This window comes from Dapis brunnea BLCC-M229 (genome assembly GCF_050015995.1).
In the GTDB taxonomy this organism is placed as follows: Bacteria; Cyanobacteriota; Cyanobacteriia; order Cyanobacteriales; family Microcoleaceae; genus Trichodesmium.
Genome location: NZ_JBNHEP010000150.1, coordinates 17980 through 59756, shown reverse-complemented (window position 1 = coordinate 59756; position 41777 = coordinate 17980). Strand labels below are relative to the sequence as shown.

At 39.4% G+C, this 41777-nt stretch carries 15 protein-coding genes, 1 tRNA gene and 2 pseudogenes; 8 read left to right on the top strand and 10 right to left on the bottom strand.

All coding sequences use genetic code 11. The annotated features are described in order from the left end of the window. Positions 1–843: 843 nt before the first annotated feature. From ACP6PM_RS17685 to ACP6PM_RS17675, 3 genes are all read right to left on the bottom strand, one after another. Positions 844–4380 (bottom strand): caspase family protein, encoded by a 3537-nt coding sequence (locus tag ACP6PM_RS17685; protein WP_426586864.1) that lies wholly within the window; start codon positions 4378–4380, stop codon positions 844–846. A 737-nt stretch (positions 4381–5117) separates the two neighbouring features. Further along, positions 5118–5279 carry a hypothetical protein gene (locus tag ACP6PM_RS17680; RefSeq protein WP_426586862.1) on the bottom strand — a complete coding sequence of 54 codons (162 nt, stop codon included), beginning with the start codon at positions 5277–5279 and terminating at the stop codon, positions 5118–5120. Between the two features lie 340 nt (positions 5280–5619). Further along, positions 5620–5997 carry a lysozyme gene (locus ACP6PM_RS17675; protein WP_426586860.1) on the bottom strand — a complete coding sequence of 126 codons (378 nt, stop codon included), beginning with the start codon at positions 5995–5997 and terminating at the stop codon, positions 5620–5622. A gap of 424 nt (positions 5998–6421) precedes the next feature. On the opposite strand from ACP6PM_RS17675, the gene ACP6PM_RS17670 reads away from it, so the two are divergent. The 3 genes and pseudogenes from ACP6PM_RS17670 to ACP6PM_RS17660 all read left to right on the top strand — a co-directional run bounded on the left by ACP6PM_RS17670 (position 6422) and on the right by ACP6PM_RS17660 (position 11289). Then, positions 6422–7723, top strand: a complete 1302-nt coding sequence (locus ACP6PM_RS17670; RefSeq protein WP_426586858.1) for an AAA-like domain-containing protein — start codon at positions 6422–6424, stop codon at positions 7721–7723. Between the two features lie 485 nt (positions 7724–8208). Then, positions 8209–8442 (top strand): annotated as a pseudogene (locus ACP6PM_RS17665) (four helix bundle protein); the annotation flags it as partial. A gap of 504 nt (positions 8443–8946) precedes the next feature. Beyond that, positions 8947–11289 carry a CHASE2 domain-containing protein gene (locus tag ACP6PM_RS17660; protein ID WP_426586856.1) on the top strand — a complete coding sequence of 781 codons (2343 nt, stop codon included), beginning with the start codon at positions 8947–8949 and terminating at the stop codon, positions 11287–11289. A 281-nt stretch (positions 11290–11570) separates the two neighbouring features. Here ACP6PM_RS17660 and ACP6PM_RS17655 read toward each other — a convergent pair. Together ACP6PM_RS17655 and ACP6PM_RS17650 are read right to left on the bottom strand one after the other, a co-directional pair. Then, positions 11571–11655 (bottom strand) — tRNA-Ser (locus ACP6PM_RS17655). 100 nt (positions 11656–11755) lie between these two features. Further along, the gene (locus ACP6PM_RS17650) at positions 11756–12679 is read right to left on the bottom strand and encodes a TIGR04168 family protein (RefSeq protein ID WP_426586854.1); all 924 of its coding nucleotides are present in this window, start codon (positions 12677–12679) and stop codon (positions 11756–11758) included. A 209-nt stretch (positions 12680–12888) separates the two neighbouring features. Between ACP6PM_RS17650 and ACP6PM_RS17645 the strand changes: the two genes are divergently transcribed. Together ACP6PM_RS17645 and ACP6PM_RS17640 are read left to right on the top strand one after the other, a co-directional pair. Beyond that, positions 12889–13494 (top strand): TIGR04282 family arsenosugar biosynthesis glycosyltransferase, encoded by a 606-nt coding sequence (locus ACP6PM_RS17645; RefSeq protein WP_426586853.1) that lies wholly within the window; start codon positions 12889–12891, stop codon positions 13492–13494. Positions 13495–13588: 94 nt separating this feature from the next. Next, complete coding sequence (locus ACP6PM_RS17640; RefSeq protein WP_426586851.1) at positions 13589–14272, top strand: TIGR04283 family arsenosugar biosynthesis glycosyltransferase; 684 nt, start codon at positions 13589–13591, stop codon at positions 14270–14272. Positions 14273–14606: 334 nt separating this feature from the next. Here ACP6PM_RS17640 and ACP6PM_RS17635 read toward each other — a convergent pair whose 3' ends face one another. The 3 genes from ACP6PM_RS17635 to ACP6PM_RS17625 all read right to left on the bottom strand — a co-directional run bounded on the left by ACP6PM_RS17635 (position 14607) and on the right by ACP6PM_RS17625 (position 33792). Next, positions 14607–21983, bottom strand: coding sequence for a CHAT domain-containing protein (locus tag ACP6PM_RS17635; protein WP_426586870.1), 7377 nt, complete (start codon positions 21981–21983; stop codon positions 14607–14609). A 17-nt stretch (positions 21984–22000) separates the two neighbouring features. Continuing rightward, the gene (locus ACP6PM_RS17630; RefSeq protein WP_426586868.1) at positions 22001–23857 is read right to left on the bottom strand and encodes a two-partner secretion domain-containing protein; all 1857 of its coding nucleotides are present in this window, start codon (positions 23855–23857) and stop codon (positions 22001–22003) included. Positions 23858–24324: 467 nt separating this feature from the next. Then, complete coding sequence (locus ACP6PM_RS17625; protein WP_426586849.1) at positions 24325–33792, bottom strand: S8 family serine peptidase; 9468 nt, start codon at positions 33790–33792, stop codon at positions 24325–24327. Between the two features lie 889 nt (positions 33793–34681). Between ACP6PM_RS17625 and ACP6PM_RS17620 the strand changes: the two genes are divergently transcribed. The 3 genes from ACP6PM_RS17620 to ACP6PM_RS17610 all read left to right on the top strand — a co-directional run bounded on the left by ACP6PM_RS17620 (position 34682) and on the right by ACP6PM_RS17610 (position 35813). Continuing rightward, positions 34682–34804: a hypothetical protein gene (locus ACP6PM_RS17620; RefSeq protein ID WP_426586847.1), complete on the top strand. Its 123-nt coding sequence runs from the start codon at positions 34682–34684 to the stop codon at positions 34802–34804. A 227-nt stretch (positions 34805–35031) separates the two neighbouring features. Further along, positions 35032–35517: a photosystem I reaction center protein subunit XI gene (locus ACP6PM_RS17615; RefSeq protein WP_426586845.1), complete on the top strand. Its 486-nt coding sequence runs from the start codon at positions 35032–35034 to the stop codon at positions 35515–35517. 179 nt (positions 35518–35696) lie between these two features. Then, positions 35697–35813, top strand: coding sequence for a photosystem I reaction center subunit VIII (locus tag ACP6PM_RS17610; RefSeq protein ID WP_426586866.1), 117 nt, complete (start codon positions 35697–35699; stop codon positions 35811–35813). 267 nt (positions 35814–36080) lie between these two features. Here the strand turns inward: ACP6PM_RS17610 and ACP6PM_RS17605 are convergent. Both ACP6PM_RS17605 and ACP6PM_RS17600 read right to left on the bottom strand, forming a co-directional pair. Continuing rightward, positions 36081–36176 (bottom strand): annotated as a pseudogene (locus ACP6PM_RS17605) (hypothetical protein); the annotation flags it as partial. 166 nt (positions 36177–36342) lie between these two features. Continuing rightward, the gene (locus ACP6PM_RS17600; RefSeq protein ID WP_426586843.1) at positions 36343–41547 is read right to left on the bottom strand and encodes an SUMF1/EgtB/PvdO family nonheme iron enzyme; all 5205 of its coding nucleotides are present in this window, start codon (positions 41545–41547) and stop codon (positions 36343–36345) included. Positions 41548–41777 lie beyond the last annotated feature (230 nt).

Below are 41777 nucleotides of genomic sequence, written 5' to 3'. Positions count from 1 at the left end.
TGCCAATGACTACGGCTAAACGTCGTGAAAAATCTGACATGGTTATTTAGCTCCATAAAGTATATGTTTCAGGACTGGAGTTATACAAAATCCGGTTGAGCAGCTATTGGTAGTGGACTGTTTCAGCTAAAATAGTGCATTAGCTTTTCGAGCTAAATTCTTGCTATAGATAGATTTCAGCATTTTCCTAAAGCAACATTTAAGATGAAACACTCCAGTAGTGGACTGACACAACTAAAATGGTGCGTTACGACGGATTGCTAAATCCTTTTCATCGTCTAAATTTAAGCCGTCTAACACACCCTACAATTTTGCACAAAATTAGCTGTGTCACTCTAGTAGGGTGTGTTAGCGCTAGCGTAACGCACCAGCACACTATATATAGTGCCTTTGCGTAAGTCCTGATAGAATTCGGGTAATTAGTTATTGTATAATTTGGTCTAGTAGGATGGGTAGAGCGATAGCGAAACCCATCAATCTCTTTCTTATGTTTGCTTTAGAGTGTTATACAGCGCTTTTCGGATTATATCAAATCCGCTGGCAATGGAAGTGTTATAAGAAACCAGGTTTGTGGTAAGTAGATTTTATACAGCGGGGTATTTAAAACAAACCCGGTTTCTAGGCTTTTTTATACCGATACTACCGGATTTGATATTAGATGACCTAACGTCATAACCAAAACCCTGTAGGGGGGGAATGGCCATTCCCCCCTACCATTCCGACCACATCCTCTGTAATTCTTGTTTCTCCTGCCTCCTGCCTCCTGCCTCCTGCCTCCTGTCTCCTGTCTCCTGTCTCCTGACTCCTACCCTCACCCAGAAGACTTCCATAAGCAAACCCTATTTACAATGAAAGAGCTTTAGCGATCGCTTCTGATAATCCCTTTAACCCCTCTTGATGTGTAAAGTAAACTAAGTGGTCGCAAGGGATTTCAAGTACATTTGGTGGGAACGTTCGTTCTACAGGCACATTTTTAATACTGTATACGCTAACAGCAATATCGTTTGGCTGCCCAAAAAATGGTAGTTTTACCACTCGGTCAGACAACTTTTGCATTAACCGCTCAATTAGAGGAGGTCGTGATTCTGATTCTGATTCCAATGCAGTAGGTACTAGAGATGTATTTCCTGCTATAATTGTATAGGGAATGCCAGGGTCAGGACTGGTAGCTAGAGATGTCAAAAAGGGAGAGTTTGGTCCCATCTGATCTAAAGTTACATCAATAGTTTCAATTGCTCCTGCTCCAGTTCCCACAAGACTGAGTAATTGTCCAATTACTGGTACTGGCCAGGTCATGGTAGACAAACCATTTAATCCCACAGCTAAAGCGGTTGTTGCCCAATCCTGTACTTTCGGCCAAGGAGAACCACCATTGGGTGTTCCTAACATAATTAAATGTTGAACAATTTTGTTGCCACCTTCACGCTCAATAAACCAGCGAGAAACTAACCCTCCCATTGAATGAGCAACAATGTGCAAAGTTTTGCCATGATTTTCTTTTAACCCCACACTTGCTAATCTTTGCTTCAAAAGCTGTGCATTTTCTTCAATGGAAGTATTCAGGTTTTCGTAATCAAAAGTGAGAACTACATCATAGAGTTCTGCTAAAGATTGAGAATTACCATTGACATCAATTTTGGCAGTTTGTACCGATGGTACTAAGCTTTTGGTATCACCAATAATGCCATGAATATATAGCAGAATTTTTTCAGCTTTCTCAACCTTTGCTTTGACTTGTTGAGAATCTTTTATATAGTTAATCGAGGTTTCTGAGCTGACATCAACTGCTGCTAAAACTGGATATTGAAACTCCAAAGCTAGTTTCTCGGTCAAAACTTTTTGAAATAAGATTTGAATTGACCCTCCTAAACTACGCTTGCCATCACTTACTGGTTCGGGTAATCTTTCCAAGACAATTTCTGTTGTGTTGTCTGCTTTAGTATTTGCATAACCTAAAGGCAAGAAAAACTCACCATCATAAGCTAAAGGCAAAAGTTGTTCTTCTTTACCTAATGATTGCTCAACCACTAACTTCAAGGGAGTTTCTGGTGTCACTACCGATCGGTTTTCAACTTCACTCAATTCTAATGCACTCAAACCGGGGTCAGTTCCACGGGTGCTAGTAAATTGAAATGGTTGCAAATTTTTATCTTCAGTTCGTAGAATGGGAGGTAAAACGTGGTTAGCTAAATTTCGGGTTGATTGAGTGACTGTGGTTAGACGTGCTTTCGCTTGTAAGTTAGAGTGAGATTGCAATGTGACACCAGCTCCTAAAGCAACTGTTTCTCCTCGGTGGGGAACAGGAGTATTATGTTGGGGTCGCACGGTAGTTACAAGAACTTGACTTGTTACCCAATCATCGAAAAATTCTTCGTCTTCTGGAGCTGCTGCAAAATCGCGGGTTTGCACTTTATTCATCAACCGATTTAAAGTGCTTTTCCGTTTTCGTGCTAATCCGCCAATAGCACGATTCCGAGGCGCATCTAAGTTATCTTGTGCCAGTAAATTGGCATCAAATTCAGCCGTACTAACAATCAGTTTATAGATATCCTTAACCTCGGTAATTCCTTGTTGCCAAAGTTCTTTAGGTACGAGAGCGTAAATAGTTTTACCTTGCAAGGCCCAAGCTGACTCACCCGGTTGCAGCCAAATTCCGCTTGTTGGCTGAAATAAACCAGCCTTTACAGCGTAACGGTCAGTTAGATCGAGTACGGCGCAGTAGAGGGGGTCGTTGCTAGTATTTGTGAGCTTAACCTGAAATGTTGGTTGTTTCCACTTTCCTTGTTCTTGTTGATATTCAAGGCGAATTTCTGGAGACTCGATCTCCTGACCATTTTGGCAAATCTCTATTCGCACTGCATTACTAGAAATTTGACTATTTGCTGGACTCGAAAGGGTGGCAATATTCGCCCAACGTGCCATGTGTTCTAAGCGAGCGATCGCCTGCTCTGCTGTTTCTGGTGTATAACCTTCAATAGGAGCAACCAGGGGACGATGATCGATCGGTTGTACAATTACATATTCACCATCACGAACAAGTAATTGAAATTCGGCTGTTTCGGAAGGGGTGGCTTCCCGGACATACAGGGAAGGTTTTCCTTCTGGACTAGCAGTAGCTAAAGCTTGCCGTGCTAATTCTACTCCTGCTTGGTCTCCGGCAATAGAAATTAATACTGGTGGTAAGGGGAGACTGGTGACAACTGCTTTATAAGTTGTGTCGGGGTCGAGTTGAGAGATGCCACTAATATTGATTTTACTACGTTGGGGTTTTACTTCTGTTACTTGTGCTTCTCCGAGTGCTGCTGATAGCTCTGATAACTGTTGTGGCGAACTGTCAAAGGGAAATAGCGCTAGGGTAGTTGTCTCTTCATCCACTGGATTAACTATTCCGTGAATGGCTCCCCCATCAATAACCCATCCATCATCAGGGTGATTGCTGACAGTAAAGTAGGGAGTACGAGGAGTAATGGCACCACCCAGAAACGGTTGATCTATGTCTCCTTGCACTGTGGCTTCCAGTTGGGGTGACTGTGCTTTGACTTTAGCTGTAATCATTGCTTGGGTGCGCTTGAACAAGTCTCGATAGGTTAAATTATCTTTGGCATCCTGCAAAGTTTTAATGAAAAAGTACGAGAAAGCTCCCCGAGGTTTTCCATCTCCAGTGTATTCTTTGGCTTCCTCAATATCCCGACAGGCAGCCATAAATACATATCTTGCTGCTGATAAATTCCAACCACTAGGATTAGACTCTAGACTGCGAGACGTTGATAGTTCCTCGACTTTTGTTTTGGAGATAATATAACTTTCTATTGGGCGTTGACGTTTATCTATCGGTGCGCGACGAGTCTCCAGGTCACGACAACCCGCACCAGAGTGGCAGCAGTCCATCACAATGGTAATGTGTGGGTTCTTTGCAGACACTTCATCAATTAATTGGTTTATTTCCTTGTCTGCTAAATCTCTACTATTTGGGGTACGGCTATCATAGCAAACAATTGTTTCATTCTTACGCTCTGGCTCTATATGCCAAAATTCTTTGGGAGCCTCCTCTTGAGCGCCATGTCCGGCAAAATAAAAGAGGGCTACATCCTCGCTCCCCGCTTGGCACAAATGCTGACGGAAACCATTAATCACATTCTCACGGGTAGCTTTTTCATTCAGGAGTGTCCGTATATGTAGGTTTTCTGCTGGAATAGAGCCTTCTAGATACTCTTTTACCGCAGTTATATCATTAACACATCCTGCCAATGGACTGACTGGATAAGTGTATTCATCAATTCCGACAAGTAGTGCGTATATAGTCTTTGCTTCATCTGTACCTCTTTTTCTACCTGCCTCTTTTGTATTTACAGGGTTTGGTCTACCTTTTCTTGAACTCATTTAACATTCCTCCTAAATTTAATTGATACAATTGTATTAGATTGAGCTTTGAGAACATTAGCAGAAGTCTAGAGATATTGTTGTTGCTGAAATTAGCTATGATTTTCGTGCTTAGGGAGCAGGGAATAGGGAATAGAGATTAGTATTAAACTTAAACTGTACCTCACTATCCTCATGCATTGCTGTAAGTCCGTTTCATCTTTTCTAAAGTTGTTGTATTGGATTGACCTTTGAGAGACTGGAGGAGTCAGGAATCAAGAATCAGGAGAGAGAAACTAGAAAAATCCTAACTTGATAAACTCTCTGAGAGTACATACATATAGCTGTAATTTAGATCCGCAAATTTCTGTACAAACTTACAGCCTATTCTATGTAAATGTCCTACAGTGATTCTAGTAAAGGAAGGCAACAAAAATAAAACCTTAATTCAAGACTTCAAACACTCTTTCAAAAGCTACTTATACTGTACTTCATACACCTGGAATTAACTCTAATTATTCATTTTTCTTCATATCTGAAGATTTTTACTGAGATAGTAATCCAAGTGTAACACATAGCAACAATAGCTGTCTTTACAATTTGTCTGACACCAGTTTGATAAATGTTTGCTAAGAATCTCTGTTACCGAGAAATTGTGGGTATGCGCCTCCCCTTTTAAGAGGAAAAAAGAAAAAATTTTTCATGATTAGTCAATCCTATCCGTTTTCAAGGAGAGGTAAATTATTAATTAATAATTATCATTTTCTTTGTGGGTTTAATACCCCACCGTCTACACGGTGTTCACGCATTACTTGGGGTGAGAATCCCCATGTAATTTTCCTCCTGTCTCCTGTCTCCTGTCTCCTGTCTCCTTCTTCAATAATTATTATCTGTTGCCTATAACTAGATTTTTGTAACATTCTTTTTTCAAATTGGTATTAGTTAGTAGCAAATATTTTTTTCCCAATTTTTGTTTCCTTTGAATCCGAACTATTCCTGCCAACTGCAACAAAAGTGTTCTGACAGCGATGAGTTTCTACCTGGAAAAGTTGCATGAGTTTACAATTAAGCCACAATTAATGTATTGTCTACATTTTTATTTCGGTAAACTTACAGTAATGTGATTTTATCCTCAACAACCCTTTCCGATAACTCTTTATTACTTCGGAAATCATTAGTTAAAAAAAGATGTTTTTCATCATGTCGCTGGTTAACTACACCAGGTAGCATTTTTTTTGCTCCATTAACCACACCTTCATTCTACTTAAGAAACTCATTTTCAGTACCTTGATAATCTCTTTGATTAAGTTTTTTGAGCACAATACTATCTTTAAATGCACCAATTCCTACATTATAACAGAAAGATACCACAGCATCAAACTGGTTTTGGGTAAGAGGAACTTTAACTAATTGATTAACTTCATCAGCAACCCTATCGACTTTATCTTGAAGGAATTTTTTGGCTTGCTGTATGCTAACTTTGTCACCTTGTTTGACCTTTTTACCATCAGGATATTTGGTAGTACCATAACCAATAGTCCATATTCCTAATGAGTTTAAATAAGCATCAAGATAAAATCCTTCCCATTTTTTGATTAGCTTGAGGCAGTTTGGCGATATTGTTAGTAGAGCTTCCATTGTTTTACCCCCGAAAAATAGTTAAAGCAGATTAGTTGCTGAAACAAGTTAATTAAAGTAGTCTGTATCTCAACTTTGTTTCATTACAAATAATCCTAACTAAGATTTATTTGCCGTGACGAAAAATGACATTTATTTTCAGATTGAATCTTGACTAACTCTCAAAATGAATTTCTAGATAGTCAATGTGAAAAAAAATTCACATTCAGCATCCGAACAGAAAAAATTATGAAAATCTAGTTCACATTCTCTTTAATAAATCAGGAATATCTTAAAATTAAGTATTAGAAAATTATCAGTTAGAACACATTAAAATATACTGACTATATTTTTAATCTTATCACTTTTTATAGCTTGACGCCTTAATAGTTACTAAGTTATGTTAGATGAAACAACCTCAGATATTTTTATTGAACAAAGAATCATGAATAAAGAAATATTCAACCATATTTACTCCCAGTTGACAGATGATGAGAAAGAAACACTACAATTGTTTTTGTCTGGTCAAAAATATGAACAAATTGCTCAGTCAATGAATTGGGATACGTCAAACGTAGGGAAAAAATTAAAAGCGATCGCCTCGAAATTTAACAACTCTAAATCAGTCAAGGAATTTCGGGAGTTTTTGTTTGAAATATTCTGTCAATATCGACCTAATTTAGTTAGTGCTGAGTTGCAAAAATTTTATGGTTTTCATACTAGCAAAATTATCCTGCCTGGTAGACCGGAAAAACCTGATTCTCCGTTTTATATAGAACGTTATCGGGTGAAACGCCGTTCTATTGAATCTGAATGTTATGAAAAAATAGAGGAACCTGGTTCTTTAGTGAGAATTAAAGCTCCCAAAAAAATGGGTAAAACTTCTCTGATGAGACGAATACAAGCAAAAGCAAATCAAAATGATTATCTTCCTATCTATCTGAGATTTGATAATCTGATTGAACCAGATAATATCAGCAATCTTAATGATTTTCTCAAAGCATTCAACAAAAACATAAAAAGTCGGTTTACTGATGTTCCAGATATCAAAGACTGGGATAATAAAAATGCTAAAATTTCTTGCACTCAAGAATTTGAAGCGTTGTTATTTTATTTAGAGAAAGAGATAGTTTTACTTTTAGATGAAGTGGATGAGATTTTTAAATATTCAGAGATAGCTAAAGATTTTTTTGCAATGTTAAGAAGTTGGTATGAAGAAAGCAATAACTTAGAAATTTGGGAAAATCTCAGGATGGTAATTGCTTATTCGACAGAGTATCATGGCAAATTAGACATTTATCAATCTCCTTTTAATGTTGGTCTACCCATAGAATTAAAAGAATTTACATTAGAGCAGGTAACTCAGTTAGTGTATTTACATCAACTTGACCCAGAAGTAGTGACTCCTTTAATGTCTATGGTGGGAGGACATCCTTATTTAGTTAGATTGGGTTTATATAAAATGTCTGAGGATGAATTAAAAATTGAAGAACTATTAAAATATGCTCCTACTGAAAGTGGAATTTATCAAGAACATTTAAGTAGACATTTAGAAACTCTGGTAGATAAGCAAAATATTAAAGCAGTTTTTCACGAAGTTTTAAAAGCTAATTCTCCAGTGCGTTTACCTCAGAAAAATCGAGAATTACATCAATTAGAAGCGATGGGTTTAATTACTATTAAAGGTAATGATGCTGAACCTCGTTGTCAGTTATATCGACAATATTTTCAGGAAAGGTTGGGATGATGTTTTTAAGGAGACAGGAGACAGGAGACAGGAGTTTTTCAGGAGACAGGAGACAGGAGACAGGAGTTTTTCAGGAGACAGGAGACAGGAGACAGGAGACAGGAGACAGGAGTTTTTCAGGAGTTTTTTATACCAATTCACTTTAAAGATGTCACAAATAGTTTCAAACTTTAAATGTGAAATAATTTCCTGAAACTACTGTTTCTTCAAAGTCCTGAATTTATAAAATCTTACTTTTGACTTTTGACTTTTGACTTTTAACTTCCGTGAAACGGTATCAGGAGTCAGAATCATAATTATTCTGATTAAGATGTAGTTTAAATACCTGTTTAAATCAAACAATATTACACAAAATGAAAAGAGAACTTGCTCAAAATTTTAAAGACTTAATAGTTGGGCAAAAAGCACATCAACTCGTTTTAAAAGTTTATCGTTTTAGCAGTAATTTCCCAAAAACAGAAACCTATGGATGAACAAGTCAGTTAAGACGAGCATCTGTATCAGTCCCAGCTAATATAGCAGAAGGCTTTAGAAAAAAAGGTTTAGCAGATAAAATCCGATTCTTGAATATTGCACAAGGTTCATTAGAAGAAAGTCGATATTACTTAATTTTCGCAAATAACCTTGAATATGGAGATACTGCAGAACTGATATTGTATTTGGAAGAAGTAAGTAAATTACTATATTCATATCTAACTGCTATTGAAAAACGTCTTTGAAGAAGGAGATAAGAGTTTTTTTTAGGAGTCAGGAGACAGGAGACAGGAGACAGTAGTTTTTAGGAGATATAGCGTTTCTCAAGTTACTGAGGTACACTTTTATCTTTCTTACCTGTTGCCTAAAACCTGGAATTTATACTTCACCATTATGAGAATTGCTATAGGGTTTTTTAGGAGTTATATAAAATAAATGCAAAATTACTTCACTTCCTCTTAATACAGATTTTTTATTGAATACGAATTTAAAAATTCATGCTATTCAAATTCAATATTTCTCCTAACTCCTGACTCCTTAAAAATTCCCTAGTCATTTGTAGCAAACATTTATCAAATTGGTATAACTCCTGACTTCTGACTCCTTAAAAAAACTCCTATCTCCTATCTCCTATCTCCTATCTCCTATCTCCTATCTCCTGTCTCCTGTCTCCTGTCTCCTGACTCCTAAAAAACTCCTGAGTCCTGTCTCCTGTCTCCTGTCTCCTGTCTCCTTATTAAAAAAAAATCATGGTTAATTTCAAATTAAGTGGTGGGGGTTTATCAGCTAATGACCCTACTTATGTACTCAGAAAACAAGATACAGAATTACTTGAAAAACTTCAAGCAAGAGAATATTGTTATGTGTTTAATGCTCGGCAAATGGGTAAGTCTAGTTTGCGGGTGAGAGTAATGAAGAAATTACGCTCTCAAGGTGGTAAATGTGCAGCTATTGATATGACTAGATTGGGTGATTTTTCCATTGAAAAACAATCTTGGTATGAGGGTTTTTTAAGAGAATTATTTCGGGGTTTTGGTCTAACTTATACTATCAATTATCAAGACTGGATAGCTAGCTGTCAAAATATGACAAATATCCAACGTTTGGCTCTGTTTATTGAAGAAATTTTGTTTGTTAATTTTCCGAATCAAAATATATATATTTTTCTAGATGAGATTGATATTCTGGTAAATTTACCGTTTAAAAATGAATTTTTGGCTTTTATTCGTTCTTGTTATAATCGTCGTGCTGATGATGAAAATGTTGATTATAATCGGTTGAATTTTTGTTTTTTTGGGGTGGCAACTCCAGAAGATTTAATTAGAGATGTAGAACATACTCCTTTTAATATTGGTTATCCGATTGAATTAACTGAGTTAACTTTTGAAGATGGAAAAGTTTTAACTAAGGGATTAATTGACGTTGTGGAAGAGCCAGATGTTGTTTTACAAAAAGTTTTTGATTGGAGTGGAGGTCAACCTTTTTTAACTCAGAAAATTTGTCAAATTATTGTTGATTATGCCGATGATGATCAACCAGATGTTGATAAGTTGGTAGAGGAACATATTTTGACTTATTGGCAGGAGAAAGATAATCCGACTCATTTAAAATATATGCACGATTATTTGATTAATCATAGTCAATTTGCACTTCAATTACTGAGGCTATATCAAAAAATTCTTTTTCAGGGGGAAGTTAAGGCTAATAATAGTCCGGTTGAAATGGCTCTGCGGTTGTCTGGGATAGTTATTAAAAAACAGGATAAGTTAGTGATTTTTAATAAAATTTATCGGACAATTTTTAATCAAGATTGGGTGGAAGAAAAGTTGCCTGGTTTAGCAACTAATCTGGATAAACCTAAGCCCAAAAATTTGGGAATGAGTTTAATTGTTGCTGGTTGTGTAGGGGCCGTAGTTTTTAGTTTGAGAAGTTTAGGTTGGCTACAACCGTTAGAGTTAAATGAGTATGACCGCTTGATGCGATGGCGACCTCCAGAACAACCAGACCCTAATATTTTAATTGTTGAAGCTACGGCGCAAGATATTAATAAGTATGGTCTTGGTAAGAATTTTACTGATGAAACTTTTGTAAAAGTAATAAATAAATTAGAACGTTATCAACCTGCAATTATTGGTTTAGATTTTTGGCTAGATACACCTTTTCCTTCTGTATCTGGTTATAGAAGATTGTTAGGAGTTTTGAGTAATAATAAAAAAATAGTTGCTGTTTGTAGCACTAGTGGATATAGCAAAAATAAACCTGGTACTGAACCTCCTAAAGGAGTGCCTGAAGAACGTTTAGGTTTTACTAGTGTTATTGTTGATAATGGTCAAGTTGATGTTATTCGTCGCCATTTAATGTTTATGGCTAAAGAGGCAAAAGACCCTTGTCAAACAGCATATTCATTAAGTGCTAGAGTTGCTGTTAATTATTTGGAAACTAAAGGAATTAATACCTTAGAAATTCAAAAGGAATATCCTACCATAGGAAATTTTAAAATTGGTGATGTTGTTTTTCAAGGTATTGGGGAAAGAGAAGGTTTTTATCAAAAAGTTGATCTTGGTGGATTTCAAGTTTTACTTAATTATAGAAATGCTAATAAGGTGGCAAATTATATTAGTATTTCGGATGTTTTGTCTGGAGAATTTGATGATGCTTTAGTGAGAGATAAAATTATTCTTATTGGTAACACAGACCCTAATGCTGGCGATAATTTTTATACTCCTTATAGTTATAGTCAACCTGTTTCTGAGAAGGAAATGCCTGGAATTGTTTTACACGCGCATCAGGTTAGTCAAATTATTAGTGCGGTTTTGGATGGTAGACCTTTAATTAGGTTTTGGAGTGGGTGGGTGGAGTGGTTGTGGATTTTTGGTTGGTGTGGTGTGGGTGGGGTATTGGGTTGGTATTGTCGTCGCGTGTTTGTTTTATTGTTGTTTATGGGAGGAAATGTTGTGGTTTTATATTGGGTGGGTTTGATGTTTTTGGGGCAGGGTTTTGTGATGCCGTTGGTGCCTTCTATTTTGGTTTTGGTGGTTGGTGGGGTTAGTGTGTTTTTGGTTGGAGGTCAGCTAAATGGCGATCGCCGTTGAGTTTGGTGTTTATTATTCGTCGTAGCGCGTCCAAACTAAAATTCTGGGTAAAACCTCCCCCCTCTCTTTGCAGGAGAGGGGTTGGGGGAGAGGTCTTCATTGACTCGCTCTTTACCCACATTTTCAAGCTAGACGAGGTAGTAGAATGATTATCAGCCAACCGGGTTTTAGTCCCTTTTGGTCATAGGAGATGCACCAGGTATAGATGCAACTCTACTAGAAATGGCCAAATAAAAGCCATATATTCCTAAGATTAGCAGCAGCTAGAGTCAGAAAAAAAACGGAGAGGGTGGGATTCGAACCCACGGAGACTTTCACCTCACTCGATTTCAAGTCGAGCGCATTCGACCACTCTGCCACCTCTCCTCAATTAAGTCAAAAGTCAAAAGTGACTTTATTGACTAGAAATCTTAAGGATTGCAAGTATCCTTACTTGCAATGTTTCGACAATTATTTATTATAGCACCTATGCAGACTCAACAACAAGTTTTTGTTGGCAATATAAAAATTCTTCAGAAACTATCTGCAAATTTTGGCCCAACCAAACCAACGCAACTTGAGAAACAAAACCTGCTTTCATGGAAACAATAGAGAAATTGCGCTTTTTCTGACCTTCTGTTTCAATAATGCGTGGCACTCTTGCTGCATTAAAATATAAAGTCCCTTCACTGTCCACATCAATACATTTACGCAACCGCTCCTGAGTATGTCGCAACCTATGGTGCATGTGGCCAAAAGTAACTAGAGAAATTTTCTTACCCAACTTACGAGATTGTATTATGGCATTAGTAAAATCTGGATCGCCAAAATCTCCGCCTATAGGTTTCCAGTCTCGGCCCACCGGGTCTTCAGGAGCATCCCCTAAACCAGTTGGTCCATTATGGCCAAGAAAAATCACATTTTCATATCTTGCATTTTCTACAGCTTGCACCATTAAATCAGTAGATTCCTCAAAACTATTGACCCCAAACCGTTCCCGATAAAAATCGTTATATTTCCATTCTGGACCGCCCCAACTAAAAGGGCGAGTCCCCACCACTGTTAAGGCCAACTCTGGAAAGTCCAGACTACTATAACCTACATGAGCCTCCCCAAGTAAATCTATTTGTTGCTGGACTCTGTCTTCTTGAGTTCGGTCATAAGGACATTTGCTTCTTCCCCAGTCTGTAGCTGTATACCAGGCATCGTGATTACCAAAAACTGCTGCTAATGGTATATCAAGAGCAGCGATCGCTCGAACTACCTCTACTGCCTCATTACCAAAGTCTCCCACAAATAGTACCAAATCAACTCCCAGATGCTTGAGGGCTATTTCATCTTCTAATTCCCACTGACCGTGAACATCTCCTATAACGGCAATTTTAATCAATTTCTCTTGATTATTGGTCATGTTTATTGTCATATTTACTGTTTTTTCCAAAAATTATTTTCTACTTATTTATTATTAATTACAAGTATTCAGTATACTTAATATTATGATTTAATCAAATTATTTCTAGTTATTAAGACTTTATCTGGGAGAAAAGCATCTAATTAATATTTTATTTTAACATCCTAATTTAAGATATTAGGCTAAAGCATACTGTACACTATATCATAATGAATAATCAACAGCTAATTATTTTTACTCGCTATCCAGAACCAGGAAAAACAAAAACACGATTAATACCTGCTTTGGGGGCAGAAGGTGCAGCAAATCTACAATTTCAGATGACTGAGACAACAATCAAAAAAGCTAATAAATTAGCTAATATGATGTCATTATCTATTGAAATTAGATTTGCTGGTGGAGATTTACAATTAATGAAAAACTGGTTAGGGTCTGATTTAAAATATCAAGAACAAGGTACAGGAGATTTAGGTGAACGTATAACAAGAGCATTTGAATCCGCTTTTGATCGGGAGATGAAATCTGTAGTAATTATTGGTACAGATTGCCTCAGTTTAACTCCTGAAATTATGTTACAAGCTTTTGCTAAACTAACTCAATCCGATCTGATAATTGGTCCGGCAATAGATGGAGGTTATTATCTAATTGGTCTCAAAAAAATTATCCCAGAATTATTTCAAGAAATTAATTGGGGCACATCTGAAGTATTGTCAAAAACTGTAGCGATCGCTCAAAATATTAATTTAGCTATTGACTATTTACCCGAACTTTCTGATATTGACCGTCCAGAAGACTTGGAAAAATTACAATTTTAAATTAATTAATACATATCTAATTTTCATCTGCTTTTAAATTTAACCCTATTCAATGGGAAAAAATATAAATTTTCCATCCCTTACCAAAAAATTGATGAGCGGTATTTCAATTATTATTCCCGTGTTAAATGAAGTTAGTACAATCGCCCAAACTATTTCCACAGCTCAAATAGGAAAAGATATAGAAATAATAGTAGTTGATGGTGGCAGTAATGATGGTACAACTGAACTTGTTAAATCTTTAGATATTAAACTTATTTATTCTCTTCCTGGTCGTAGTATTCAAATGAATTGTGGAGCCAAAGCAGCAACAGGAAATATTCTTTTATTTCTACATGGAGATACATTTTTACCATTAAAATTTGACGAATTCTTAAAAGAAATTCTAGCCAAACCGAAGATTATTGCAGGTGCGTTTGAATTAGGTATTAGAGGAAGAAAAAGAAATTTACGAATAGTTGAGAAAATGGTAAATTGGCGATCGCGTTATTTACAAATGCCTTATGGAGACCAAGGAATTTTTCTCCCAGCTAAAATATTTCAAGAAGTTGGTGGTTTCCCAGAAATACCAATTATGGAAGATTTTGAATTGATCCGAAAGTTAAGGAAAAGAGGGCGAATTGCAATTGTATCAAAACCAGTATTAACTTCTGGCCGTCGGTGGCAAAAATTAGGAATATTTAAAACTACTCTCATTAATCAAGTAGTAATCATTGCTTACTTACTTGGAGTCTCTCCAAAAATATTAGCGCAATGGTATCGTAGCAATTTTAAGTAGGAATATGGTTTGATATCATGTCCGGATAATCAGCGATAGAACTCCGTTCCGCTTACGCGACCAAAAAGTCTTTGTTTGTAGTATTGCTCTAGCCCGAACTATAGATATTGCTCAAGCTTTACTACTAGCGTGTCTAGCTTGAAAATGTGGGTAAATTTGAGTCAATGAAGACCTCACCCCCGACCCCTCTCCTGCAAGGAGAGGGAGAATATTCCCCCCTTCCCTTGCAGGGAAGGGGGTTGGGGGGTTAGGTTTTACCCACAGTTTTAGTCTAGACGCGCTACTACGAGTTTTAATTATAACTATTCAACCGGACATGATATGAGACAAATTATTACCAAGGACTACCAACCATAGTAAACCCCGCCCAATAATAAGGATGAGCAAAACTCTTATTTTGAATATTTGCCAACTCCGGTGGCAAACTCACCTCCCCACGACTACCCGAACCCCTTAACTTACCGTTTTCTATCACAACTTCTCCCCTCAACATTGCTAACTGCGCTTTCCGTAATGCCTCCGCTTTAATTTTAACATTACTCAAATGAGCATAAAACTCTGTCATCAACCCTAAAGTACCCTCATCACTCACTAACCAAAAACTCCCTAAAGCAGATTTTACTCCCGTTGCTATTGCTAACCCAGCAAAACCTAATTCGGCATTACGATCTCCCACAGCAGTACGACAAGCAGATAATACTAACAATTCTGCCTTGTCACTATTCCATCTCAATTTTCGGACTTCATCTAAACCTAATTTATCATTCCATAAATGAATATAAGAATCACTTGCATTTCCAGCTCTAAATTCTGCATGAGTTGCTAAATGAACAATCGGATATAAACGATTTTCTAGTTGATTCATCAAATTATTTTTGGTAAAGTCTTCATTTAAGAAAGTATTTCCTCGCCATAATTTCTCAGAAATAGTTTGCAATTCTATAGGTACAGCAGGCAAAGGAGGTTCATCGGTGAATTGACTAGCTCCCATAGCCAATAAAGTTGTATTTTTCACAGAATTATAACGACTATCCATTAAACTCACACTTGGAATTAAACTAATACTATATTTCTCAATCAAAAATTGTTTTCCATCATGTAAAGCTGCTAAAGGTAACAGACGAAAACCATTATCCATACTGAATAAAATTGTCTCAATATTAGCTGCTTCTAGTTCTGCTGAAATTGGAGCAATTAACCACTTATATAATTTTTGAGCTAATGGCAAATAACTGGTAGTATGACGCATCCTCCAGTCAGTAATTTCTCCACTAAAAATAATCGCATTTTGCCTGATTTTTTCCCTGTTCACTGTCGGAATATTTTTAAGAATTGGCTGACCATCTTTGGTAAATAATATTATTTGTATTTGGTCAGCATAAGCATTAATATAAACAACGGCTGATTCTTTTCCTGTTTGAGCAGCCATGTCTGTTAAAATATCTCGGACATTTTTTGTATTAACTAATTCTTGGTTGAAATCTTCTCCAAAATAATCGGAATATTCTTTGTTCCGGTTTTGTTCTAACATAGTTACTATTTGGTCTGAACCTGTAGTCACTGTGAGAGGATTAGTATTAAAAGTGTCAATTATGTTTAATATTTGTTGAGTATCTGTGGTATTTTTGATAAATTTTTCGGTTTTTTCTTTGGCAGTGTCTGTATTAGTTGTTTGGTTATTATTACTGGGGGTGGCGGTTGAAATTATCTCGGAGGTTGTGGTTGTTGAGAAACTGTTAGTTTCTGGGAAATTTGTGGTGGTATTATTTGTGAAATTGTTCAGGGTATTTATATTATTTTGGGGATTGTTTTGATTAATCAGAGGGTTAATAATTGAATTATTATTATCATTAGAAATTACTGAGGTACTATCTGTATTTTGATTCGTTTGTGGATTTTGAATAGTTATAGATTCATTGCCGGGATTTTGATTAATTACTGGTGTATTAATATCTCCTCCAGCGGTTTGATTAATATTAGCATTATTCCCGACAGTTTGATTAATTACTGGTGTATTAATATCTCCTCCAGCGGTTTGATTAATATTAGCATCATTCCCGGCAGTTTGATTAATATCTCCTGTGTTTAGGTCTTCTCCTGTTGTTTGATTAAGATTAGCATCATTGTCGGCAATTTGATTAATATCCCCTGTGGTTTGGTCTTCTCCTGAGTCAATATTAGCATTTGCATCTCCCTCTCCTGCATTTTGATTAATATCTCCTGTTGTAATATCTTCTGTTGCTCTAAGTATTAAATCTCCTATTGTTCCATCAGAGCTGATTTCAATATCATAAGTTGTAATGGAGCCGTCTGTTGCTTCGACATTTATTTCACCAGCGCTGGTTGTACCGATGGAGCTTAAGTCTCCTGTACCTACTTCTGTTCCGTTGATGATAATACTGCCACTACTTCCTGCTGGTGCTTGGGTGGTAACGTTGCCTGTATTTACTTGTGCTGTGCGACTTTGAATGATTAAGTCTCCACTTTCTGTTGCTCCAAAGGATGACACATTTGCTAGATTGATACTTTCTGAGGCATTGAGAAGCACATTTCCTCCAATTCCTTGCTCTGAGAATGAGTCTATGTTTTCTGTTGAGGTGATTTCTCCAATTTCACTTTCTACTCTAATCTCACCTCCCTGTTGTATTCCTTCTGAGCGAATGCCGTTAATAGTTATGTTTCCTGGGGATGTGAGGTTGACATCTCCTGCTATTCCTTCCGTAGAAAATGTATTTAATGCTCCTTGGGCGTTGATGCTGTTTTGACTGCGACTGTCTATGGTAATATTTCCTCCCTGTTGTGTTCCTTGGGAGAGTATGTTTTCTATGTTGACTGAACCTTCGGCTATAATGTTGACGTTTCCGGCAGTGCCTTGTAATGAGAATGTTTCTATGGCTTGGGTGGCGTTAATTTCTCCTTGTTCGCTTGTGATGCTTACATCTCCACCTGTGGTGGGTTGGTTTGGGTTGAGGGCGCTTGCTTCTAATTTGCCTGTGGTAATGTTGTCTCTGGCGTTGAGATTAATATTTCCTGTACCATCTGGGGAACGGGAGTTTATTGTTCCAGCAGTAGAGTCTATTGTGCTGTTGTTGCTACGGAGGGTAATGTTTCCAGCGACTCCTTGGGTGGCTTCTCCTTGGGGTACAGGAATTAGGGTAAAGTTGTTGTTGACTGGTCTTTCTTGTCTGACAAACCCTGATGCTAGGTCTATTTGACCTGTTTCTATTGCGCCATCCGCAATAATATTTATTTTTCCTGTGTTGCCAATGTCTGCACCGGAATATATTATGGCTGTTGTGGTGTTAATATTGTTACCTGCTTCGAGAATAATATCTCCCCCTCTCCCCACTCCCTCGCTCCCCTGCTCCCCTGGGGGTTCGGATGCGGAGATAATATTACTGTCTTCTCTAATATTAATGTCGCCTCCTGCTTTGATTGTTATTTGACCTCCGTCTGCGTCGGCGAATGAGTAAATGTCGCTGGTTGTGATATTTCCTTGGGTTGCTTCTATGGTGACATTGCCTCCGTCGCCTCCTCCTGAATAGTTGGCTAGGAATTGGCTGTTGCTGGTGTCTATGTTTCCGGTTTCTGATGTAATGGTTATTTGACCACCTTGTTGTTGTCCGTGGGAACTGATAGTATTGGTGGTGATGTCGGTTTGGGCTTGGAGGGTGACGTTTCCGGCGTTGCCTCGGTTGGAAAATGATTGAATTGGTTGAGTGGCGTTGATTTCTCCTTGTTCGCTGATTATACTAATTTTGCCTCCGTTGGCGGTTGCGGTTGTATTGTTGGCTTCGGAGGTGACTATTCCTGTGGTTATGTTGTCTTTGGCTGTTATTTCTATTGTGCCTGCATTTCCGGTATCGGTGCTTTTGGCTGAGATAATGCTGTTTTCTGCGCTCAGTTCTCCTGTGTTGATGGTAATATTGCCCCCATTTCCTGTTCCTGTGGTTTCTGTTAAGATTTGACCTTCTAGTTGGAATGTTTGGCTAGGATTAATATTGATGCTGCCTCCGTCTCCGATATTGGATGTAGCTGCTGATATAGTGATGTTTTCGGCTACTGTGAGGTTTTCGGTTTCGATGTTGATGATGCCTGCGTTGCCTGCTCCTTCGGTTTCTACTGTGATTCTACCTTGACCTGTGATGTCTATGTTTTCTGGGGCAAATATATTGATGTTGCCTCCATCTCCTTCTGCTGTGGTGCGGGCTGAGATGAAGCCGTTTTCTGTGAAGGTGATGTTGAGGTTGGGGTTTGTTTGATCGGGGTTAATATTGATACTACCTGCGGGGGAGTCTCCTGTGGTTTCGGCAAATATTCCCAGGATGCCTGATATGAGGATGTCTGTGCTGTTGATGGTGATATTGCCTCCTGCTTCTGTGGTAGTGGCGTTTTGTTGTGCGGTGGCGCTGATGGATGTGTTTTCCCCTATTGTGAGTTGTTGGGTGGTGATTTCGATGTTTCCCGCTGTGCCAAAACTATCGGTTTCGGCACTTATGGCTACTCCCTCGCTCAGGGTGAGATTTTCTGCTTCAATGTTGATGGTGCCTGCATTGCCTGTACCAGTGGTTTCGACTGAGATTTTGCCTTCTCCTGTAATATTGATGTTTTCTGGGGCGAATATGTTGATGTTGCCTCCGTCTCCTGTTGATGTGGTGCGGGCGGAGATGAAGCCTTCATTTGTGAAGGTGATGTTGAGATTTTGGTTATTTCTGTACGGGTTGAGGGTAAGGGTGCCAGCGGGGGTTTCTCCTGCTGTTTCGGCGAATATTCCGAGTCTCCCTGAGATTAGTAGGTCTGTGGCGTTGATGGTGATGTTGCCTCCTGCTTCTGTGTTAGTTGCTCCTTCTCTTGCGGTGGCACTTATTTGAGCGTCTTCTCCTATGGTTAGTTGTCTGGTGTTGATTTCTATGTTTCCCGCTTGACCTTGGTTGTTGGTTTCGGTGGTGAGACTTGTTCCTGTTTCTAGGGTGAGGTTACGAGTGTTGATGTTGATGGCTCCGGCGTTGCCTTTGTCTTCTGTGGAGGCTGATATTGCTACTCCATCCGAGAGTGTCAGGTTTTGGGTGTCAATGTTGATAGCTCCTGCGTTTCCTTTATCTGTGGTTTCAACTGAGATATTGCCGTCTCCTTTAATGTTGATGCTTTCTGGGGCGGATATGTTGATGTTACCTCCGTTTCCTGTAGAGGAGGTGGAGGCTGAGATGAAGCCGTCGTTGGTGAAGGTGATGTCTAGGTTGGGGTTGGTTTTGTAGGGGCTGAGGGATAAAATGCCTGCGTCTGCTGTGGCATCGGTTTCGGCGAATATTCCTAGTTCTCCTGCGATGTCGAGTTGGTTTGTATTGATGGTGATGTTGCCTCCTGCTTCTGTTGTTGTTGCTCCGATGTTGACGGTGGCACTTATTTGGGCATTTTCGCCTATAGTGAGTTGGGGGGTGGTAATTTCTATGTCTCCGGCTTTTCCGCCTCTGTTTGTTTCGACTGATAGTTGGGTGTCTGCTTGTAGGTTGAGTGTTTCTGTGGCTCTGATGGTGATTTTTCCTCCTTTGCCACTGCTTTCGGTGAAGGCTAATATTTGGGTGTTGGGTTGGATGTTGATGTTGTTGCCTTCTAGATTGATGTTACCAGCGTTGCCTGGGCCTTCTGTGAAGGCTGTGATGTCTATGCCGTCCGAGAGGGTGATGTTGGGGCTGATGATGTCAATTTGGCCTGCCTTGCCTGTGCTGCTGCTGCGGACTGTGATTTGTCCGTTGCCACTGATGTTGAGGGTTTCTGGAGCGAAGAGGATGATATTGCCTCCGTCTCCTGTGCTTTCGGTAAAGGCTGAAATTTGGGCGTTTTCGTTGAGGGTTAGTTGGGTGTCTGTTGTGATGAATATATTGCCTGCGTCTCCATTGCCAAAGGTACTGGCAGATATTCGAGCACCATTAATAACTTCCAGAGACCCGGTGGTAATAGTTACATCTCCCCCTTTCCCTTCTGCTCCTTCTTCCACACTGCTAGCTACTCCAGCGAAAAATACTGAATCTCTTCCATCAATAACTACAGTCTCAGTAGCATTAATCTCCACAGTCCCCCCATTCCCTTTTCCTTGGGTATTGGCAGATATAAAAGCACCATTAATAATTTCCAGAGACCCGGTGGTAATAGTTACACCCTCCGCATCCCCTTCTGCTTCTGGTGCCACAGCACTAAATACTCCAGTGACAAATTCTGAATCTCTTCCATCAATAACTACAGTCTCAGTAGCATGAATCTCCACAGTCCCCGCATCCCCTTTTCCACGGGTACTGGTAGATATTTGAGCACCATTAATAATTTCCAGAGACCCGGTGGTAATAGTGACATCTCCCCCTTTCCCTTCTGCTCTTTGTGCCACATTGCTAGCTACTCCAGTGAAAATTTCTGAGTCTCCTAGATCAAAGAGTACAGTGTCAGTAGCATGAATCTCCACAGTCCCTGCATCCCCATTACCAAAGGTACTGGCAGATATTTGAGCACCATTAATAACTTCCAGAGACCCGGTGGTAATAGTTACACCCTCCGCATCCCCTTCTGCTTCTGGTGCCACACTGCTAGTTACTCCAGTGGCAAATTCTGAATCTCCTCCATCAATAACTACAGTCTCAGTAGCATGAATCTCCACAGTCCCTGCATTCCCTTTTCCTTCGGTATTGGCAGATATCAAAGCACCATTAATAATTTCCAGAGACCCGGTGGTAATAGTTACACCCCCCGCATCCCCTTCTGCTCCTGAGTTCACTTGGCTACCTACTCCAGTTGAAAATACTGAGTCTCCTCCATCAAGGACTACAGTCTCAGTAGCATTAATCTCCACAGTCCCCGCATCCCCTTTACCAAAGGTACTGGCTAGTATTTGAGCACCATTAATAATTTCCAGAGACCCGGTGGTAATAGTTACACCCCCCGCATCCCCTTCTGCTTCTGGTCCCACTTGGCTAGCTACTGCAGTGAAAAATACTGAGTCTCCTCTATCAAAGACTATAGTATCAGTAGCATTAATCTTCACAGTCCCCGCATTCCCTTTACCAAAGGTACTGGCAGATATTTGAGCACCATTTTTTACCTCCAGAGACCCGGTGGTAATAGTTACACCCCCCGCATCCCCTTCTGCTCCTGGTGCCACACTGCTAGCTACTCCAGTGAAAAATTCTGAGTCTCCTCCATCGAAGACTATAGTGTCAGTAGCATGAATCTCCACACTTCCTGCATCACCTGTGCCCAAGGTATTGGTAGATATAAAAGCACCATTAATAACTTCCAGAGACCCGGTGGTAATAGTTACACCCCCCGCATTCCCTTCTGCTCCTGATTCCACTGAGCTAAATACTCCAGTCAAAGATCCTGAATCTCCTCCATCAAAGACTACAGTATCAGTAGCATGAATCTCCACATTTCCTGCATCCCCTTTAGCAAAGGTATTGGCAGATATTGCCGCACCATCAATAACAGAAAGGTTTTTAGCCGCGATATTAATATCGCCTCCTGTTTCACCATCAGTAAATATATCGGTAGAAATGTTTTCAGTAACAGTCACATCTCCTTGACTCTCAAGAATAATATCGCCCCCTGCACCAGTAGCAATACCATTTACATCCTCACTCACTCCACCAATATTCACATTTCCTACATCAAAAAATACTCCACCACTGCCAGAAATTGCCTCTAAATTTTCTACATTTAACTGCAAAGGTGCATCTGTTAAACCTATTCCTCTAAACCTATTCCTCCAGTGCTAGAAGTTTGAAATAAAACACTCCCCGCATTTATCAATGAATTCTCAGAAACTCTAACAATATTTCCCCCATTAGCATTAACTAAAACTTGCCCTGTTGTGGTTAAATTTGCTAGATTTATATCCCCTACTTCTCCTAAATTTCCTAACTCAATATTAATGGTGCCACTTCCAGCATTTAATGTTGTTCCATCTAATTGATTTATGGAAGCTTTCCCGTCAGAACGGTTAGCCAAATTCATCTCATCATTATTACCAAATAAGTCAATATTTCCATTTCCAACTGAAGTGTCAATATCCGCATTTAGATTAATACTTCGACCAGCTTTGAATTCTACAGATTCGGTAGTTTCTATTTTTTCATTTATTGTTATATCATTATCAGCTTGCAGAATAATATTACCCTCGGAATTTTCTAGAGAAGTATTACTTTCTGACCCTCCTAAAATGATATTTTCTGGGTCTAATAAAATTGTTCCTGGATTGCCAAAAGCTGCACTAACATCCACATTTCCATTAAATATTAATTCTTGTTTTCCCGAAACTTCAACAAAGCCTCCATTCCCAGAAAATTCTCCTCCTTTGGCACTAATATTTCCCCCAAAATTAGTAATTCCATCAGACCAAATTATGACTTGACCTCCATCCCCATTTGTGGTAGCATCGGCGGAAATAAATGAGTTATTGTTAATAAAAGTTTGCTCAGAGTTGGGAACTATTCCATTGCCTTGAAAGTCTCCTCCGATTAATACTGTGCCTCCTCCATTTAAACCATCGGCGTTGATATTGGTGTTGATGAGAGCTACGCGATCGCCTAACACATTTACTTGACCACCAATCCCCCTTCCGTCCCCCTTAGAAAGGGGGATACTATTCATGTCCCCCCCTTCGTAAGGGGGGTTAGGGGGGATCGATACATCTATCTTTCCAGAAGTAATGGCAGTTCCTGGAGTATCCGCAACTAGAGTATTTGAATCTGTCAATACTATTTGACCATTCTCATTAACTATGACAGATGTGGCGTGAGTTGTTTCTCCACCTGTTAAAAGTGTTGCTAAAGATAAGGGGGTTATACTAGAAATATTTTCCCCATTCTGTAGGGACGTTGCATCCAACATCCCTACTTCTAAACTTAATAAATGTCCTGGTTGAGATATTCTCAAGACACTACCACCTTCTACTGCTGCGATGGTAATATTTCCCCCTGCTGTAGAGAGTTGCCCAGTATTAATGACTGTGCCACCTAATAATGTGAGATTTTCTCCAGGGTTTAAACTTAAATTTCCTTCGTTAACTATTGCGCCTGGGTTAGATACATTAAATCTATAACCACTGGGGTTTCCGACTAAATTAGCATAGTCGTTAGTTCCCATTGCTTTAAACCAGTAATTGTTGTTGTCAAAACCTATACCTGTAGCAGTCGTAACGCTGAATGAGGCGGGTATATTGAGGCTGGCGTTGGGGCCAAACATTATGCCTGCGGGGTTCATTAGGAAGAGATTAGCGTTACCTCCGATAACTTGAATGAGACCATTAATATATGAGGCATTTCCTCCTGTGACTCGACCCAGAATATTGCTAATGTCTGGGGTCGTCAGGAAATTTGCGGTTTGGTTAGTGTGGACGTTGAATTGGTCAAAACTGTGGAAGAGATTACCTCCGCTGCGGGTACCACCTTCGATATTAAATTGGTTGCCTTGTGGTGTGACAGTTGTACCCGTACCGTCATTTGCTGGAGTAATGGGTTGGGAGTTAGCGGGGGATGCTGCTGCTATTGTCAGTAGGGACATTAACAGGGAGAAAGGATGGCCTAACCGAACGGTTTTCATAGTTTATCAAAATACACCTAATAAATGTGATAAATGTGAAATTTTCTAACCATTAGATTTCAGTTAATTTTGGGTTATCCAATGTTGTACCCATGAAACCATTTCAAACTTATTCATCTCAAGGTACAAGTAGGGTTTGGTTACCGAACCCCTACACTCTGCTAAAACCTATCTTGAGCTTAAAATATATTTATTGATACTATTAAATTTGGAAAAAAAGTATTTTTAACTACATTTAACTAAGATTTAAGCTTTTGTTTTAACCGGGCGAATGGGCTAAAGCCCTACTACAAACAAAAACTTTTTTATCACTTCAGTATAAATACTTACTAATCTCTTCTCTGAATTTTTATACTACTTTTAATGCTACAACTTGACGTGCGGAATGTGGGATATAACTTTTTAACCGGATTTCATATCAATAATTTGGGGCAACCATGGGGAGGTTGCCCCTACAAATTTCATATTTAATTTCTGAGGAAGAAATCTTCTCCTTCTAACAATGGAGTATTTGTCAAAGTTGCAAACTGACCGCCAGTACCGAAACCAGGGTTACTGCCATTAGGATTATAGAACAAATTACCATTGTTGCTATTATAGACGATTACAGCATCAGATGTTTCTGCAAGTTGGTCATTAGTAACTGTAGCAAATTCATCAGCAATGCTGAACCCAGTTCCCGCATCACTGTTGATAGCAGTGAAAGTTGTGCGGTCTAGGAGAATAATGTCTCCGTGTGTTTGAGAAAAATCGGTGATTTCATCTAGACCTAGATCCTCTGTCTGAAATTCCTCATTAGTGTTAAAGATAAAGCGGTCAATACTACCATCACCTGTTAGTTCGTCGTTTCCTGCTCCACCGTTGAGGCGATCGCGACCAGTACCTCCTTCTAGGATATCGTCACCAGCACCTCCTAACAAGATATCGTTACCGGAGCGACCTAACAACAGATCGTTGCCAGATGTACCAAGGAGTTTGTCGTCACCACGACCTCCATTAACAATATCATTCCCACTACCACCAACAACTGTGTCTTGACCAAGACCACCATTTAAGTTGTCATCGCCACTATTACCTCGGAGTTTGTCATCACCTCTTCTACCGTTGAGTTCATCGTTACCTTCTCCACCATTGAGAATATTAGAGCCACTATCTCCAATAATAGTTTGGTTTTCTGGCTCATCCTCAGGAGTTTCATCATCAGGAGTCTCATCCACTGGAGGTTCTTCCACTGGAGGTTCTTCCACTGGAGGTTCTTCCACTGGAGCTTCTTCCACTGGAGCTTCTTCCACTGGAGCTTCTTCCACTGGAGGTTCTTCCATAGGAGGTTCTTCCACAGGAGGTTCAGTATCGACAACAACAGGTGACAATTCAATATCCAGAACCTGAATACTCAGTTCTGTTTCCTCAAGATTACCTTCTACCTCAAACTCTTGTGTATAAGTGCCATCTAGATTATCAATAATAGCTGTTTTCGGAATTAAGCCTTCCGCTTCTAACTGAATCTCATTCGCAAATCCTGGTCCCACAAAGTTACCAGCAGTAGTCTTAGGAGTAATCGTGACTACACCAGTATCACGCTGAGGTATAGTAACATCAATATCAGTCTGATTTGGATCTACTTCATCAGAAACATTAACTGTATAAGTTGTTTCTCGTTGGAAAGGTTGCCAATCAGAAGTAAAACCTTCAACATTGATGACAAAAGTATAGGTTCCTGGAATTTGAGTGTCTCCAAATCGACCAGAGTAGAATCCACCATTATCTGATTCCGTTAACTCAATAGCGTCAAGTTCAACAGTGGGTAGAGGATTTTCACCTAATTTATTTTGTAAGGCGATCGCCATCCGCTCTTGCAAACCCAGACGCTCACCTTCTATTTCCACAGGAACTTGAGCTAAATCTTCCTCAGTCACAATTCCCGACGAGAGCAAATTACCTAAATCTGCTGTGGGAGCAATAACTGATACACTTACAGAAGCATTAAGGATAGGAACTTGATTATTTTCCTCTAAAATAACTTGCAGTGGAATTGCTTCTCCTGGATTAAATATGCCATCAATAGATTGGGGAGGTATGAAATCTAAATGAACTGTAGATTCAGCAATAGCAGAAGCAGAGTAAGTGACAGTCGCATCGTTCGGGTTACTAATCACCATTTCCCAGGTTTCTGCATGGTCAATATTTGCTTGTGCTGCTATGGGAAGATGTACTTGGAAGATATCGTGGGTAGGAGCATCAATATAGGAAATCCGATCGCCAAATAAATTAAAGTTATTGGCATTGATTTCTAATCCTGATGGACTACGCAAAGCTAAATCTAAAGGAAATTCTGGATTATCACTCGTGAGAATAAAGAATGCAACTGAATCCTGTTGACCTAATGTGATATCAACAGTATGGGTTTCACCAGGAGCAATATCATCAATTGGGTCTACAATTACATCAGAACCTATGGCTCCCGCTACCGCATTGACAAAGAATTTATCGAGTTCTAACGCACTTTCTGTTACATGGTATAAACCTTCGCTGACGTTAGTTAACGTTTGCAGTAAATCTTTATCAATTCCAGCATTGCCACTTGCACCTTCAGTACCAAACCCAACGGAAAAGACTTTAACATCTTCATCATCAAATTGTTGTAAGAAACCAGGTTCAGTGGGGTCGCCACCTGTTGTTGGCATTCCATCAGAAAGGAAGACAATTACACGACGATGATCTTCGCCACCAGGAGCAGTTGTCAATAAATCGAGTCCTTCCTCCAACGCTCCGCGAATATTGGTATTACCACCGGGACTGAGGTTGTCAACTTCATCTTTCGCATCATCAATATTGCCTGAAGTAATTTCAGTTAAGAGATCCCCTGGTCCGAAATCTGTGCTGACGCTACCTGCAAAACTAACTTCCCCTAAGCGATCGCCTGCATCAAGACGAATCAAATCTAGGAATAAGTTTGCCGAGTCTTGCAGCAGTTCAATTTTTGGTCGGAAACCGCTAGAAACTGGAACCTCTGAAGCCATGCTGCCACTACGGTCCATAACTAATACCACATCAACTGTACGAGCAAGTTGGATGACAGCAGTATTTTCTTCGTTATGTTCTAGAATTTCGTCATCGGAGTCTGCTCGAACCAGTAAAAAAGCATCCTGATCGATTAGATCGTCAACCGTGGAACCGACACCGAGAAGTTGTTCAGCATGAGAATCGTTGATTGTCACTTCACTGGTATGATTTACCGAAGCTCCTACATTCAAAGGTCCAAGAGATGCTTGATTAGTATCAGTTAAGACTACATCACCTGCATCAGCAAAGAAGTCTGTGGATAGTAAAACCTCATATTCAAAATCAATTGCTGTTGGTAGAGTTCCAATGTTACTAACTGTCCAATCAAATTCGACTGTTCCCCCTCCTGAAGGTAAGGTAACTTTATCATCACTGAAAGTAACTAAGTCTGGTAGATCGGGATAGGGGAAACCTACCAAGGAATAATCCTGAGCGATACCTGCTTGTACATCAAAACCAATTACGCGAGCTGTCCAATGACCTTCTTCTAAATCAGCACTATCGACTAACACCTGTTCAACATTGTTGAGGTGATCTTTACCTCGTGTTGCCACCCAAGCGCCGTTTCCTGTTAAAGCATTAGCAGGAATGTAGTCATTATTCATTGCAGGTGTAAGTGTTGGGGTAATCGCTTGATTAATAGAAATTACCGTACCGGGTGGTTGAGCATCATTTGCTAAGGGGTTCCCCATGCCATCTTCAATGGTATGACCTAACTGCCAAGGGTAGAATATTGTACCATCTGGAGCGATTAATTCTAAATCTAAGTCATTTACCAACATCGGGTTAATGGCAGGATTTTGAATAGCTGCTTCAAAATCATCCCAACCTAATGTCACTTTGAGTGGGTTGCCGGAGTTAATAAAATCTTGATCCACAACAAAGTCATATTCAATGGTTCCATTGTGCATCACTGCATCTTGAATGATGCGGTTGGGAATAGGTACACCACCTTCCAGACGAAAATCCTGCATGACTTCAACTGCAGCTTCTGCATCTACCAAACCCCAACCTGTGGCAAAGTCAGGACCAACCGTTGCTGTAGCTCGTCCATTACCGTCATTACCGTTAATTGGGTCGCTATCAGAATCAATTTCAATATGTGTCCCGTTCCGGACATCATTATCAACAATATCAACTGCTGTTTGAATTAATAATGCTCTGAGGGTCGATGGTAGAGGAGGGCGATCGTCAACTGTGGTTCCTAGAGGGGTACTGTAGGTATTTTGCCAACCTTCTAATAGTAAAGCATGAACACCTGCTACTGCAGGCGAAGCCATGGAAGTTCCGCTTGTTGTTCGATAACCATTAGTGGTATTTGTTGAAGTAATCAAAGTTCCGGGTGCAACAACATCGGGTTTAAGACGACCATCATAAGCAGGTCCCATACTGCTGCTACCCCGCAAACGGTTATTTGCTGCATCCCAATTTCCGACAACAACAGCATTTTTCAGTTGGTTGAGAAGAGAATAATATCCTACAACATTGCCATATTGAGGGCTATTTCCTCCATTATTAGCTGAAGCAAAAATTTGGGGTCGGCGAGGCAGCAATGTTCCTCCAGAACTACTTCCTCCTCGAACGTGTGCATCCACAGCTTGATTGCTTGAGCTGTAATTTCCATCAACTCCAAGTGTGTGAGAATGATTGGAAAGGTCTAAAGAATTGCTATTGATAGCATTAAGTAAGTTTGCAGAGTTAATTAGGTTTGTGTTGTCAATGATGGACGCATCAGGAGCCATACCCCGCCATTGAAATGGTGTACCTCCATTCGGGTCGTCATTACTGTCTGTTTTGTCACTCTGAAAACCATTTCCTGCAATGATACCTGCTACATGAGTTCCATGAGAACCTGAAGCAGGACCATCAACAACAATATTGAGGTCAGGGTGAGCAATAACTCCATTATCCTGTACGCCTACTGTAATACCATCACCACTCAAACCATCATAGACTGGAAACCCACCAACAATAACTAAGTTATCCATTGCATCAATTTGTGGATTTTGCACTGCATCAACGTTGATAGTTTGTCGAGTTAGGTCATTTAGTAAAAGGTCTGGAGGTGTACCTGGATCTATCCATTCAACTTGATCGTAAGTTGCTAGATTAATGAGACTTTCTGCTTCAATCTCAATTTCCCAAAGATTATCGGTAATGGGAGAAAAAGAAATAGCTTCTTGCCTTAAAATTGATTCAATAGTTTCCAGAGAAACATCTCGTGCGAATAGCACAGATAATCTGAGAGTACCATCATCATTGAGAACATAATTCTCTTCTATTTCTGGGATAAAGTATTCCTGATAATTTCCTACCAAAATATCAGGTACAATTTTATCTTCGGGTGTTAATGGTGTAATACTGCGAACTAACCGAAGCGGAAGATTAGGGTCAGAGAGATCGAAATCTTCTTCAACTAATCCATAAGCGTGTTTGTTTGGCAGAAAACTCTGACGATCTATTCCCGCTTTTTCCAGTTTTAACAGTTCATCATGTTCTGGTGTTCGATACAGGGTAATAATACCATGCAACCCTTCTGAACTTTCGTCTTCAGTAAGTTCCTCAAAAAAGTCTCCCTGTAAACCGGAAGTTGGAAGCAAGTCACCACTACGCAGACTAATTTTCTGTTGTTGAAAACGCTCATTAACTTCTGAGTCAAAGGGTGTGGTAATTTTAACATCGCCCTGAATATTTGTTCCGTCTTCACCCCGAATTACTAAGCGCCAACCGACACCCCTGGCAATATCTTCTTCTGTGACATCATAGGTTAATTTTAGGGGAGAAGAATCTGTAACTTGAATAGAAGGTTGAGGACTTGGGTCGCCTTTAGCAAAACCACGCCGACCTTCTAAGGAAACAGTCAAATCTTCACCTTCACCCTCCCAGTCAACTTCTACTTCTATAGTTCCTGGAACCAATACATTAAATAGTTGATATGGTACTGAGTTAGGACCATCTATCTCGAAATTAGAAATAATTTCTTGTGTTTCAACATCATCGTCTAGAGTTACATCAGCAATTTCAGAAGTATTATTATCCTCATCACTTTCTTCCACACGACCAAAATCAGGAATAAATTCATCTCCTGCTGTACTGTCAGCAGTAGCAACTAAAGAAATTTCTTCACCTAATAACGAATCATCAATAAATGTCAATTCTCCAGTGAAAGTTACTTCATCTCCAGCGTCGAGAGGGTTTTTAGTGAAGGGATAGAAAAGGTTGTCAGGGTTTACCTCACTTGTCTCATCCGCTGTAAATGCCACCACAAAAGGTGGATTACCTTCTTGAGTATAGCGTACATCAACCTTGAACAAATCTACTGCCGTCGCATCACCTTGATTCTTGACAACAACTTCTATTGGTAGTTTCAGATTCTCATCACTGATAAATGGTTCGCCCGTAAGGTTAAAGGAGTTAACTATTAAGTCTGGTGCTGCATCATCGTCTATAGGTTCTAGAATCACCTCAGAAATTTCCGAAGTATTATTATCCTCATCACTTTCTTCCACACGACCAGACTCAGGAATAAATTCATCTCCAGATGTACTATCAGCAGTGGCAACTAAAGAAATTTCTTCACCTAATAACGAATCATCAATAAATGTCAATTCTCCAGTCAAGGTGACTTCCGACTCAGGGTCGAGTGGATTTCGAGTAAAGGGATAGACAAGGTTATCAGGATTTACCTCACTTGTCTCATCCGCTGTAAATGCTACCACAAAAGGTGGATTACCTTCTTGAGTGTACTGTACATCAACCTTGAACAAATCCTCCGCTGTCGCATTGCCTTGATTTTTGACAACAACTTCTATCGGTAATTTCAGATTATCACCACTGATAAATGCTTCTCCGGTAATATTAAAAGAGCTAACTATTAAATCTGGTGCTGCATCTGTTTCTACCCCAAAAAGTTCTACAGCACCCTCAAGGAAATTGTCATCCCCAGTTACAACAAGGTCTAAAGTAACTGCATCTAATATTTCACCATCAGGAATTCCTGCTGCCAATGCTTTTTCCCTAGCTTCCCTGACTTCATCTGGGTCAAAATCATCCAGGGATATAAATGTTTCAGGATTGCCTATAACCACGTCTGAGTTGTCAAACAAAGATTCTCCCTCTTGTACTCGCCAACTATCAGCGTACCTTCCATGTATTTCTTCAACCGTAAGGTTAGAAGGAAGTTGAGTCCCATCACGCAAAGCAAAGTCATTGTCAGAATTGCCATCATTATTTCCTAACAACCCTTGCATTCTGCCAAAGTGAGATATTGTAATATTGATATGGTTGCCTCGATCGCGAGCAGTTAACTTAGCATCAGCAGCATCTACAATACCATCGTCTCCTGCGTAGGTAATCATATATTCATCTACACTACGTTCGATTTGACTGTTTCCAACACTCAAAATCTCACCATCAGCTAAGACAACATCAACTCCATCAATTTGGAGTCTGTTATCAAAATCTAGGTCAAAGACAACTCTCTGTCCATCAACCAGGGTAGCGAAAGCTGTATTAACGGAAACTGAATTATTAGAAACCCAAGGTTCCTGGCGAGTCTGAACTACCCAATCATCATCCATCCGCGCCGTTTCCGCCAGAATAAAATCACCAAAAGATTGAAGGTCATATTTGCGATCGTCAAAAGTGACAAAGTGTACATCTCCCCAACCGACACCTTGTTGATTAATCCCAGCAGACAGATTAAGGCGACCCCCTGTAGTTGTGTTCCCAGATAGTGCTGGAATCAGATCGATAGCATTGAGAACTTTCTGTCTCAAATCAAGAGTACTCAAATCCGGCAAACCCCTGTCTCTTCTGGTCGCAATCATTAAAGCTGCTGCCCCACTCACATGAGGTGCTGCCATGGAAGTGCCGTTCTTGAAGTCGTAACTATTACCCGGTGTTGTGCTGTAGATACTTACCCCTGGCGCTCCTAAATCAACCGATGTAGCTCCATAGTTAGAGAACCCAGCAATGTCATCGTTATGGTCTGTTGCAGCTACAGAAATGATATTATCCAAATTAATACTTGCCGGATAAACAGGATTTACATCATTATCATTAGTGTGATTATGGGCGATCGCTACTAACAATGGTCCATTATTAATAGCATTCACCATTGCTGGATTTGGTAAAGTCCCTGGAGGTAGTGGAGCAGTACCCCAACTATGATTAGTTAGATCTGCTCCCATGAGGGTTGCGTAATCAATTGCTTGAATGGCTGCAAAATCCCCAGCATACGCACCAGTATCACTGAAGATTTTCAGAGGCATTATTTCGACATCCCAATTTACCCCAACAACTCCAACTGCGTTGTCTCCTTCAGCACCAATGGTTCCAGCAACATGAGTCCCGTGACTGTGACCGTCCATCGGATCGTTATCATTATTAAAAAAATCCCAACCACGAACGTCATCAATATAGCCATTATTATCATCATCAATTCCATTTCCAGGAATTTCCCCAGTATTAATCCAAATGTTGTCATCTAAGTCGGGATGTGTATAGTCAACACCCGTATCAACAACACCCACAACAGCATCCCCACCTGTAGGTATTACCCCAGGTTCTGGAGGTACAAATCCCCAAGCTTCTGGTGCATCAATATCTGCGTCTATTGTTCCTCCTGTTTGTCCTGTATTGTTGAGTCCCCAGAGATTGGAAAAATCAGGGTCATTAGGAGTAAGACCCAGAGTAGCATCATTATAATTGAGGTCAATAAATTCAATTCTTGGGTCATCACGATAGGTTTCAATAACTTCTTCTACACTAATATTTGGTATTGTCCACAATTGAATACCCAAGGTTTGAGTTGTTCCACTTACTTGAGCACCTAATTCTTCTTGCAAAGCTCTACTCTCTGCACTATTTTCACTATCATTCAGCTTGATAATGATTTGGTTAGGAACAAATGTGCGACCTTGATTTGACCCAGAGTCTTCAATTTTCAGTGGTTCAAAAGCAACATTATTAGTTTCATTGGACTCAGCTATTTTTTTGCCAGGGTCAACTTGAGCCGCAAGGTAATAATCTCCTTCGGGAGTGTCAGCAGGAATTCCGCCACTATCAGTTATTACCCATTCTTCTCCCGGTGCTAAATCAGGTGTATTGCTAATTCGCCCATCTTGGAGCAAAACATCTTCATTATAATTAGGTGAAAAGATAGCAAACTCATCTGGAACTTCAGTATCACTGGAGAGAATTAGGTCTACCATGTAACCATCTGAACCTGCACTATCAGTTCCAAAAGCAGTGGCATCACCATTATTTTTGACTGTAACTTCAATGGGTGAGAGTTCACTTCCTGGTGTCGTTGAATCAGGAATAGAAATAGTAACTTGTAAATCTGGTTGCTCTATTTGTTGTGGAACAATAAAATTATCCAGGGCGATCTCTTCATTACCAACACCATTAATTTCCGGCCCCTCTGTCAAGATAATATTATCAATTTCTGTATCGGCAATCACACCAAAAAATATAGGGTCTGATTCTGTGGCATTAGTAGGAAAAATTTCGATAGATTCACTATCCCCATCAGCAAAGAATATCTCAAGAATAGCTGGACCCGGTGTGCTGGGATTGAAACTATCAATATCAAAGCCAACTGCATTGTAAGGTTGATCAAAATTTATGTTGTAGAAAGAATCTTCTTCTACAGACTGTCTATCAAGTATGAATAATTCTGTATCTCCAGAACCTTTGAATGCTTCTACTCTGGGAAGGTTTGAGGTGACAAAAATTCCAGGAAGAAAATCAACACCATCTAAATTAAATCCTGGAGAAAATCCTTCAAAGTCTTGTGTATTAGTAGGAACAGTTCCTAGTTGATTTTGATAGTCTACAAGGCTGGAGAATATATTGAAGTTTGCCATTTTTTATTACTCCAAATATCTTAAATTGATTACTCCCATCCCTGTGAATAATTACCTATTCACTGAAAACTAAAACTCTAGACTTCTTGCAGAAGTCAGGGAATAGGGAATAGGGAATAGGGAATAGGGCGGATAAAATTGTCGATTCTATATCTTGAATTGGTTTAATTAAAAATTTTGCCAGAGGTTTTCTCATGTTTGGCAGAAAATTTGCCTCGGTATTATTCTATTGGGACGGAAATTATAGGGCTACGCGCAAGTCAAAAGCGCAAAGTGCGGTCTTGGGGTCTCCCCAAGTGGAGCAACTTTGCAAGAGAGGCAAAAAGCAAAAGGCAAAAGTAATCTCTGAGTGAGTTTCAGTATTTAGAAATGCCCTAACCTAAATGCGTAGTGCTACAGTTGTTAAATTGTGTGTCAAAAGCTAAAACTTTAAATTCCAAAAATAGGTAGACTTTTCCCTTTACATTAAAAAGTGATTTAATACTGTTTAAATCAAACTTTTTAATTGAATTAAATCTCTGATTAATAGAGTCATGCCTATTTCTTAATATTTTTTTAATAGCAGGAGTTATCCAAAAGATTACTTAATGCTGTAAGACCGAAGTTCAAAATTCAAAAGCTCAACTACATTCTTGGCCATAATCTGCAATACTTACCATCGAGAGAAGCCCCAGTTCCTTGGTTAACCCCCTCTTTGAGTTGTTAATATTTCTGTTCTGGCAGGAGTTATGCAAAAAATTTGGTCATAGCATAGCACCGAAGTTCAAAATTTAAAAGTTAAACTACAACCTCCATCAGAATACCCAATAGACATAGTGGTGAAAAAAAAGGGACATTCCATGGAACGTCCCTACAAGAGTTTGAGAAAAGAAATATTTAATTTCTGGATATGTCTAATACCATTTCTCAAAAGTCTTGCTACATTTCCTTGAAAGTAGAGAGTCGGGAGTCGGGAGTCGGGAGTCGAATTAAAAAGGATAATATATCTTTGCTATTTGCCTATAATCGTTAAAAATATTACTCTTACTTACTTATTACTTAATAACTGAAGTATTGACGAAGTATAGCATTATTTTTGGGAATTGGTCTAATACTAACCATGAGGGTAAGCCCAGATTAGATTAACTTTTCTAAAGTTGAAGACTTATTTTGAGATTAAAATGCACCTACCTCCTAAAATGTGACCTTAATATCTTCTAAAGATTTTTCAACTTCAATTTGAGAGGAAAAAATATAAGTATGCCAGAAGCAACAGATTCAGGATTCGTTCAACCCTATGGAGGAGATCCTTTCGTAGGTCATTTGTCCACCCCCATCAGTGATTCTGACTTTACCAGAGCATTTATCGGTAATTTGCCTATCTACCGTCCAGGTCTATCTCCAATTCTACGCGGTTTAGAAGTAGGTATGGCCCACGGTTATTTTCTTGCTGGTCCTTGGACAAAACTCGGTCCATTACGGGATTCCGCAGTTGCTAGCTTAGGTGGACTAATTTCTGCGATCGCTCTAGTTCTAATTGCGACTATTTGTCTATCTGCTTATGGCTTAGTTTCCTTCCAAGGAGATAGCGCTGAAGGTGCAGACCCACTCAAGACTTCTGAAGGTTGGAGTCAATTTACTGGTGGTTTCTTCATCGGTGCTATGGGTGGTGCCGTTGTGGCTTTCTTCCTACTAGAAAACTTTGAGGTTTTAGACTCAATTTTCCGAGGTTTTGTTAATAACTAAATACCTCATATCAGTTATCAGTTAACACTATATCTGGCTGAAGCTAGATAGTTGAAATACTGAAGTGGATTTTTTTCCCTTAAAGAGGGAGATTTGAGACCTTATTTTTTGGTCAAACTTTTTTGGTTAAATTAGGCGATCGCCTATTTTTAAATTATGTAATTGAAGGAGAATTTGAAATGACTGGTGATTATGCAGCATCTTACTTACCTTGGATTTTAATTCCTGTAATTACTTGGTTAATGCCAATTGTAGTTATGGGTTTATTGTTTATTTACATTGAGAGCGAAGCCTAGTTTTTGATAATAAATCTAGGTTAATAAGTTAATTCACAAAGTGGCGTATTAATATCTACCTGATTGACAATTCAGGAGATAAAAACGCCACTCTTTATTGTTTTTGGGGGTAGTTGATATTGCCAATATTTTCTATCTGAAAATAGCTGTTGGAGACTGACCTTAGATTGCTTTCCTGCGGAATGCTGCCCAAACGTTCCAAGTTCTAACGGACTATGCAACAAGTCTTTGATTTAATGGCATTTACCCAATGAGTTTTCTGTCTCTTTAGTCTATGTATTTGGAAGCATTTAGCTTGCATTTCAGGATTGATGCTGCACCAAAAGTTCCAATAACAAGGAGACTTAGAGTGGAAGTAGGTTCAGGAACTGAAGAAGATCCAGGTACTTGCTTAGTTGAAAGAGGTTATGCAATTGAGTGAATCAGGTATTACCCAAAGGCAGTAATTATACTGATAATACCTATAAACTCGATTATACAGCGCTTTTCATATGACGACGGCTCTGAATCCCAGGCAGAATAGTCAGGTTCAGAATATCCATTTATTTGATTTAATAGAAGCACAGACAATACGAAAACCCCTATAGATGAGACGGTAGTCAGCGATGTCTCTATTACGGAAACTGCTCCGACACCTGCGGGGATTGTGACACCAACTGCCACCACGGAGAACTTGTGTTTGACTATATCCTCCAGTTTCCCAAGCACTGCCATCAGTAGGGGCACCTTGATAATTATCATGCCAAATATCCTGACACCATTCCCACACATTACCGTGCATATCATATAAACCAAAAGCATTGGGAGGAAAGCTCCCTACATTAGTTGTTTGCTTTTGAGAATTACCTTGAGGAGTATTGCCATAATGATAGTCACCATCGTAATTAACTAAATCAGTAGTAATGGTTTCCCCAAAGTAAAACGGTGTGTTTGTTCCAGCGCGACAAGCATATTCCCACTGACTCTCACTTGGTAGTCTGTAGATTTTCCTGGTTTTCTGGGATATCCTTTGACAAAACTCTGTGGCGTTGTACCATGTCACCATTTCTACAGGGCGATTTCCTCCTTTAAAATAAGAGGGATTTTTTCCAATAATGGCTTGATATTGGTTTTGAGTAATAGGATACTTACTCATATAGAAAGGTTGGAGAGTAACTTCATGTTGAGGACTTTCTGCATCAAGTCTTCCTGCTTCACTTTCCGGCGAACCCATAATAAAGGTTCCCCCAGGAATAGCTACCATTTCCAAAATCACACCATTACCCAAATCTTCAGTAAAATATTCGGCTTGTTTGCGAACACGATTAATGTTTTCCCCTCTGTTATTAACTGTAATCACCTCGAATGAAAAGGTTTTCAGAGGTAATTTTGGTTGGGAAATAACAGTAGGTTCTGGTTTAGTGCTTGGTGAAATAATTGCTTGTTGGTTCCGTTGAATATTAGGAACAGAGTCACCCTGATTAATTAGAGCGCCAGAACTACAGACAACACGAAAACCGTAATTGTTGTAACAGAGGTCGCGCCTATTGATGTAGTCGCGGAAAGCGGAACGGCATAAATCAGGATCGTTGAACCAGGAACCGCCCCTCAGCAAGGGATACAGTTCTTCTTCTTCATTACCTTGAGAATCTAGATTATTTTCATTATGATGCCAAATATCCAGCCACCACTCCCACACATTGCCGTGCATATCAGCATAGGAAGGAAAAATTCCCAGATTAGCACACAACTCCCAGACATTCCCGTGCATATCGTACAAACCAAAAGCATTAGGAGGAAAACTTCCCACATTGCTAGTTTGTTCTCGATATTTACCTCTAGAGGCATTACCATAAGTATAATTGCCATTATAGTTGACTAAGTCAGTAGTAATAGTTTCTCCAAAATAAAACGGTGTAGTTGTTCCTGCTCGACAAGCATATTCCCACTGACTCTCACTTGGCAGTCTGTAAATTTTCCTAGTTTTCTGAGATAGCTGTTGACAAAACTCTGTGGCATTGTGCCATGTTACCATTTCTACAGGGCGGTTTCTTCCTTTAAAGTGAGAGGGATTTTCACCGATAATGGCTTGATATTGCTCTTGAGTAATGGGATATTTACTCATATAAAAAGGTTGCAAAATAATTTCATGTTGGGGACTTTCTGTATCACGTCTTTGAGCTTCATTCTCCGGTGAACCCATAATAAAACTACCCCCAGGAATAGCTACCATTTCCAAAATCACACCATTACCCAAATCTTCAGTAAAAAATTTAGCCTCCTTCCAAACACGGTTTATTTCTTCACCTCCCCCATCAACCTTAACAACCTCAAATGAAAAAGTTTTCAAAGGTAATTTTGCTTGGGAAGTACCAGAAGGCTTTAATAATAGATTCTCTAAATTATTGTTTGGTAAAATAATTGGTTTTTGTCTCTGTTGAATATTAGGAGTAGAGTCACCATAATTAGTTAGAAACTCAATAGAACTACAGACGACTACTCGAATACCGTGATAGTTGTGACGGTAGCCACGCCTAACGCTGTAGCTGCGGATAGCTGAACGGCAGCTCATAAAAAAATCGCCCCAGGAACCACCCCGCAGCACAGAATACAGTTCTTTTTCATCATTACTGTGAGAATCTAAATCATTTTCATTATTGATTTTTTCTCCTTCATTACTATCAATCCAAGCTCTGCCATCATTAGGTACACCTTCATAGTTATCATGCCAAATATCGTGACACCATTCCCATACATTGCCGTGCAGATCAAATAGACCAAAAGCATTAGGAGGAAAACTTCCTACATCGGTAGTCTGTTCTCGGTATCTACCTTGAGGTGCATTGCCATAAGTATCGTAGCCATTATAGTTCACTAAATCAGTAGTAATAGTTTCTCCAAAATAAAACGGTGTAGTTGTTCCTGCTCGACAAGCATATTCCCACTGACTCTCACTTGGCAGTCTGTAAATTTTCCTAGTTTTCTGAGATAGCTGTTGACAAAACTCTGTGGCATTGTGCCATGTTACCATTTCTACAGGGCGGTTTCTTCCTTTAAAGTGAGAGGGATTTTCACCGATAATGGCTTGATATTGCTCTTGAGTAATGGGATATTTACTCATATAAAAAGGTTGCAAAGTAATTTCATGTTGGGGACTTTCTTGATCAAGTCTTCCTTCTTCACTTTCTGGAGATCCCATAATAAATGTTCCCCCAGGAATAGCCACCATTTCCAAAATCACACCATTACCCAAATCTTCTGTAAAATATTGAGCTTGTTTGGAAACGCGGTTAATTTCCTCACCCCTCCTATTAACTGTAATAACTTCAAATGAAAAAGTTTTCAGAGATAATTTTGGCTGCGGAGTAATAGTAGGTTCTGATTTCTGAAACACCAAGCCTGGATGAGAAAGAAGCCCTTCAACTACACCAAAAACATTTGCTGGAGTTTTTAGATCGTATCCAATTGGTAGATGACCTATTGGAGCAGAAAGATCGAAAGTAAGATTATGATATTGTGACCAATAGGGTTCATTATTTACAACTAATCCTACTTTTTGCCAAAAAGCTCCTGTTATTTTTCGATTAAATTCTTTTGTGCCACCTAAATTTTGATAGATTTGCTTCTGTACGCTAAAACCAAAGTGACCATTACTGTGTTTTACCCAAAGCCGATCTATGGTTTGTAAGTCGGTAATCGGAAATTGCTCAATATCTTCAATTCTCAACCATCCTTCTGTTTCTCTATCAGCTATCTTAAACATCAATTTTGCCGTTTCTTCATCAGCTTCTTTCCATTTTTTATTTGCAAGTAAATTACGCAGTCGAGTATAATCAATCCTTTGTGAGTTAGCTAATTTCACAATTTCCTCAGCTAAAGCTTTGATAGTTATTTGCATAGAAGTATCTAACTTAGTTTGAATATCCATCTGAGCCTGAGAATTAACTACTTCACTCCTTCCCAACTCTCTCCTCACATTCTCAACTCCAGCAACATCACCCCGCGCATAACTACCATATCCCTGCCCCAATATCACCAACAAAGGTTCATATTCCCTCAAAGGTTCTGCCAAAGTTTCCATCAAAGACGACAACCTCACCAACTCCGCTTTATCATCCCGTCCATAAGCTTCCTGCAAAGACTCCGCCAACTGACGGGCAGCTAATTCTGGGCGAGTATAAGCCAAAGCAGTCCATCTTTGACCCTGCCAAATACTAGAAACTAACTCCCCACGATTAACTTGAGAATCAATATAACCGACCAAAAACCGAGATAACTCCTCTAGTCGAGACTCCCCAAACCTTTGAGTACAAAGTTGCAACAACTGATTCCGAATATCCCGATCCATCTCATAGAGTTCCCTATCCACAGCATGACAAAAACTCGACAGCAAAATATCTGCCACAGCATACCAAGGAATATTAAAATTACGCTCCCTAGCAAAAAACTGTTGCCATAAACGATATAAAAGGTCAGGAGTTAATGCCAAAGGAAAAGCAGCGTGTTGGGCAAATATTAAGTGAGGTTCGCCGAAATATTCAGTAAAAGCAACAATTTGATCCAGATTTTCATTGACAATTTCTATCTCATCAACATCAGTTTTCACAACAGGCAAATTTATCCCCAACTTCCCAGAAATTAACCACTGACACATCGCCTTAAATTCTTGAGAACTTAGACCGAACGGTTTCAGATTAAAATTATCATCCCCAAAAGCAGCAATTTCCTGTGCTGAAGTTCCCCGCCACTTTTCGCGAGGCAAAGGATTTAACCATGCCACCCGTGCCACTTTTCGGGAGAGAAATTTGATAAAATTATCAGTTTTTTCAACCCTTTCTGAAACGAACCGACCTCTCGCAGCACCCCCATCACTCAAAATTAAAACTAAAGTTTCTTCTTTAACTAATCCCGCTAAAAGAGTTTTCAAAGATTTTTTTTCTGAGAAATTAGGGTCAGCATAAACTCTAATTCTCGGCACATTATCAAAGTAATAAATCTCAGCCCCCTGCCAATGATTAATTATCTGACGGCAGAAAGGATTAAAAGGCATCATTGACTCAGACTGGTCAATTAATAAAATAATTTTTCTTGGTTTTCCCTGAGCATACTTATAGATAGGTTGTACAAAAAAACCTTGTTTAGCTACTTGTTGAACAGTAGCTTGTAGATTCATCTCGCAAGAAAAGTCTGTTAATTGAGGTTGAAATAATAAACGTTTTGCTTGCTGTATTTGAGCAAGACTAACAGGAAAATAATCTCCATCTTTAGGAGTTTTAGGAATAGCAGTAGCAACTTGAGGATTATTAAAAGTAGACGGTAGTAAAATTTCTGGAAAAGTTTCAGCTTCAGGAATTTGTTGTTGAGGTGAAATTTCTGGAAAAGTTTCAGCTTCAGGAATTTGTTGTTGAGGTGAAATTTCTGGAAAAGTTTCAGATTCAAAAGTAGATTCTGGTGGGATTTCTGAATTAGAAGTAAATTGCTCTTCTATTTTTTCTTCTTCTGGTGCCGTTACTTCAGGAATATAATTATTAGTTGATGTTTCGATAAATTGATGAAACTCTGAAAAGATATTTTTCTGCTGAGATAATAATTCATTCAAACAATTATCAAATAATTTTTGTTCCTCACGAGACTTAGCCCAAATTGTACGATAAAGTCTGGCAATAGCTTGTTTATCGGAAATATCTAAACCCATTTCCAGAGATGCTAATAAAGCTTTAGTTGCTAACTCATATTGTGAAATATCTAGTTTCATTCCAGCTTCTCTGAGTCGCCAAAATAAATTTATTAACGGGGGATTTTTCATAAGACAAGGGAGAGGGGGAAGAGGGGGAAGAGGGGGAAGAGGGGGAAGAGTCGGGAGAGGGGGAAGAGGGGGAAGAGTGGGGAGAGGGGGAAGAGGGGGAAGAGGGGGGAGAGGGGGGAGTGTGGGGAGAGGGGGGAGAGTGGGAAGAGTCGGGAGAGGGGGGAGAGTGGGAAGAGTCG

Excerpts from the sequence above, each read along its gene's own strand:
- ACP6PM_RS17615 (WP_426586845.1), top strand. The coding sequence starts at position 35,032 with ATGCCAGAAGCAACAGATTCAGGATTCGTTCAACCCTATGGAGGAGAT.
- ACP6PM_RS17610 (WP_426586866.1), top strand. The coding sequence starts at position 35,697 with ATGACTGGTGATTATGCAGCATCTTACTTACCTTGGATTTTAATTCCT.
- ACP6PM_RS17670 (WP_426586858.1), top strand. The coding sequence starts at position 6,422 with ATGAATAAAGAAATATTCAACCATATTTACTCCCAGTTGACAGATGAT.
- ACP6PM_RS17645 (WP_426586853.1), top strand. The coding sequence starts at position 12,889 with ATGAATAATCAACAGCTAATTATTTTTACTCGCTATCCAGAACCAGGA.
- ACP6PM_RS17620 (WP_426586847.1), top strand. The coding sequence starts at position 34,682 with ATGTCTAATACCATTTCTCAAAAGTCTTGCTACATTTCCTTGAAAGTA.
- ACP6PM_RS17640 (WP_426586851.1), top strand. The coding sequence starts at position 13,589 with ATGAGCGGTATTTCAATTATTATTCCCGTGTTAAATGAAGTTAGTACA.
- ACP6PM_RS17600 (WP_426586843.1), bottom strand. The coding sequence starts at position 41,547 with ATGAAACTAGATATTTCACAATATGAGTTAGCAACTAAAGCTTTATTA.
- ACP6PM_RS17680 (WP_426586862.1), bottom strand. The coding sequence starts at position 5,279 with ATGTTACAAAAATCTAGTTATAGGCAACAGATAATAATTATTGAAGAA.
- ACP6PM_RS17685 (WP_426586864.1), bottom strand. The coding sequence starts at position 4,380 with ATGAGTTCAAGAAAAGGTAGACCAAACCCTGTAAATACAAAAGAGGCA.
- ACP6PM_RS17675 (WP_426586860.1), bottom strand. The coding sequence starts at position 5,997 with ATGGAAGCTCTACTAACAATATCGCCAAACTGCCTCAAGCTAATCAAA.
- ACP6PM_RS17660 (WP_426586856.1), top strand. The coding sequence starts at position 8,947 with ATGGTTAATTTCAAATTAAGTGGTGGGGGTTTATCAGCTAATGACCCT.
- ACP6PM_RS17630 (WP_426586868.1), bottom strand. The coding sequence starts at position 23,857 with ATGAAAACCGTTCGGTTAGGCCATCCTTTCTCCCTGTTAATGTCCCTA.
- ACP6PM_RS17650 (WP_426586854.1), bottom strand. The coding sequence starts at position 12,679 with ATGACCAATAATCAAGAGAAATTGATTAAAATTGCCGTTATAGGAGAT.
- ACP6PM_RS17625 (WP_426586849.1), bottom strand. The coding sequence starts at position 33,792 with ATGGCAAACTTCAATATATTCTCCAGCCTTGTAGACTATCAAAATCAA.